This window comes from Kitasatospora sp. NPDC092948, assembly GCF_044754805.1.
GTDB lineage: Bacteria > Actinomycetota > Actinomycetes > Streptomycetales > Streptomycetaceae > Kitasatospora.
The window spans coordinates 49553-104743 of the sequence record NZ_JBIVPU010000008.1; the positions used below are offsets into that span (position 1 = coordinate 49553).

Below are 55191 nucleotides of genomic sequence, written 5' to 3' on the forward strand. Positions count from 1 at the left end.
GGCCGGGCCTCGCAGTGCCTGGGGCGGTGCCGGAACCTGGCCCCCGGCCCGCGTCCCCGGCCGGTCAGGCCTCGCCGTTCGATCTGCGGCCCGTTGCCGCCGGGCCGGGCCTCGCAGTGCCTGGGGCGGTGCCGGAACCTGGCCCCCGGCCCGCGTCCCCGGCCGGTCAGGCCTCGCCGTTCGATCTGCGGCCCGTTGTCCCCGGGCCGGGCTCCGCAGCGCCTGGGGCGGTCCCGCAGTCTGACCCCCGGCCCGACCCCCAGGCCCCTGCCGCATCGTCACTGGCGGCCACTCAGGTGTTGCCCGCCCTGGACCCGTCGGTGCCGCCGGCAGGCTCTCGGCCCACCGCGACGCCGCTGCCCGCCCCGCACCCGGCGGCGTCGCGGTCCGTCCCGCCGCGGCCGACCCACGCGCCGGATGCCGTCGTCCCCGCGCCGCACCCTGCGCCCGCGCCGCACCCTGCGCCCGCGCCGCACTCCGCCCCCGCGCCTCGCTCCGCTCCCGTGCCGCAGCCCGACTCTTCGCCTCACTCCGCCCCCGCGCCTCACCCTGCCCCCGCGTCACAGCCCGCCCCCACGCCGCACTCCGCTCCCGCGTCACAGCCCGCCTCCTCGCCCCATTCCGCCCCCGCGCCGCAGCCCGACGGTGGGCAGCTTCTTGCCGCGGGCGAGGCGCAGTTGCCTGTCGACATGCGTAAGCGTCTCTCGTTGCGCAAGCAGCAGGTCGCCGTGAGTCTGCAGAAGCACGGTGCGCAGGGGGTGGTGGCGCGGATTGTGTTGGTGCTGGATGCGTCGGGGTCGATGGCGGGGGTGTACCGCCGGGGTGTGGTCGCGGATGTGGTGGAGCGGATGGCGGCGGTGGCCGTGCAGTTGGACGACGACGGGGTGATGCAGGCGTGGACGTTCGCGAGCCGGCCGGCGCGGTTGCCGGATGTGGGGTTGCCGGGGTTGCCGGAGTGGTTGCGGCTGCATGTGCGGCCCGGTGAGGCGAATCTGGGGCTGTTCGGGCGGCGTCGGGTGCGGGCGCCGCGGCCGGACGGGCGGGTGGACATGAAGGCGGTCGGCATTCAGAACGAGGAGCAGCGGGTGATCGCCGAGGTGCGGGCGTTCGTCCGGGCGTACCCGTCGCCGGTGCCGACGCTGGTGCTGTTCTTCTCGGACGGCGGCGTCTACCGCAACTTCGAGATCGAGACGCAGTTGCGGGAGGCCGTCGAGGAGCCGATCTTCTGGCAGTTCGTCGGTCTGGGGCAGTCCGACTACGGCGTGCTGGAGCGGTTCGACGAGTTGCCGGGCCGCCGGGTCGACAATGTCGGGTTCTTCTCGGTGGACGACATCAGCACCCTTCCGGACGCGGAGCTGTACGACCGGCTGCTGTCCGAGTTCCCGCGGTGGATCACGGCCGCCCGCCGGGCGGGGATCCTGCGGAGTTGACGGGGCGTCAGGAGTGAGCGTCAGGCGGCGGCGCGCGTGGTGCGGTCGGTGACCGACACCACGCCGTCGACGGCGGCGCAGAGTTCGCGCAGGGTGCGGGCGGGGCAGTGCGGGGCGGTGGTGCCGCTGAGGGTGACTTCGCCCTGGGTGACGTCGACGGTGATCAGGGAGGGGCTGGCGCCTTCGAGGGTGGTGAGGACGTCCTCGACGATCTCGCGGCGGATCGCCTGGTCCTCGCGGAGGAAGACCCGCAGCAGGTCGCCGCGGCTGACGGTGCCGATCAGCCGGCCGTCGGCGGGGGAGACCACCGGGAGGCGCTTCACCCGTCGACGGGTCATCAGGCGGGCGGCGGCGACCACCGTGGAGTCGGGGGTGGTGCACACCGCGGGCGAGGTCATCAGGTCGGCGGCGGTGGTGCCGGTGCCGCGCAGGTGGACGGGCGCGGGCAGCAGGGACGCCGGGTCGTACTGGGCGAGCTGGGTGCGCAGCAGGTCCGCCTCGGAGACCACGCCGAGCGGCCGGTGGTCGGTGTCGACCACCGGCACGGCGGTGATGTCGTAGTCGTTGAGCAGCGCGACGATCTCGCGGAAGCCCGTGCCGGGGCTGACGGTGACCACGTGACGGGTCATCATCGCTCCGACGGTGCAGTGCCGCATCGTCCGTCGCCTCCTCGGTCGGCGCCGGTCCGGTGCCGGCGTTCCCACTCTGCGGGGCGGGCGGCGTCGGGCGCGAGGGCCGGAGGTCCCGTCCGGCGGGGCCGGTCGGCGGGCCGGGGCGGCAGCAGCCGGAGCCCGGACACCCATTCGGGGCGGATCCGGACGGACACCGCGGGCGGCCCGGTCGCCGTGGCCGGGTGCACGGCGTCGGCGTGGCCGAGCACGGTGACGGTCCAGCCGCTGCCGTCGGCGGGGTCGACCTGGTCGGCCTGGAAGGCGACGACGGTGCCGGTCACGGCGCGGAGCAGTTCTTCGTCGGGCTGGTCGACCAGCACGCTGCCGCCGTCCACCAGGCGGTAGCGGACCGGCAGGACGGCGGGGAGGGCGTGCCGGGTGTAGACGAGCCGGCCGACCGAGTGACGGGCCATCAGGCGCAGGCACTGGCCGGGGTCGAGGGAGACGCCATCGGCGGAGGAGGCGGGTTCGCGGGTCATACGCCGATCCTGCGCGGTCGGGGCCGCCCGGCGGGAGGGCCTTTGGTCGTTCCCGTACCGGTCGAGCGGCCCCCCGAACGGCGGGGGTGCGGGCACCGGGATACGAACCGATTACGTTCTTTAACTGTTCATAGAACTGTTTGTGTGTTCATCGTCAGGCTGTCAGTCGGCCAGCCCCCAGCTACCCGACTGGAGTCACGAGTGAGCCCCTCCTCCTCCGTACGCCGCCGCACCCTCACCGCCGGCGCCCTCACGGCGAGCGCCGCGCTGCTCGTCGCCGCCGTCCAGGTCGACACCGCCTCCGCCGCCCCCGGCCGCGACGCGGCGGTCGCCCGTGCGGAGGCGAACGTCTCCCACCACGCCGACCTGTTCGGCTTCGGACCCGGCCAGGGCCTGAACGTCAAGGACGTGATCATCGACGCGAACGGCGCGCAGCACGTCCGCTTCGACCGCACCTACCGCGGCCTCCCGGTGGTCGGCGGCGACCTGGTGGTCCATCAGGACGCCCACGGCAGGCTCATCGACTCCTCCCGCGCCAAGGGCCACGACCCGGCGGTGAAGTCCGTGGTGCCGACCGTCTCCGCGCAGCACGGCGCCGCCGCCGCGCTCGGCCGGACCCAGGGCATATCCGGCGCCGTCGCCACCCCCGAACTGGTCGTCTGGGCCGCCGACGGCACCGCCCGCCTCGCCTGGCAGACCACCGTCAGCGGCGAGGGCAAGCAGGGCCAGCCGACCGGACAGGTCGTCGTCACCGACGCCACTACCGGTGAGGCGATCGAGAGTTACGACTCCGAGCAGTCCGCCGCCGGCACCGGCCACTCCGAGTACACCGGCGACGTCCGGGTCGACACCACCCAGCAGGCCGACGGCAGCTACGCGCTGACCGACCCGGTCCGCGGCCACACCACCCGGGACGCCAAGAACCTCGGCGCGAGCAGCGTCAAGGCCACCTCCGGAAGCGTGTTCACCAACACCTCCAACGTGTGGGGCGACGGCCGGAAGTTCTCCACGGACCGGTCCACCGCCGCCGTCGACGCCCACGCCAACACCGCCTGGACGTACGACTACTACCTCAACACCTTCGGCCGCAAGGGCATCAAGAACGACGGCCGCGGCGCCACCGTGTTCGTCCACGTCGGCACCAAGTGGGACAACGCCCAGTGGGTCGACAGCTGCTTCTGCATGATGACCGGCGACGGCGACGGCACCACCGACCCCGAGCAGGTCGACCTCGACACCATGGGCCACGAGATGACCCACGGCGTCACCAGCGCCACCGCCAACCTGCGCTACAGCGGCGAGTCCGGCGGCCTCAACGAGGCCACCAGCGACATCTTCGGCACCATGGTCGAGTGGTACGCCAACAACCCGGTGGACACCCCCGACTACCTGTTCAGCGACCAGTCCACCCCGCCGTGGCTGCGCCGCTTCGACAAGCCGTCGCTGGACGGCGCGTCCGCCGACTGCTGGAGCAAGAAGGTCGGCCAGCTGGACGTGCACTACTCCTCCGGCGTCGCCAACCACTGGTTCTACCTGGCCAGTGAGGGCAGCGGCAGCAAGACCATCAACGGCTTCACCTACAACAGCCCGACCTGCAACAGCTCCACCGTCACCGGCATCGGCAACCAGAAGGTCGCCGCGATCTGGTACCGGGCGCTGACCGTCTACATGACCTCCACCACCAACTACGCCGGGGCCCGCACCGCCGCCCTGAACGCCGCCCGCGACCTGTACGGCGCCACCTCCACCGAGTACGCGACGGTCGCCGCCGCGTGGAGCGCGGTCAGCGTCAGCTGATCGGACAACCGCCAGGAGGCCGATATCCTGGCGCGATGAGCGACAACCTGCCCCCCTGCCCCAGCTGCGCCGGCCAGTACACCTACGAGATGGACGCCCTGATGGTCTGCCCCGAGTGCGGCCACGAGTGGGCGCCCGCCGAGGAGGCCGCGGCGCAGCAGGCGGGGGAGCGGGAGATCCGGGACGCCGTCGGCAACGTGCTGGCCGACGGCGACACCGTCACCGTGGTCAAGGCCCTGAAGGTGAAGGGCAGCGTCTCCGGCATCAAGGCCGGCACCAAGGTGCGCAACATCCGGCTGGTCGACGGCGTCGACGGCCACGACATCGACTGCCGGATCGAGGGCTTCGGCGCCATGCAGCTGAAGTCCAGCGTGGTCAAGAAGGCCTGACCCGCGCCGCCCCGCCGCCGCACCGCGAGCATCGCCGTGCCCCCGGACGCCCTGCGCGGGCCCGGGGGCACGGCCACGGGCGGGCCCGGCTTGCTAGGGTCGGCGCGACGCCCCGTGCCCTTCGGGCCTTGAACGAGACGGTGACGACCACGTGAACGCCGAGAACCCGCAGTCGCTTCCGGTGGCCAGCGTTCCGCTGTACCAGCTGAAGGCGGAGTTCTTCAAGACGCTGGGCCACCCGGTGCGGATCCGGGTCCTGGAGCTGCTCAGCACCCGTGACCACGCCGTCGCCGAGATGCTGCCCGAGGTCGGCGTGGAGCCGGCCAACCTGTCCCAGCAGCTGGCCGTGCTGCGCCGAGCCAAGCTGGTGCACGCCCGCCGCGAGGGCTCCACGGTGGTGTACTCGCTGGCCAGCGGCGAGGTCGCCGACCTGCTGCGGGTCGCCCGGTCCATTCTCGGCTCGCTGATCACCGACCAGGCCGGCCTGCTCGCCGACCTGCGGGCCGCCGACAACGGCTGACGCCGCGTCACCTTCCCCGCCCCGCCTGCGGGGGGCGCCTCCGCGCCCCGAACGGGCAGACCCGTGCAGGCCACATGCAGACATTGCGACTTGCGAAATTCTTCAAGTCGATACATCCTGATCGGGTGCCCGGCCGGTCCGTCCTGCCCGGGCGGCTGCGTGCCGACGCTGGAAGGGGGCCGGACGTGACCGAGGTGTTCGAGGACGAGCTCCGCGAGCAACTCGCCATCGCCGAAAGGGCGTTGCGTGAGGCAACGGATGCCGACGACGACCACGGCGCGCAGGCGCACGCCGGTCGGATCGCCGGGCTGCTACGGATCGCGGAGCAGCACGGCATCGCCGTCCCGCCCCGGTCCGCGGCCGACGAACCAGAGTCGGAACACCAGAAAGAGAGCTGAAACGGTGCCCGCGTCGCAGTGCCAGGCCCAGGCGGAGGTCCTTGATCCGCTCGCCCCGATCCGCTGCGGCGGGACGGCGTGAACGGCGCGGGAGTGCTCGGGCGGCGGGTGCGGGCGGTGCTTCCGGACCGTCAGGTGCTGGCCACCGTGCGGCGGGACCCGCGCCGCGACCTGCTCGCCGGGCTGACGGTGGCCGTCGTGGCGCTGCCGCTGGCGCTGGGCTTCGGGGTCTCCTCCGGGGCGGGCGCGGCGGCCGGGCTGGCCACCGCCGTGGTCGCGGGTGCGATCGCCGCGGTGTTCGGCGGCTCCGGCCTCCAGGTCACCGGCCCGACCGGTGCGATGACGGTGGTGCTGGTGCCGATCGTGGCCCGCTACGGCACCGCGGGCGTGCTGACCGTCGGCCTGCTCGCCGGCCTGCTGCTGGTCCTGCTGGCGTTGGCCGGCGCCGGGCGGTGGATGGCGTACGTGCCGGTTCCGGTGGTGGAGGGGTTCACGGTCGGCATCGCCGGCGTGATCGCCCTCCAGCAGGTGCCCGGCGCGCTCGGCGTCGACAAGCCCGACGGCGGGAACCCGGCGGTGGTCGCCGCCCGCGCCGTCCGGGAGTTCGCGGCCTCCCCGCACTGGGCGGCCGTGCTGCTCGCCGCGGGCGTCGCCGCGCTGATGCTGATCGGCGGGAAGCTGCGGCCCGGCCTGCCGTTCTCGCTGATCGCCGTGGTCGCCGCCACCGTGCTGGCCAAGGCCGTCGAGCTGCCGGTCGCCGTCATCGGACGGCTGCCGGCCGGGCTGCCCAGCCCGTCGCTGGGCTTCCTCGACCTGTCCGCCGTGCCCGCTCTGCTGCCGTCCGCGCTGGTGGTCGCCGCGCTCGGCGCGCTGGAGTCGCTGATGTCGGCGACCGCCGCCGACGCGATGACCGCGAACGACCCCCGCCGGTGCGGCGAACGGCACGACAGCGACCGGGAGTTGTTCGGCCAGGGCCTGGCCAACCTGGTGGCGCCGCTGTTCGGAGGCGTCGCCGCGACCGGCGCGATCGCCCGTACCGCCGTCAACGTGCGCAGCGGCGCGGTCTCCCGGCTGGCCGCGCTGGTGCACGCCGCCGTGCTGGCCGTGGTGGTGTTCGCCGCCGCGCCGCTGGTCGCCGACATTCCGCTGGCGGCGCTGGCCGGCGTGCTGATCGCCACCGCCGTGCGGATGGTGCAGGCCGGGACGCTGCGCGCACTGGCCCGCACCGGGCGCGGCGAGGCCGCCGTGCTGGTGGCGACCGCCGCCGCCACCCTCGCCTTCGACCTGGTGACCGCCGTCGCGGTCGGCCTGCTGCTGGCCGGCGCGCTCGCGCTGCGCGCCGTCGCCCGGGCCGCCCGGCTGGAGCGGCTGCCGGTGTCCGAGGAGGGCCACCCGGACGGCCGGATCGCCGCCTACCGCCTGCACGGCCCGCTGCTGTTCGCCGCCGCGCACCGGCTCCGCCTCGAACTGACCGGCGCCGAACGCGCCGAGGTGGTGATCCTGCGGATGTCGCAGGTCACCGCGGTCGACGCCAGCGGCGCGACCGTCCTCGGCGACGCCCTCGCCGACCTGCACCGCCGCGGCACCCGGGTCCTGCTGTCCGGGCTGCCCGCAGAACACCGGCGACCGCTCGACGCGCTCGGCGTGCTGGACGAACTGCACGCCCGGCAGGGCCTGTTCACCACCACCGCGGAGGCCCTCGCGCACGCCCGCGACACCCTGCCGGCCGTCCCCGCCCCCGCCGTCGGCACACGCTGAGCGGCCGGGGCCGGGCCGCCCGGTAGAGTGGCCACGGCGACACCCCCTCGGGGTGCGCGACGGCGGTGGGGCCCGCCGGACCCGAACCGCGGCGATCCGCCGCCAACGGTCCCTACTTGTACAGTGGCGCGCCCGGATCGCTCGGGTGCCGTGCGAGTAGGAGAAAGTGTGCCCGTGGAGAGTTCCCAGCCGACGGCGGCCGGTTCCGTCGAGGCCGAGGTCGAGGACCGGCCGGTGCGGCGTCGCGGCCCGGACCGCGAACTGATGTCCGTGATCGGTGTGGTGGCGGTCGGCGGGGTGCTCGGCGCGTGCGCCCGGTACGCGATCTCGCTCGGGTGGCCGACGCCGACGGACGGGTTCCCGTGGGCGACGCTGGTGATCAACGCGGTCGGCTGCGCGGTGATCGGGGCGTTCATGACGGTGCTCACCGAGGCCTGGCGGGCCCACCGGCTGGTGCGGCCGTTCTTCGGCACCGGCGTCCTCGGCGGGTTCACCACCTTCTCCACCTACGCGGTCGACATCCAGCGCCTGATGCTGGCCGGCCGCGCCCCGGCGGCGCTCGGCTACCTGGCCGCCACCCTGGTCGCCGCGATGGTCGCGGTCTGGGCCGGCGCGGCCGTCGCCCGCCGGGTGATCGGACGGAGGACGCGATGACCGCACGGACCGAACGGGCGCTGCGGCTGACGGTGCTGGCCGGCGAGGACCAGCGCTGGCACCACCGCCCGCTGTACGCCGAGATCGTGCACCGCGCGCACGCCGCCCGGCTGGCCGGGGCCAGCGTGTTCCGCGGCATCGAGGGCTTCGGCGCGTCCGCGCTGGTGCACACCTCCCGGCTGCTGTCGGTCGGCGACGACCTGCCGGTGGCGGTCGTGGTGGTGGACCGCGAGGAGCGGATCCGGGCGTTCCTGCCGCAGCTGGACGACCTGCTCGACCGCTGCCTGGTGACGCTCGACCCGTGCGAGGTGCTCCGGCCCGTCGCAGAGCCGTCCGGCGGCCTGCCCGCCGGCCTGGCGTCCGACGACCCGTCCGACGACCCGTCCGACGGCTCCGGGGAGGCCCGGTGAACTGGCTGCTGGTGATCGTCGGCGCGGCGGTCGGGGCGCCGCTGCGCTACCTGACCGACCGGGCGGTGCAGGCCCGGCACGACACGGTCTTCCCGTGGGGGACGTTCGCGGTCAACGTGTCCGGCTCCCTGGTGCTCGGCCTGCTGACCGGCGCGGTCGCCGCCGGCGCGGCCTCCTCGCAGCTCCAACTGCTGGTCGGCACCGGCTTCTGCGGGGCGCTGACCACGTACTCGACGTTCTCGTACGAGACGCTGCGGCTGGCCGAGAGCGGGGCCCGGTTCTACGCGGTGGTGAACGTGGCGGGAAGTGTGGTCGCCGGGCTGGGGTCGGCGTTCACCGGGTGGGCGATCGCCCAGGCGCTGTGGGTGTGAGGCGCCGGCCGGGGGGTGTGAGGCACCGGCCGGAGGGTGGCCCGTTCTCGACGGAGCGGTGCGGCGGAGCACCGCAATCCTGAACATGGACATGGCTGGTCGGGGGCTGTTGCCGCGTTCGGCCGGGCGCCCCCGCACGGCCGCGATCCGGACAGAATTCCCCATCCGGCCAAAATCATCTTCCCGTGGCCACGGACCGCGAGTTAGCGTGACGTTGAGTTAGTTGCCCGAGGCACTCAACTGCCCGGGTCGTGCGCAGTCGCAGGCCCACCCGCCGACGCCACCGCCGGCCCAGCTCCGGAAGGGAGCACCTGATGGCCACCGTCGCCGAAACCTCCCCCAGCAGTCACCCCGCCCCGCGCGAGGAGACCTGCCCGTTCGCCCCGCCGCCCGCCTACCAGCAGGCCCGCCGCGACGAACCGATCAGCCGCATCGCCCTCTACGACGGCGCCTCGGCCTGGCTGGTCACCCGCCACGAGGACGTCCGCGCCATCCTGGCCGACAAGCGGTTCAGCTCCGACCCCGTCAACCCCGGCTTCCCGTTCCTCACCGAGGCCGCCCGCCAGTTCCTCACCCTCAAGCCCACCTTCATCCGGCTCGACGACCCCGAACACAGCCGGCTGCGCCGCATGCTCACCGGCGACTTCACCGTCCGCAGGACCGCCGGGCTGCGCCCCGAGATCCAGCGGATCACCGACGAGCTGATCGACAGGATGATCGACGGACGCGGCCAGGCCGACCTGGTGAGCGAGTTCGCGCTGCCGTTGCCGTCCCTGGTGATCTGCCTGCTGCTCGGCGTTCCCTACGAGGACCACGACTTCTTCCAGGAGTGCAGCCGCACCCTGCTGCACCGCGGAGCCGCCACCGCGGACATCGTCGAGGCCAACGCCCGACTCACCGAATACCTGGACACGCTGACCGCGTCCAAGCGCGACAACCCCGACGACGGCATCCTCAGCCGCCTGGTCGCCCGCGGCGAACTCGACATCGAGGACATCGGCGCGATGGGCCGGCTGCTGCTGATCGCCGGGCACGAGACCACCGCCAACATGACCGCGCTGTCGGTGCTCGCCCTGCTGCGCAACCCCGAGCAGCTCGCCCACCTGCGCGCCCACCCCGAGGCGATGCCCGCCGCGGTCGAGGAACTGCTGCGCTACCTCTCCATCGTGCAGACCGGCCTGGTCCGGGTCGCCGTCGCGGACGCCGAGATCGGCGGCACCGAGATCCGGGCCGGCGAGGGCGTCATCCTCCAGATCAACACCGCCAACTGGGACGACGGCCGCTACCCCGACGCCGACAGCCTCGACCTCACCCGCGACACCCGCCACCACCTGGCCTTCGGCTTCGGCGTCCACCAGTGCCTCGGCCAGCCGCTCGCCCGGCTGGAGCTGGAGATCGCCCTGGAGACCCTGCTGCGCCGGCTGCCCGAACTGCGGCTGGCGATGCCGTTCGAGGACGTCCCGTTCCGGCACGACATGCTGATCTACGGTGTCCACGAGCTCCAGATCGCCTGGTGACCGCCGCCCCGCCGGCCCGCGCCGGTGACCCCGCGAAAGAAGGAACCGTGATCGTCTCCGTCGACCAGGACCGCTGCTGCGGCGCCGGGCAGTGCGTCCGCAACGCCCCCGAGGTGTTCGACCAGCGCGAGGAGGACGGCATCGTGCTGCTGCTCGACGCCCGCCCGCCCGCCGACCTGCGCTCCGCCGTCGAGGACGCCGTGGCGTCCTGCCCGGCCGGCGCCGTCCGGGTCACCGAGGACTGACCGGACAGCTGTCGAGAGCCGTCCCGCCGTGGCTCACGGCGGGACGGCTCCATTCGCGGCGACGGTGCGTCAGTGGCCGCGGGCGATCCACTCGTCCAGGTGCGGGGCCTCCGCGCCGACGGTCGTCGAATCGCCGTGGCCGGTGCGGACCACCGTGTCGGCGGGGAGCGTCAGCAGGCGGTCGCGGATCGAGTCGATGATGGTCGGGAAGTCCGAGAACGACCGGCCGGTCGCGCCCGGGCCGCCCGCGAACAGGGTGTCGCCGGTGAAGACCGTGCCGAGCTCCGGCGCGTACAGGCTGACCGCGCCCGGGCTGTGGCCCGGGGTGTGCAGCACCGTCAGGGTGGTGCCGGCCACGGTCAGTTCCTGGCCGTCGGCGAGCGCCGCGTCGGGCTTCCGGTCCGGGTGGGTCAGCTGCCACAGCACCTGGTCGTCCGGGTGCAGCAGGATCGGCGCGCCCGTGCGGGCGGCCAGCTCCGGCGCGGCGTCGACGTGGTCGTTGTGCGCGTGGGTGGAGACGATCGCCAGCAGCTTCCGCCCGGCCACCGCCGCGGCGATCGCGTCCGCGTCGTGCGCGGCGTCGATGACGATCACCTCGTGGTCGTCGCCGACCAGCCAGACGTTGTTGTCGACCTCCCAGGTGCCGCCGTCCAGGCAGAACTCGCCCGCGGTGACCAGGTGTTCGATCCGGGCCGCCATCAGAGGACCACCACCGAACGCAGCACCTCGCCGCGGTGCATCCGGGCGAACGCCTCCTCGACGCCGTCCAGCGGGATGGTCTCGCTGACGAACGCGTCCAGGTCGAGCCGGCCCTGCAGGTACAGGTCGATCAGCATCGGGAAGTCCCGCTCCGGCAGGCAGTCGCCGTACCAGGACGACTTGAGCGCGCCGCCGCGACCGAACACGTCCAGCAGCGGCAGTTCGAGCGTCATCTCCGGCGTCGGCACGCCGACCAGCACCACGGTGCCCGCCAGGTCGCGGGCGTAGAACGCCTGCTTGTACGTCTCCGGGCGGCCGACCGCGTCGATCACCACGTCCGCGCCGTTGCCGCCGGTCAGCTCACGGATCGCCTCGACGGCGTCGGTCTCCCGGGAGTTGACGGTGTGGGTGGCGCCCAGCTCGCGGGCCGTGACCAGCTTGCGGTCGTCCACGTCCACCGCGATGATCCGCGACGCGCCCGCCAGCCGGGAGCCGACCACCGCGGCGTTGCCGACGCCGCCGCAGCCGATCACCGCGACGCTGTCGCCGCGGCCCACCTGGCCGGTGTTGATCGCCGCACCCAGACCGGCCATCACGCCGCAGCCCAGCAGGCCCGCCGCGGCCGGCGAGGCCGACGGGTCCACCTTGGTGCACTGGCCCGCCGCGACCAGGGTCTTCTCGGCGAACGCGCCGATGCCCAGGGCCGGCGACAGCTCGGTGCCGTCCTCCAGCGTCATCTTCTGCTTCGCGTTGTGGGTGGCGAAGCAGTACTGCGGCCGGCCACGCCGACACGCCCGGCAACGACCGCACACCGCACGCCAGTTGAGGATCACGAAGTCACCGGGCACGACATTGTCGACACCCTCGCCGACGGCCTCCACCACGCCCGCCGCCTCGTGGCCCAGCAGGAACGGGAACTCGTCGTTGATCCCGCCCTCCCGGTAGTGCAGGTCGGTGTGGCACACGCCGCACGCCTGCACCTTCACCACCGCCTCGCCCGGCCCCGGATCGGGCACCACGATCGGCACCACCTCCACCGGTGCGCCCTTCGCCCGAGCGATCACACCCCGCACAACCTGAGCCATCCCGAAACTCTCTTCCCTCTACGACGATTCGCGGCGCGGACGCGCCCCTGCCGGTCAGCCCCGGCGCACACCGGGTCGACGTTCCAGCAGCACAGCGCCGCTGTCCCGGCCCTGACACACCAGCAGCGTACCGAGCGCGAGCCACCCCGCGGCCAGCAGCCAGCCGCCCAGCACGTCGAGCGACCAGTGCACCCCCAGATAGACCCGGCTCGCCCCCACCGCCGCCGCGAACACCACCGCGCACCCCGCCGCGACCCGGGCCGCCGCCGGACGGACCAGCGCCACCGCGAGCGCCAGCAGCCCCGCGCCGGCCGCCGCCGTGAACGCGTGCCCCGACGGGAACGAGAAACCGGACGCCTGCACCGCCCGGACGGCGAGCGGCGGCCGGGGCCGGCCGAACCCGTGCATCAGCACCTGCCGCAGCCCCTGGCCCAGCAACAGCCACACCGCCGGCGCGAACAGCACCACCGCGACCCGCTGCCGCGTCCGGCGGGCCGCAGGCGCCCCCGCCGCCGGCGGCCCCGGCACCCGCCGGACCGCCAGCGCCCCCGCCGCCAGCGCCATCAGGAACGGCAACGGCGCCGACCCGCAGGCCGTCACCACCGTCGCCATCGTCACCGCGCCGGGCGGCCGGTGCCCCACGCACCAGTCCAGCACCGCCTGCTCGAAACCGAACGGCCCCCACCCGTTGGCCGCCAGCGCCAGCGCCAGCACCCCGAACGCCGCCCAGCAGCCGACCAGCGCCCACCTGGGGCCCGGGCCCGTCCAGTCGGCTGTCATCGCGGAAACCTCCCGGGTCGGCAGCGGCGCACCCGCGCGCCGCAGCAGCCATCGTACGGGCCCGAACAACGCCGGCCGCCGCGAGTGGCCCGGACCTCGCTAGGATGCGGCCGGTTCGAACAGCAGGATTCGAACGGCAGGTGAAGGGGCGTCAACCATGGCCGAGCAGACGGTGGCCGAAGAACTCGGCGACAGGTACGTCGGAATGCTCGCCGAAGTCTCCCGCTCCGGGCGGCGGCTGAGCCGGGGCGAGGTCGACTCCCTACGGGCGCTCGGCGAACGCTGCGCCGAGACCGGACAGGGCCTGCGCGAGGTGGTCGCCCACTGCATGGGCGCCGGACGCCGCGCCTGGCCCGCCCTGCCTGGCATCGCCGGAGCCTGCACCGTCGGCGAACTGCGCCAGGTCGGCGAAGCGCTGCTGATCGCCGCCGAGACCGCGCTCGCCGCGCTCGGCGAAGGCCACGAACGGGCACAGCGACTGGCGGTCCGCCAGGAGGAGGCCGCCCGCCGCGAGTTCATCGACGACCTGCTGTACGGACGCAGCGACCTCGGCACCCTCGCGGAGCGCGCCGAACGCTTCGGCCTGCGGCTGGCCCGCACCCACGCCGTCGCCGTCGCCACCGCGGAACGGCCCTACGGACACGTCGACCCCGTGGTCCGGTGGGTCGAACGGGAACTGACCGGCCGCTTCGGCGAACGCGACGTCCTGCTCGCCACCAAGGACGGCCGCATGGTGTGCGTCGCCCCCGAGAGCGAACAGGCCGTCCTCGACGCCTTCGCCCGCCTGGCGCTGCGCCCCGGCTCCGGCTACCCGCCCGCCCGCCGGGTCGCCACCGGGCGGCAGCACTCGGGGGCCGGCGGCGTGGTGCGCAGCTACGAGGAGGCGCTCGACGCGCTCGACTTCGCGGAGCGCCTCGACCTGCCCGCGGAGCTGCTGAAGGCCGAGGAACTGCTGGTCTTCCCGGTCCTGATGCGGGACCGCGCCGCGATGGCGGACCTGGTCCGCACCGTCCTCGGCCCGCTGGCCGCCGCGCGCGGCGGCGCCGGCCCGCTGCTCGACACCATCGCCGTCCAGGCCGAGGCGGGCTACGTCAACGCGGAGGCCGCCCGCCGCCTGGGCGTCAGCGTCCGCACCCTCGGCTACCGCACCGAACGCATCAAGGCCCTGACCGGCTACGACCCGGCGGACGCGCTGCACCGCTACACCCTGGAAACAGCAGCCATGGGCGCCCGCCTGCTGGGCTGGCCGGCACAGCCGCTGTAGATCTTCCTCCGGATCTGCAGGTGGGTGCGACTGCGCCCTACCGGCCGCAGGAGCTCGGATACCGGCTCCGAACCGCGACGATCCAGAGACTGCTGGTCCGTCATGGCGACGGATGCCCTGCTCGGCAGCTCGTTCGAGTGGTGCCGCAGTGGAACCCGGCGGTGGTGGGGCCACGGGTGTCGGAGTCCTGTGCTTCACCGCTCGCGCCCAGAGGGCAGGCCCGTTCGAATCCCGTGGACGGTCTGCCTGCTCGGGGTGGATGATCCGGTCATGCCGACTGAAGAAGAGCTCGTTTCGATGGACGCGCGCATCGCGGCCGCGTCCATGGGGGCGTGGGTTCCCGTGCTGGAGACTCGCGGTGCGACCGGCGGGGCGAGCTGCATCCGGATCTCTCCGGCCACTGCCGTGGATGACGACGAGATGTATCTCAGTCGATTCGTCAACGGAGAACGGGTGCAGGTCGGTCCGGACCTGCAACTGGATGCCGATCTCGATTTCATCGCTTCCGCGCGACAGGACATGCCCCGCCTGGTCGCCGAGGTGAGGCGACTGCGAGGCCTGCTGCAGGGGGACGGTGACCGGCGGCATGCCGCTTTCGTGGCGCTCCGTGAGCTCGGGCGAAGCCTCGACCACCGTGATCGGGCGGATGCCGGTCGTGGCCTGGCGGCCTTCGCCGACCTGCGGGAGGCCCTCGGGCCGCTGCTGGAGCTCGTGCTCGACCCGGGCGACACGTTCGTCACCCGGGTGACCACGGAAGCGGTACTTCGGCGAATGGACAGGGCCGGGCTGACGGTAGTCGCCTCCGCGATGGCAGTGGCCGACGCGAATCACAGCGATTGGATCCACACCGCCGTCGTCGACGTGTTCAGCATTTTCTCCGAGGACCGGGACCGAGCGAGGCAACTGTGCGAGGAGATGCTGCGGGACGCCGACGACCGGGTCGCCCTGGGAGCCCGTCGGTTGCACGACATCCTGGCCGAGATCGACCCCGTTCTTCGCCCCGCGTAGCGCGGATCATCCCTGCGGGGCGGCGATCCGGGCTCCAGCCACTGCTCGGCCCGGCCGTCATCGGCGGCGGCAGGTGGGCCACGGTGCTCGTGGAAGGCCGGGACCGGCCGGTCGGCGGTCGGGCCCTGACCGTCCTGCTCGGCCTTTCCGCGGATCTGCTGCTCCGCCGTCGCGGAGGGCGCGGCCGTGTGTGTTCGAGGGGTGCAGAGCCCGGATGGCGCCAGTGAGCCTCCGTCGGGTGGAGCAGTTCGCGGATCGGGCGTCAAGAGGGCATGAAGATTGCCGGATTCTGGAAATGTGCGGAGCGGCCCCGAGCTGACACGATCTTCCTGTCGCCGGGAGACCGGCGCAGCCGGGCCGGTGGGGAGCGGGGGGTTCGTTTCCGCTGGTCCAGGGTGTCGACGCCCCGTTGCCGGGGGGTTGGGGCGTCGGCACCTGCGGGGGAGACGGGGGGAAGGGCGCCGCCTTTTTCGGGTGGAGCGATGCGGGGCGGACGGGGGTCACGGCCCCGGCGCTTCCATCGAGGAAGGCGGCGGATCCCTCCCGACGAGCACCCGGCCGGACGGCCGGGCGCAGGGCCTCCTCGCGGACGCGGGTCGAGCATCGTCGCGGTGCCTCGGAGCCGTGTCGCCGAGGGGGCTGCTGCGTCGTCGGCGGGTCCGGTCGAGCCTCGAGGCGTGCCGGCCCGTGCGGTGGCCGGGGGAGTGCCCGACGTCCTGCTCGGTGCGGTTGGCCAGGGCGTTCCGGCGATCCGGGTGCACCCGCCGGGAGCGGAGTCTTCCGCAGCGCCGAGCAGTCCCGGAACGGGGAGCGGGGACGGTGCGGCCGTCCAAGGTGTCGGCCGCGGCTACGCCACAACCGGTAGCCGGCGCTCCGTCGGGCGGCGGGACCGGCCGCCGTGCGAACGGCTGCGAGGGGTAGCCGGAGGTACGGGTTCATGTCAAGGTGCTGGGTTGCCGGCGGGTGGCCCGCCTAGCATGTGGGGCCATCGAACTCCCTTTCACCGTAAGGGAGTTCGCCGCGCAGTCGGTCGTCGCGCACCGGCCGTTGCGCCGGCACCTGCCCGCCCCGTCCCCGGTGTCCGGGGCGGGGTGCGTGCGCACCGGCCGCCGTACCCGTCCTCACCACCCTGGGGGTTGACCGCCCATGCACATCGGATCCGACGTACCGTCCGCCCGGCCCGTGCGGGCCGCGCTGCTGGTGCTGGCCCTGCTGGCCGCGCTGCTCGCCGCCGCCGTGCCGGCCGCGGGCCCCGCGCACGCCGCCGTTCCCGACCGTTGGGGCTTCGCGTTCCTCGACAACCCGACGCCGCCGACCGGATATGTTCCGGACCCGTCGCGGCAGTGGGGCAGTTGGCCCGCTCCGGCGAGCAATCCCGTCACCGTCGACCAGACCGGCCTCGGCAGCTATGCGGTGCACTTCCCGTTGATCGCCGGCCCCGGCGGCGTCGCCCATGTCACCGCGGTCAACCGCAGCGGCACCTGGTGCCAGCTCGCCGGCTGGGGCTCCGTCGGCAGCGGCATCGACGTGAACGTGGCCTGCTACCGGCCCACCGGCACGCCCGACAACTCGCCGTTCACCGTGCTGTACAGCAGCAGCAGCGGCGTTCCCGTCCCGCCCGGCGGCGACTACGCGTACCTGGACTCCACGCCGGGCGGCGCGCTGATCAGCCAGTACAACTCCGCCGGCGGCAGCAACGTCGTCGGCCACAGCTCCACCGGCGTCTGGAAGGCCTGGCTGCCCGGCGTCGGCTCCTCCGGCAACCTCGGCAACGTCGAGGTCACCGCCGTCGACCCGGCGCAGGGCGCCCGCTGCAAGGTCGTCGAGTGGGGGCCGTCCGGCAGCGGCCAGACCTTCGTGGTCGCCTGCTTCGACGCGTCGAACCTGCCGTACGACACCGAATGGACGCTCAGCTACTCCGTCAAGCGCGCCGTGCACGGCCCGGCGATCCCGCCGAAGTCGTTCGGCTACCTCTGGTACAACGGTTCGGTGCCGGCCGGCACCAACTTCAACTCGGTGGCCGGCAGCAACGGCCTGGCCGTCGGCGTCCCGTCCACCGTCACTCTCCCGGGTATCGCTGTGCCCTCCGACCACGCCCAGGTCACCGCGTTCGGCGGCGGCCCCGGCTGGTGCCAGCTGGCCGTGCCGTGGGCCCGCAGCTCAGGCACCGTCCAGCTGTACCCGATCTGCTTCAACCCCGGTGGGGCGCCCGTCGCCGCACCGTTCTTCACGGCCTACACCTCGGCGTTCTGACCGCCCGTCACCGGCCGCGCAGGTGACGGCCGGTCGCCGTCCGCGCCCCGCCCCCGGTCCTCGGGGGCGGGGTTCGGTGTGCCCGGGGCCGTTTCGTAACCGTACGGAATCGGGTGATTACTGATAGAGATGGCGGGTCAGCTTTTGCAAGGGAGCCACCATGACCGTGATGACCGACCGCAACCCGCCGCCCGCGGCGGAGCCGGACCCGCGCGGCGCCGCGCGCCGGCCCGGGAATGTCCTCGTCCGCTGGATCACCACCACCGACCACAAGACGATCGGCACCCTGTACCTGGGCACGTCGTTCGCGTTCTTCCTGATCGGCGGAGTGATGGCGCTGATCATGCGCGCCGAGCTGGCCCGGCCGGGCACGCAGTTCGTCTCCAACGAGCAGTTCAACCAACTGTTCACCATGCACGGCACGGTCATGCTGCTGGTGTTCGCCACCCCGCTGTTCTCGGGCTTCGCGAACTGGATCATGCCGCTCCAGATCGGCGCGCCGGACGTCGCGTTCCCACGGCTGAACATGTTCGCCTACTGGCTCTACCTGTTCGGCTCGCTGATCGCCGTGGCGGGCTTCCTCACGCCCAACGGCGCGGCGGACTTCGGCTGGTTCGCCTACTCGCCGCTGACGGACGCGGTGCACTCGCCGAACATCGGCGGCGACCTGTGGATCATGGGCCTGGTGTTCTCCGGCTTCGGCACGATCCTCGGCTCGGTCAACTTCATCACCACGATCATCTGCATGCGCGCGCCCGGCATGACCATGTTCCGGATGTCGATCTTCGTCTGGAACACCCTGCTGACCGCCGTGCTGGTCATCATGGTCTTCCCGCTGCTGGCCGCCGCCCTGCTCGCGCTGGAGGCCGACCGCAAGTTCGGCGCCCACGTCTTCGACCCGGCCAACGGCGGACCGATCCTCTGGCAGCACCTGTTCTGGTTCTTCGGCCACCCCGAGGTCTACATCATCGCGCTGCCGTTCTTCGGCATCATCTCCGAGATCATCCCGGTCTTCGCCCGCAAGCCGATGTTCGGCTACTCCGGCCTGATCGCCGCCACCATCGCCATCGCCGGCCTCTCGGTGACGGTGTGGGCGCACCACATGTTCGTCACCGGCCAAGTGCTGCTGCCGTTCTTCTCGTTCATGACCTTCCTGATCGCCATCCCGACGGGTGTGAAGTTCTTCAACTGGATCGGCACCATGTGGAAGGGCTCACTGAGCTTCGAGACACCGATGCTGTGGGCCGTCGGCTTCCTGGTCACCTTCCTGTTCGGCGGCCTGACGGGCGTGCTGCTCGCCTCCCCGCCGATCGACTTCCACGTCTCCGACTCGTACTTCGTCGTCGCCCACTTCCACTACGTGGTCTTCGGCACCGTCGTCTTCGCGATGTTCGCCGGCTTCCACTTCTGGTGGCCCAAGATGACCGGCCGGATGCTGGACGAACGGCTCGGCAAGATCTGCTTCTGGACGCTGTTCGTCGGCTTCCACACCACCTTCCTGGTGCAGCACTGGCTCGGCGCCGAAGGCATGCCGCGCCGGTACGCCGACTACCTGGCCTCGGACGGCTTCACCACGCTCAACATGATCTCCACCATCGGCTCGTTCCTGCTGGGCCTGTCGATGCTGCCGTTCCTCTACAACGTCTGGAAGACCGCCAAGTACGCGCCCAAGGTGAACGAGGACGACCCGTGGGGCTGGGGCCGTTCGCTGGAGTGGGTGACGTCCTGCCCGCCGCCGCGGCACAACTTCGTCACCCTGCCGCGGATCCGCTCCGAGTCCCCGGCGTTCAACCTGCACCACCCCGAGGTCCCCGACGACCTCCAGGACGTCGGACACCAGGCGAACCGGGCGATCACGGACGACGAGCGGCGATGAGCGAGCGGCCGCCCACCGGCCGGGCCCCCTCCGTCGGCGCCGCGGGCGAGGCCGACGCGGGCCTGCGGCAGCTGGAGGGCTACCTGTACTGGCAGGACCAGAACCGGCAGGCCCGGCGGGCCGCCCAGGAATTCGCCGACCTGCTGCCCTGGCTGACCGCCGCTCAGCGACTGGACCTGGAGAACCACCTCGCCCACACCCAGCTCCAGGCCACCCGCCGCGGGCTCGAACAGTTCCGCGAGCACCGCGAGCGACTCCGCGAGCAGTACGGGGCCCGCTACCACCGGCTGCGGGTCCGCTGCGTGCTGACCGCGCTGCTGTCCACCGCGGTCTGCGTGACGGTGCTCCTGGCGGTCGCCCGCCACTGACCACCGCCACCGACCGTCGCGATCGGCCGGCGACCGCCGCCGCGGGGCCCCGACGTCCGACCGGACGGCGGGGCCCCGCTGACGCCCCGTCGGACGGTCGGGCGGCTCCTCAGTCGTCGGACGCCGCGCGCTCGGCGGACGGGCGGCGCCGTGCGGACGGGGCGAGCGCGGGGGAGGTCCAGACGCCGTCCGGCTGGTACACGTTCGTGCCGGGCGGGACGATCTCGTCGATCCGGTCCAGCGCCGCGTCGTCCAGCACCAGCGAGGCGCCCTTCAGCAGGCCGGTCAGCTGCTCCACGGTGCGCGGGCCGATGATCACCGAGGTGACCGCCGGGTGCGCCAGCGGGAACGCCACCGCCAGCTCCGGCAGCGTGCAGCCCACCTCGTCGGCCAGCGCGACGAGCTGCTCCACCGCGTCGAGCTTGCGGGCGTTCACCGGAAGGGCCGGGTCGAACCGGTGCGGGTGCAGCGCCGCCCGCCCCGCCGACAGGTCGATCGTGCCGCCCTTGCGGTGCCGGCCCGTCAGGAACCCGGACGCCAGCGGACTCCAGGTCAGCACCCCCATGCCGAAGCGCTGCGCCACCGGCAGCACCGACGACTCGATGCCGCGCGCCAGGATCGAGTACGGCGGCTGCTCGGTGCGAAAGCGCGGCAGTGCCCGGCGCTCCGCCACCCAGTGCGACTCGACGATCTCCTCCGCGGGGAACGTCGAGCACCCGAACGCCCGGATCTTGCCCTGCCGGACCAGGTCGCCCAGCGCCGACAGCGTCTCCTCGACGTCCGTCCGGCTGTCCGGCCGGTGCACCTGGTACAGGTCGATCCAGTCGGTGCGCAGCCGGCGCAGACTGTTCTCCACGGCCTGCACGATCCACCGCCGCGAGTTCCCGCCCCGGTTCGGCCCCGGCCCCATCGGGAAGTGCACCTTGGTGGCCAGCACCACGTCCTCGCGCCGCCCCTCCAGGGCCTTGCCGACGATCTCCTCCGACTCGCCCGCCGAGTACATGTCCGCCGTGTCGACGAAGTTGATCCCGTGGTCCAGCGCCGCGTGCACCAGCCGGATGCCCTCCTGGTGGTCCGGGTTGCCGACCTTCCCCAGCATCATGGTGCCGAGGCAGTGCGCGCTCACCTCGATGCCGGTACCGCCCAGAATCCGGTAACGCATGGTCAATCCCCTTTGCTCCGCTGTTCGTTGCGCGACGCGCCGCCGGTCACTGTAGGAGTTGGAGTGGGCTCCAGAGCAAGTCCCCCCCCGGGTCGGGACCGCGCCGTCCGTGGGAGACTCGCCCGCATGGTCTCGGTAGTGCAGAATGTGGCGATCGACTGCGCCGACGCGTACGAACTGGCCCGGTTCTGGGGCGAGGTGACCGGGCGTCCGGTCGACCCCGGCGCGAAGCCGGGGGACGGCGAGACGCAGGTGGAGCTGGACGGCGGGCTGGTGCTGTACTTCAACCAGGTCCCGGAGCCGAAGACGGTCAAGAACCGCGTCCACCTGTGCCTGCGGCCCGACGGCGCTCCGCGGGACGGGGAGGTCGAACGCCTGCTGGCGCTCGGCGCCGCCCTCGTCGCCGACCGGCGCAACCCCGACGGCACCGGGTGGGCGGTCCTCGCCGACCCCGAGGGAAACGAATTCTGTGTGCTGCGCAGCACCGCCGAACGGGCCGTCACCGGCTCCTGAGCCGCGCGGACGCCGAAAGCCCCGCAAGGCGGACCGCCTTGCGGGGCTCCCGTCCGGTCAGCCGGACGTTCCGGCGGCGGCCACCAACGGGGCGGCGTCGGAGATCGGGCTGCCGACGCCCATCCGGACGGGCACGGAACCGGCCGCCCGCTGGACCTCCTGCGCGAAGGCCTGCGACGCCGCGCCCTCCTCGGAGGTGGTGACGAGGACGCCGGTGCCGTCCGAGGACGACCCGGAGGAGTAGACCGGGTAGGAGAAGGGCTGCTGCCGCTGGGCCGCGAAGATCTGCTCGGAGGCCCGGGCCTCGGCCTTCGCGGTGTACCGGCAGGCGACGATCTCGACGTTCACCCCGACGGTGTCCGGGTGGGCCCGGTGCGCCGCCTCGACCAGGCCCCGGGCGCGCGCCGGGTCGGTGGCGTACAGCGTCACGTGGTCGTGGTGGACGTACAGGCTGCCGTAGACGTCGCCGAACTCGCCGCGTCCCTGCTCGCCGAGGGCCTGTGCGGCGTCCTCCACCGGGCCGGGGACGGCCGGGGTGCTGCCGGGCGCCGGCCCGGACGGGGACGCGGTGGCCGGGACCGCCGCTGCGAGCGTCGGCGTGCCGCCGGTCGAGGCGGTGGAGCCGCAGGCGGTGAGCAGGGCGAACGCGCCCAGGGCGAGCGGCAGCGCGGCAGCGGCGGTACGGCGGTTCAACTGGTGTTCCCCTCAGAGGTGTTGATGGACCGGCGATGGGACGTGGGTCGCGTCCGGCCGGTTCCCCCGCGGAGCGTCCGTGGTGCGCAGCGGCCACCACAGGGCGCGGCCGAGGAGAACGGCGACCGCCGGGACCAGGGCCAGCGACAGGACGGTGGCGGAGAGCAGGATGCCGAGCGTGAGGGCGAAGGCCACCTGCTCGCTGCCCGGCGTCGCGGCCAGGGTGGCGAAGGATCCGGCCAGCACCAGGCCCGCGGTGGCGATGGTGGGCGTGGTGTGGCGCAGGGCGCGGGCCACGGCGGCGCGGGCCGGGCCGGGGCGGCGCATCTCCTCGCGGATCCGGTCGGTGATCAGGATGTTGTAGTCGGTGCCGAGCGCGACCACGAACAGGAACAGCACCAGCGGCAGGGTGAAGTTGACGCCCGGGCCGGAGCGCAGGTGCTGGAAGACCAGCGTCGACGCGCCCAGGGTGGCCGCGAAGCCCGCGCCGACGGCGAGCATCAGCACCAGCGGCGCCAGCAGGCTGCGCAGGAGCAGCAGCAGGATCAGCGCGATGAGCGCCGCCGCGACCGGGAAGACCACCGTCAGGTCGTGGTCCACGGCGGTCGCGACGTCCGCGAAGATCGCCGCGGTGCCGCCGACGTGGGCGCTCGTCCCGGCGGGCGTGTGCGCGGCGACGGTGGCGCGGACCGGGCCGGAGACCAGGTCGCGGGCCTGCTGGCTCTGCGGGTCGGCGGTCGGGTAGAGGTCGATCCGGGCGGCCCGGCCGTCCGGGCTGAGCGCCGTCCGGCCGACCTGGCCGATGCCGTCGACCCGGGACAACTCCCGGGCGAGAGCGTCGAACTGATCGGCCTTCACCGGCCCGCCGTCGTTCGCGGTGAGGAACACCGTGGTCGGGTCGGAGACGCCCGCCGGCAGCGCCCGGGAGATCTCCGCGGCGGTGGCGGCGGCGGGGGTGCGGGAGGAGGACCCGCTCTGGCCGTAGTCCATCCGGATGCCCGCGACGCCGGCCGTCAGCACGCCGAGCAGCACCACGGCCGAGACCAGCAGGACCATCGGCCGCCGGGCGACGAACTCGCCGTACCGGCCAGCGAAACCCTCCCGCGGCCGGCGGTGCAGCGACCGGGACGGCCAGAACATCCCCCGGCCGCAGGCCGCGAGCAGCGCCGGCATCAGGGTGAGGCTGGCCAGCAGCATGACCAGGACGGCGACCGCGACGGCCGGGCCGAGCGAGCGGAACTCGCCGAAGGTGGCCACGCCCAGGGTGGCGAACGCCGCGACGATGGTCAGCGCGGCGGAGGTGATCGCGGTGCCGACCCGGCCCGCGACCTCGGCGGCCGCCTCCCGGGCGGGCTGCTCGGGCCGGGCCCGCAGCTGCTCGCGGAACCGGAACAGCAGGAACAGCAGGTAGTCGATGCCGATGCCGAGCAGCACCACCGCGATCAGGCTCTGCGTGGACGGGGCCAGCTTCAGCCCGGTGAGCGCCGCCACCCCGGCCACCGCGCCGCCGGCCGCGCCGCTGACGATCGAGACGGCGAGCAGCGGCAGCACCGCCGCCAGCACACTGCGGAACACCAGCACGTTGAGCAGCACGATCAGGCCCATCAGCAGCGCACCGCCGACCGTCGCGGCGGTCTGGTTCGCGTCCGTGCTGTCGGCGGCGTCGGCCAGGCCGCCGGTGAACCCGGTGCGCAGGCCGGCCCCGGCGAACTCGGCGCGGGCGGAGTCCCGGAAGGCCTTGTAGACCTTCTGCGCGCTCTGGTCGCCCGGGTCGCCGGTCATGGAGACGGCGAGCAGTTCGAAGCTGCGGTCGGGGGCGAGCATCGCCGGGGCGACCTTCGGGGTCTGCGAGAAGTCGGGCAGCAGGAAGGCCGGCTCGTCCTTCATCCGCGGCTGTTCGACGCGCCGCTCGCCGAGCCGGGCCGCCCCGGCCTCGATCCGCTGCTGGTCGCCGTCGGTCAGCGTCTTGCCGTCGGTGCGGGCGACCAGCACCGTGATGACGGTGGCGTCCGGGTCCAGCCCGAAGTGGTCCTCGGCGATCCGCAGGGCGGCCGCCGAGTCGTAGCTGCGGGGCAGGAAGTCCCCGGACTGCGACTGGGTGACCCGGGAGAACAGCAGCGGACCGAGCATGGTCAGCCCGATCCCCACGACCGCCCACAGGGCGATCACCTTCCAGGCGTTCCTGGCAGCGAATCCGGTCAGTGCGCGGATCACGAAACCCTCCGGCTGATGGACGCGCACGTCGCCGGTGGACGTGAACGTCGGTGTGGATGCCGGGACTTCCCGGCCTGATGCCGGGATTTCCCGACCTGCCCACAGCTCATCAGACGGAACCGGGCCGGGGCGTCGGGGCAGCGGACGATCCGCGCCGGGGTCCCCGCTCCCGCCGCCCGCCCGGACCCGGGACCCTGCTCCCAGTGCCGACAGCCCCCGGGGACCACGTCCGGCCCCCGGGCGCGGTGCGAGAATGGCCGCATCACTGCTGATCAGCGACCCGGGGCCGACCGGGCAACGGGGAGACGGGACATGCGCGGACGCCGGGGAGACACGACATGAGCCGGGACGAGCGGCGCGGGTTCGACGGCCTGCCGTGGAGCCGGAACGACGCCCTGGTGGCCGTCGGCGCCGGCCTGCTGGACCTGGTCGGCCACCTGCTGTTCACGGCGGTCGTCGAAGGCGGCACCAGCGTGCTCGGCTTCCTGCTCGCCCTGTTCTCCGGGCTGCCGCTGCTGTTCCGGCGCACCCACCCGCTGCCGATGTTCGCCGCCGTCCTGGTGCTCCAGGTGGGCACCAACCTGACCGAGCCGGTCGCGATCCACTTCGGCGCGGTGCTGACGGTGGCGCTGTTCAGCCTCGCCCGGGTCTGCCCGATCCGGGTGACCGTCGCGACGATGGCCGTCACCTCGGTGGTGACGGTGCTGACCCAGAGCCACTTCCGGATGCCCGGCTGGGACGCGGTGGTCGCCGCACCGGCCTCCTCCCTGCTGGTCGCGGGCGCGGGCCTGGCGGTCTCCCGCTGGCAGCGCGAGGTCGCCGCCAACCGCCGACTGCTCGCCGACCGCGCGGTCGCCGAGGAACGCCGGCGCATCGCCCGGGAGTTGCACGACATCGTGGCCCACCACATCACCACCATGCAGCTGATGGCCGGCGGCGCCCGCGCCAACCTCGCCGACCCCGAGGTGGTCCGGGACGCCCTGATCACGCTGGAATCCTCCGGCCGGCTCGCACTGCGCGAGATGCGCCAACTGCTGGACGTGCTGCGGGCCGGCGACGAACCCGACGCCGCCCCGCCGTCCCCGCAGCCCGGCGCCGACGACCTCGGCCGACTGGTCGACGACTCCCGCCGGGCCGGCCTGCCCACCGAACTGACCGTCCACGGCGCCCCGCGCCCGCTGCCGCCCACCCTCGGCCTGACCGTCTTCCGGCTCGTCCAGGAAGCCCTCACCAACGCCCGCAAGTACGCCGGCCCCGCGGCCCGCGCGACCGTCCGCCTGACGTACCGTCAGGACGCCGTCGTGGTCGCGGTCCGCGACGACGGCACCGGCGGCGCGGGCGCGGGCGGCGCGGGGGAGAGTGGCGGCCACGGCCTGATCGGCATGCGCGAACGCGTCGCCCTGCACGGCGGCGTCCTGACCTGTGGCCCGCACCCCGACGGCGGCTTCGCCGTACTCGCCGAACTTCCCCTGACCGCAGACGAGACGGCCGAGGCCGAGCTCCAGCACGGAGAGGTGCCCGCATGAACGCCGCCGCCCCCGCGATCCGCGTCCTGGTCGCCGACGACCAGCCCCTGGTCCGCCGCGGACTGACGCTGATCCTCGCCCCCAACCCGTCCTTCGAGGTGGTCGGCGAGGCCGAGAACGGCGAACAGGCCGTCGACCTCGCCCACCGGCTGCGCCCCGACGTGGTCGTGATGGACCTGCGGATGCCCGTCCTGGACGGCGTCGCCGCCACCGAACAGCTCGCCCGCACCCTCCCCGACTGCCGGGTGCTCGCGCTCTCCACCTTCGACCTGGACGAGTACGTGGTCGCCGCGCTGCGGGCCGGCGCCCACGGATTCCTGCCCAAGGACGTCTCCCCGGAGGACCTCGCCGCCGCCATCCGCACCGTGCACGCCGGCGACGCCGTGGTCGCGCCCCGCCTGCTCACCCGCCTGATCGCCACCCACGTCCGGGCCCCGCAGCCCGCCCCGGCGGCCGCGGTCGCCGTCCCTGCCGCGGCCGACCTCACCCCGCGCGAACGCGAGGTCTGGCGGCTGATGGCGACCGGCCTCGACAACACCGCGATCGCCGACGCCATGGAGATCAGCCCGTCCACCGTGAAGAACCACATCACCGGCCTGTTCGCCAAACTCGACGTCCGCGACCGCGCGCAGGCCGTCATCGCCGCGTACGAATCCGGCCTGATCACGCCCAGCCGGCCCTGATCAGGCCCGATCGGCCCTGATCAGGCCCGGTCGAACGGGGCGCGGGGTCCGAAGGCGAGGCGGGCGAAGTGCTCGCCGATCCGGCGGTGGGCGGCCGCGTCCGGGTGGAGCCCGTCCGGCAGCGGGAGCTCGGCGTACTCGCGTTCGCCGTACAGCTCGCGGCCGTCCAGGTAGTGCAGGTACGGATCGGCCATCGCCCGCAGGCCGACGATCCGGGCCAGCTCGTCCCGGATCACGGTGAGCGTCAGCCGGCCGGCCGCGCACTCGGCCGGGTCGCCGGTGGCGCGGAACCGCAGCGACCCGCCGGAGAAGTCCGGCATCAGCGGGCCCGGGGTGTCCTCGTGCAGCGGGCACAGCACGGGCGAGACCACCAGCAGCGGGGTGTGCGGATGCCCCTCGCGCACGGTGTCCAGGAAGCCGTGCACCGCCGGGCCGAACGCGCGCAGCCGCATCGCGTCGCTGTTCACCAGATTGATGCCGATCTTCACGCTGATCAGGTCCGCCCGGGCGTCGCGGATCGTCCGGGCCGTGAACGGGTCGAGCAGCGCGCCGCCGCCGAAACCCAGATTGACCAGCTCCACGCCGCCGCGCGCCGCCGCGACGGCCGGCCACGTCCCGGTCGGGTGGGCCGCGTTGGAGCCGTGGCTGATCGAACTGCCGTGGTGCAGCCAGACCCGGCGCCCGCGCTCCGGCAGCGGCTCGACCGGGGCGTCGGTGCGCAGCGCGACCAGCTCGGTGACCTCGGTGTGCGGCAGCCAGATCTCCACGTCCTTGGCCCGCCCCGGCAGCCCCTCGAACCGGGCGGTGCCGGGCGGCCCCTCGGTCAGCTCGGCCGCCTGCGTCACCAGGTCCGTCACCGTGCGCAGGTTCCCGCCCGCCACCGTCGCCTGCGCCGTCAGCCGCCCGTCGACCAGCAGGTCGTACACGCCGTCGGCCGGCGCCGGGAACCCCCGGTAGGCCCGCCGGGTCGGCAGCGCCTCCAACTCGATCCGGGTGGCCGCCGTCCGGAACGCCACCCGCACCCCGGACGGCTGCGCCTCGGCGACGGCGAGCTGCCGGTCCGGCAGCTGCCGCCGGGCCTGCGCCGGCAGGCGGTGCGGCAGCAGGCCGTGCGCCGTCACCTCCACATCGAGGTGGCCGCGCAGCAGCTGTGCGGTGACGGGGGTGGTGATCCAGTCCGGTGCGGTGCTCGATGCCATGACGTCTCCCTCATTTCCCTACGTGCATCATGCATCTTCCTAAATGGGTTAGGCAAGTGGCGGTGAGCTATCGGATATCCGTCTGCGGCGGTGGGCGGGGACGGGGTGTGTCCGACCCGGCGGCACCCCGGCTGCGGGGCCCCGGGATACTGCCCGAATGACAGACGATCTGACGGTCCGACCGGCTGCTCCGGGGGATCAGGGCCGGAGGCTGCGGCGGGACGTGTCCGGGCCCGCACTGCTGGCCGGGCTGGTGTGCGTCGCGGTGTCGTTCTCCGGGCCGCTGGTGGTGGTGCTCGCGGCGGCCGCCGCCGGGCGGCTGGACGGCGCGCACACCGCGTCCTGGATCTGGGCGGTGGCGATCGGCAGCGGCGTCACCGGCTTCGCGCTGAGCTGGTGGACCCGCACCCCCGTGGTCACCGCCTGGTCCACGCCCGGCGCGGCGCTGCTGGTCACCAGCCTCGGCCACTACCCGTACCGGGAGGCCGTCGGCGCGTACCTGGTCAGCGCCGTCGCCGTCACCCTCTTCGGCATCACCGGCTGGTTCGGCCGGCTGATCGCCGCCGTCCCCGACGGCATCGTCCACGCCATGCTGGCCGGCATCCTGTTCTCCTTCGGCGCCGGCATCTTCGGCGCGGTGCACGGCGCGCCCGTCCTGGTCGTCGGCAGCTTCGCCGCCTTCCTGCTCGCCAAGCGCCTCGCGCCGCGCTACGCCGTGGTGATCGCCCTGGTCGCGGGCGCGGTGCTGGCCGCCGCGACCGTCGGGCTGCGGCTGCACCCCGGCAGCGGCGGCCCGACCGTGCCGGTGTTCACCGCCCCCGCGTTCTCCTGGGCCGCCCTGATCGGCCTGGCGCTGCCGCTGACCATCGTCGCCCTCGCCTCGCAGAACGCCCCCGGGCTCGGCGTGATGCGGGCCTTCGGCTACCGCCCCGACGACCGCCTGCTGATCGGCGCCACCGGCGGGGCCTCCGTCCTGCTCGCCCCGTTCGGCTCGCCCGGCGTCAACCTGGCCGCCATCACCGCCGCGATCTGCTCCGGCCCGGAGGCCCACCCCGACCCGCGCCGCCGCTACATCGCCGGGATGTCCTCCGGCGCGCTGTACGTCCTCGTCGGCAGCTTCAGCGGCGTCCTGGTCGGCCTCTTCACCGGCCTCCCCAAGGAGTTGATCGCCGTGATCGCCGGCGTCGCCCTGCTCGCCTCGCTCCAGAACAGCCTGGCCGCCGCCCTCGCCGACGCGGCCGGCCGCGACGCCGCCGTGGTGACCCTGCTCGCCACGGCCTCCGGCACCACGCTGTTCGGCATCGGCTCCGCCTTCTGGGGCCTGCTGTTCGGCCTCGCCACCCACGCGGTCCTCACCGCGCGCCGGACGTCGACGGGCCCCGGCCCGCACCGCACGGACGGAGCGTGATCGAATGGCACGGCCGTCGTCGACAGCGGTCCCCGGACCGGGGCCGAAAGCCCGGGAGGGGCCATGGGAATCGAGCTGGAACTGCACGCGGAGCGGCCCGGACGGAGGAAGAAGGGCGCCCCGGACACCCCGCTGCGGGCGTCGTACAAGCACGGCGAAGGGCTGGCGTCGGCGCTGAGCGGCCTCGACCTGCACCACTCCGGTGTGCTCGGGCGGGTCGACCCGTACCGGGACACCGCGATCAACGAGCAGGAGGCCGAGCTGGCCGGCCGGCAGATCGTGGCGCTGATCGAGCGCTGCCCCACCGGGCCCGAGAGGGCGGCGCTGCTCGACCTCGCCGCGATGCTCGAAGCGTGTGCGACGACGCCGGGCAGCTACCTGGTGTTCATCGGGGACTGACCGCGAAGGGCGGCGGTGTCAGTCGGACTTGGCGACCTTGAGGACCTTGCCCGTCGCGCCGGTGGTGAGGTAGCCGCCGCCACCGTGGTCGTCCGACAGGTAGTAGCGCAGGGTGATCTCGTCGGCGAACCAGCCGTAGTCGACGATCAGGTAGCGGGCCGTGGGTGCGGCGACGGCCAGTTCGGTCCGGGCCCTGGCGAGGCCGGACGGGAGCAGGCTCCAGTCGATCCGGGACAGGTCCACGGGCTTCTCGGCGGTGCCGAGGGTGCCGCCGGTCGTCCGGGTGACCTTGCCGTCGCGAACGGTGAGGCTGTCGTAGTGCCGGGGGTTGTCCTTGGTGACCACCTTGGCCGTGGCGAACTCCGGGCGGATCACCAGCTGGGTGACGGCCGCGTTGTCGGTGGCCGCACCGATCGCCGCGACCACGCCCTGCGCGCCGTCCGGGGTGAACAGATCGGCGGTGACCGCCTTCGGGACGGTGCCTCCCGAGGTGGGGACGGGCTGCGCGGTGGGGCCTCCCGAGGTGGGGACGGTCTGCGGGGCGGGCCCGGCGGCGGGTTGGCGGTCGGCGGGGCGCAGCGCGCCGTTGAGGGACCAGCCGAGCAGGCCGAGCACCGCGACGCCCGCCACCGCTGCGGCGAGCAGCGGCACCCGGCCGCGGCGGACCGTCAACTCCCGGGTGGGGGCGTTCAGTTCGGTGGGCGACCAGCCGGCGGGGAGGTCCTGCCGGGTCGGGGCGAACGCGCCGCCGCCGAGGGTGCCGTCGACGCCCTGCTCGGCGGCGGCGAACAGGCGGTCGAGCCGGTCGGGGCCGGGGCGGTCGGCCGGGTCGCGGGCCAGCAGCGCGGTGAGGGTGGCGCCGAGCGGGCCGGACCGCAGCGGCGGCGGGAGCGGTTCGTCCAGGACGGCCGCCAGGGTGGCGATGCTGGTGGCGCGGCGCAGCGGATGGTGGCCCTCGACGGCGACGTACAGCGTCATGCCGAGCGACCACAGGTCGGAGGCCGGGTCGCCCTCGCGGCCGCGGATCCGCTCGGGGGCGATGAACTCGGGCGAGCCGATCAGTGCGCCGGTCGCCGTCAGAGCGGTGGACTCGCTGAGCGCGGCGATGCCGAAATCGGTGAGCACCGGGGTGCCGTCGGCGCGCAGCAGGATGTTGCCGGGCTTGACGTCCCGGTGCTGGATGCCCGCGGCGTGTGCGGCCCGCAGGGCGGAGAGCACGCCGCGGCCGATCCGGGCCGCCTCCTGCGGGGAGAGCGCGCCGCGGGCCAGCCGGTCCTGCAACGAGCCGCCGGCGACCAGCTCCATCACCAGCCAGGGGTGCGGGAGTTCCGGCGTGTCCACGATGTGATGGATGGTCACCACGTGCGGATGCTGGAGCCTGGCCAGCGCCCGGGCCTCGCGCAGCACCCGTTCACGCAGCTCGAACGCCGCGGCCGGGTCGGCGGCGAGCATCGCCGGATCCGGCGGCCGGACCTCCTTCAGCGCGACCTCGCGCTCCAGCACGGTGTCCCGGGCCCGCCACACCAGCCCCATCCCGCCGCCACCGAGCCGCCCCAGCAACTCGAAACGCCCATCGACGAGTTGGGCGCCCGCGCCTCCTGTCATCATGGCGGTCATCGTAGGGGCAGGCGCGGACAGCCCCCGCACCGGACCTGCTACTTCCGGTGCCGGTGGAGGAGGTGGCGCCGGTGGGCGGGAGCCTCCTCCTCGGCCGGCCAGTCGTGCGTCACGGTCGGCGGACGGCCCTCCAGGCGGTGGGCCTCGCGGGGCACGCTGCGCACCGTGTGAATGGGCGCGGGCTCACCGCTCGGCCAGTCGTGCGGAACGGTCGGCGGACGGCCCTCGGCCCGGTACTCCTCGTGCTGCTCCGCGTACTCCTCGGTGCGGGCCGCCGCGCGCCGCTCCTCGCCCTCCCGGTCCGGCCCGGGCATCCCGCCCGCGCCGTGCTGCGCCATCTCGTCCATGGCCCCGGCTCCCTTCTCGCCGCCGGACTCCTTCAACCCGGCGCATGCCCGGTCGGGCGGCGTTCAATCATGCCGGCCCGGCCTGAGCTGCGGCGATGCCGAGAACGTCGTACAGGTGCTCCCCGGTGCCCGGCCCGGCCGTTGGTTGTAGCAGCGGCGAAGGGCGGTGGGCGGGCGGTTGTCCGCATTCGAAGGGGGGACGGACGGGATCAGGACACGTGCGCAGGGGGTGTACGCCGCGGCGCGGGCGACGGGTCTGTCCGGCCAGGACCGGGCCGTTCGGCGGCAAAGTTTACCGACTTGTGTCCATGACAACACGTCAAAGATGTGGACCACGAACGGCTGCTTCCGTAGGTTCGGTGCCTCCCGGTGACCGGGCGATCGCCGAACTCCCCCGAGGGCCCGGCGACTTGCCGCGATCACGCCGAGTCCTGCGATGCGGAGGAACCATGCGTGCCACCCGTAGGAACCTGAGGATGCTGGCGGGCGTCCCGCTGGCCGCGGCCGCCCTGGTCGCACTGGGTGCCGGCTCCGCCGGCGCCGCGATACCGATCAACACGCCGATGAGCGGCATGGCCACCTACTTCACCGACACCGGCTACGGCGCCTGCGGCACCCAGATCAACGCCGGCACCCAGCTGCTGGTGGCCGTCCCCGCCACCTGGTGGACCACCGCCAACCCGAACAACGACCCGCTCTGCAAGGGCATTTCGGTGAAGGTGACGTACCAGGGCAAGACCCTCACCCTGCCGGTCAAGGACCAGTGCCCGTCCTGCGCCTCCACCCACCTGGACCTCAGCCAGCCCGCGTTCGCCCAGCTGGCGCCGCTCAGCCAGGGCGTCATCAACGGCATCACCTGGCAGTTCGTGCAGACCACGCTCAGCGGGCAGACCGTCCCCGTGGGCGCTCCCGTCAGCGGCTCGGCCGGCTGACGGAACCGGCCCGGCCGGGCATCCGCACCATGCGGATACCCGGCCGGGAAACGGCAGTTGACCGATGATCAGTCGCCGGTCCGGGCGCGGCGGCGGTCGCCGGCCGCCAGGGCGAGGACCGCCACCACGATCACCACGGCCAGCACCAGACTCACCGGGCCGGTGCCCAGATCCAGGCCGCCGCGCGCCTTGCTGACACCGGCCCAGTCGGCGAAGCACGCGCCGAGCGGCCGGGTGAGGACGTACGCCCACCAGAACGCCAGGACCGGCGGCAGGCGCAGCAGCCGGTGGCCGAGCGCCGGGACGGCGATCAGCGCGGCGAACAGCAGACCGGACGGCAGGTAGCCCCAGCCGAGGGTGGCCGCCGTCAGGTCGCCGACGGCCGTGCCCAGCGCGAACGTCGCCAGCACCGCCGCCCAGTAGTAGACCTCCCGGCGCCCGCCGCGCACCGTCTCCACCGCGAGCGTCCCCTCGGTGCGGCGCCACAGCCAGAACACCGCCGCCAGCGCCACCGTGAACGCCCCCGCCGAGACCGCGTACGGGATGCCCAGCGCCACGTGCGCCACATCGGCGGCCATCGTGCCGAACACGCTGACCATCACCACCGCCGCCCAGTACACGGCGGGCCGGTAGCGGCCGGCCCGGGCCTGGGCGAACAGCGCCGCCGCGAGCAGCACCGTCGCACCCGCCACCGCCGGGATCGGCCCGAGGGTGCGCGCCAGGTAGTCGGAGGTGGTCTCGCCCATGCCGGTGGTGAGCACCTTCACCACCCAGAAGCCGGCCGTCACCTGCGGCACCTTGCTCCACAGCGGCGCGGGGCGCTGCCCGCCCCGCGATCCGGTCCCGGTCATCGTCGTCGTGGCGCCCACAGCGGCGGCACTCCTCTCGGTGGCGCGGCCGGGCCGCGCGGGGTCGCGTCGGTGGCCGGGCCGGGCGGCGACGGGGCCGGGCGGCAACAGGGCCGGTCAGCAGCATGGCCGGGCCGAGCTGAAGGGATGCTGAAGACCTGAAGACCCCTTCAGCCTCCCGTCCGGCGGACCTGCGAGGCTGAGGGCATGCGCGTACTGGTGGTGGAGGACGAACAGCGGCTCGCCCTGGCGGTCAAACACGGTCTGGAGGCCCAGGGGTTCGACGTCGACATCGTCCACGACGGCCTGACCGGCCTGGCCCGGGCGACCGAGCACTCCTACGACGTGATCATCCTCGACATCATGCTGCCGGGCCTGAACGGCTACCGGGTCTGCGCCCGGCTGCGGGCCGCCGGCAGCGACGCCGGCATCCTGATGCTCACCGCCAAGGACGGCGAGTGGGACGAGGCGGAAGCGCTCGACACCGGCGCCGACGACTACCTGTCCAAGCCGTTCTCGTTCGTGGTGCTGGTCGCCCGCCTGCGCGCCCTCGCCCGCCGGATCGGCAGCCGCGCCCCGCAGCGCACCGTCCTCGGCGACCTGGTCGTCGACTCCGCCGCCCGCACCTGCACCCGGGCCGGCACCCCCGTCGCCCTGACGCCCCGCGAGTTCGCCCTGCTCGACCACCTCGCCCGGCGGCCCGGCGAGGCCGTCTCCAAACGGGAGATCCTCGAACACGTCTGGGACAGCGGGCCGGACAGCGACCCCAACACCGTCGAGGTGCACATCAGCGCGCTGCGCCGGAAGATCGACGCCCCGTTCGGCCGGGCCGCGGTGCAGACCGTGCGCGGCGCGGGCTACCGGCTGGCGGCCGACGGTGGCTGACCCGGCCGCCCCACCGGAGCGGGCTGCCCCACCGGACCGGGCTGCGCACGGGCCGCGCCGGGCCGCGCAGCGGCTGCGCCGGGCGGCGGCCGCCGCCGTCGCCCGGCTGGCGCCGGGCACCGTCCGCACCCGCACCACGCTCGCGGCCTGCGTCGGCGTCGCCGTCGTGATGGCCGTCGCCTCCGCCGCCGTGCTGCTGGTGCTGCGGGTCAACCTGGAGCACACCGTCGAGGCCGAGGCCGGCGAACAGGCCCGGGCCGTCGCCCGGCTCGCCGAGGACGGCCGGCTGCCCGGGCAGGTGACGCTCGGCCAGGGCACCGACTTCGTCCAGGTCACCGACGCCGACGGACGGGTCCTCGCGGCCAGCCCCAACCTGGCCGGCCGCCCCGCGCTGCCCGCCACCGGCGACCGGGCCCGCAGCTTCGACCTGCGCGCCCACGGGCTGGAGCACCGCCAGCGCGTCACCGTCGTCACCGCGGCCACGCCCACCGGGCCCGTCACCGTCCGGGTCGGGGCGTCCCTGCACACCGCCGACACCGCCGAGGACCTCACCACCGTCGCCCTCGGCGTGCTCAGCGCCGTCCTGGTCGCCACCGTCGGCCTGCTCACCTGGCGGGCCACCGGCCGGGCCCTGCGGCCCGTCGAGGCGATCCGCGCCGAAGTCGCCGCGATCGGCGAGGGCGGCCTGGGACGCCGCGTCCCCGAACCCGGCAGCGACGACGAGATCGCCGGCCTGGCCCACACCATGAACGGCATGCTCGACCGCCTGGAGGCGGCCGGCACCCGCCAGCGCCGCTTCATCGCCGACGCCTCGCACGAACTGCGCAGCCCACTGGCCGTGCTGCGCACCCAACTGGAGGTCGCGCACACCCACCCCGACCCCGACGTCCGGGCCGCCATGGTGGCCGGCGCGCTTCAGGACACCGACCGGCTCCAGTCCCTCGCCACCGACCTGCTGCTGCTGGCCCGCCTCGACACCACCGCCGGACCCGGCCCCGTCCAGCCCGTCGACCTCGCCGAACTCCTCCGCGACACCGTCGCCGGCCGCGGCCCGCAGCCCCACCCCGTCGACCTCGACGCCCCCGACGGCGCCGGGACGGTGGACGGCAACCCGCTGTGGCTCGGCCGGCTGCTCACCAACCTGCTCGACAACGCGCAACGGCACGCCCGCACCGGCGTCACCGTCCGGCTGCGGACCGACCCCGCCACCGGCGAGGCCGTCGTCGACGTCACCGACGACGGCCCGGGCATCCCGCCGGCCGACCGCGACCGGGTCTTCGAACGCTTCACCCGCCTCGACGACGCCCGCAGCCGCGACGACGGCGGCGCCGGCCTCGGCCTGGCCATCGCCCGCGACATCGCCACCCTGCACGGCGGCACCCTGCGGATCGAGGCGACCGCCTCCGGCACCACCTTCCGCACCCGGCTGCCGGCCGACGGCCCGCCCCCGCCGGGCCGCTGACGCCGGCGGAGCACCTGCGCGAGGCCGCCGACGCCGGCGGACGGAGCACCCGCGCACCCCACTGGTCGTCGGCGTCCGCGTCCCGGTTCCCGAGCGGCCGGTGTGACGGTCGTCATACCCGTTCGGGTGGGCGAAAGGTGGGGGAGGGCCGCGTCCGGCGGGTGTGAAGGATGCAACGATGAGCACGTCATGGAGGCAGGGCGAGTGGTACGGGCCGGCCGGGCCGCGGTGTTCGCGGCCGGGTGCGTGCTGCTCGCTGCCGTCGCGCACGTGCTGATGTCCGGCCGTCCGGTGGCCGCTCCGGTGCTGGCCGCCGCGTTCGGCGGCACCGCCGGGCTGGCCTGGCTGACGGCGCGCCGCGAGCGCGGACCGCTGCTGGTCACCGCGCTGACCGTCGGCGTCCAGGCCGCGCTGCACACGCTGTTCTCGCTCGGCCAGGCCACGACGGCGGCCGCCGCCGCTCCCGTCCCGGAGGGGTTCGCCGCCCGGTGGGCGCGCCTGCTGCTGTGCAACGGCGGGCCGCTCACCGACGAACAGGCCGCCCGCCTGGTCGAAGCCGCCGGCCTCGACCCGGGCATGCTCCCCGGCGGCGGAACGGCGGCCGGGCCCGCCGACCCGCACGCGATGCCCGGCATGGCGCACCACGCTATGGCGATGACCGGGCAGCACGGCGGCGCGGGCATGCTCGCCGCCCACCTGCTGGCCGCGCTGCTGCTCGGCCTGTGGCTGGCGGCCGGCGAACGCGCCGTGCACGGGCTGGCCCGGACCGTCGCCGCCCGCCTGTTCGCCCCCGTCCTGCTGCTGCTCGGCGCCGCCCGGCCCGCCCGGGCGCCGCTGCGCCCGCGCCGCCCCCGCGCCGGGGCCCGTCGCCCCCGGTCGCGGCTGCTCGTCCACTCCCTCGCCACTCGGGGACCGCCGGCGCCGACCGCCGTCGCCTGACGGCCCGTCACACCCGGGGAGCCGCCCCACCCGCCACCGCACGCCCGCCGGGCGGACGGTGCGGATCGGCGCGCGCCCCCGGACCGGCCTCGCGGCCCGACCCGGCCGCATCCGCTTTCCGAGCAAGGACACCCGGCGATGACTCCCGCCCTTCTCCCGTCACGTACCGTCACCGGACGGACACGGCCCGACGATCCCGCCGTCACCGCCTGGGCGCTCGCCGCCCGGGGCGGCGACCCGGCCGCCGTGGAACGGTTCGTCCGCGCCACCCGCCCCGACGTCCGACGGTTCGTCACCCACCTCAGCGGCGAACCCCAGGCCGCCGACGACCTCACCCAGGACACCTACCTGCGGGCGCTGCGCAGCCTGCCCCGGTTCGAGGGCCGCTCCTCGGCCCGCACCTGGCTGCTGTCCATCGCCCGCCGCACCGTCGTCGACCGGTACCGGTTCGCCGCCCGCCGCCCCCGCCTGTTCGACACCGACGACTGGCAGAGCGCCGCCGAACAGGCCCAGTCCCACTGCCTGCCCGGCTTCGACGAGGGCATCGCCCTCGGCGACCTGCTCGACGCCCTGCCCGCCGAACGTCGCGACGCCTTCGTCCTCACCGCCGTCCTCGGCCTCCCCTACGAGGAGGTCGCCGAACTCACCGGCTGCCCCATCGGCACCGTCCGCTCCCGGGTCAACCGGGCCCGCGCCGTGCTGATCCGCAAACTCGCCGACGCCGAACACGCCGACCGCGCGATGCTCGACTGCGCGGCCTGACCGACACCGCGCCGAGGGGCCGCTGCGGCGTCCCCTCCGCGCGGCCCCACCGGCACCCGGCCCGCGCCTTCGCGGTCCGGCAGGCACGTCCGGCGGCCACCCGGACGCCCGACCTGCCCCGTCGTCATCGGCGCGTCGACGGTGCGGCGCGCCCGGTTCCCGGGTCCACCCGAAGGGGGCACCGGGCCGCGTGTCCCCGTGCTCCGGCCGGCCGAAGTGCGCTGTCGTGGATCCGCATTGCCGATCACATGGATGGGAGTACGCATGTCCAGCACCACCGTCACCACCGTCTTCGCCGTCGAGGGAATGAGCTGCGGCCACTGCGAGCGCACCGTCACCGCCGCCCTCGCCGCCCTGCCCGGCGTCGACGACGTCGTCGCGGACGCCCGCGAGGGACGGGTCACCGTCAGCGGAGAGGTCGACGAGAACGAGGTCCGCGCCGCGGTGGACCGCGCCGGGTTCACCTTCGCCGGACGGATCTGAACCGGGCCCGCCCGAACCGGAGCCGCCGGAAACCCGGGCCCGGGCGGGTGCGACCGCCGCACCGCGAGCGGCCACCCGCCCGGGCCGGCCCGCCCGGGCAGGCCACGCCCCGCCGCCCACCGCGCCCGGCCGGGGCGCCCGCGGTGCGCCGCGGACCGGAGTGATTGCCGCGCCACGGCTCCGGGACGGCTGTGCTCGCCGGCCCGGTGCCGATGTTCGACGAGATGCGGCGAACGCGAGTGCGACGTTGCGCATTGGGGCTATGTTCCGGATGTGACCGAGACGATCATTGACTTCACGCGGGAGGCGTTCGCCCAGCCGGACGAGTTCACCTCCTCGCCGCTCTACCGCGCGCTCAGCCGCACCGTCGCCGCCGAGGAAGAGCTCCTCGCCCTGGCAGCGCGGGGCCGGGCCGGGCAGTACCCGACCTTCCTGTTCTTCGGCGCGGTCCACCATCTGCTGCTGGCCGGCGTGGACCATCCGCTGGCCCGGTACTACCCCTCGGTGGCGGGCCCGGACGCGCTGGTCCCCGACGAGGCAGTCGGGGGCGCGCTGCTGGACTTCTGCCGACGCCACGAGGCCGAACTGACCGAGTTGATCAGCAGCCGACTCGTACAGACCAACCAGGTGCAGCGAGCCCTCGGCCTGCGCATCGGGCTGGCCGAGATCGCGCGTCACACCGACGCCCCGGTCCACCTGATCGAGGTCGGCACCAGCGCCGGGCTGAACCTGCGCTTCGACCGGTACGGCTATCGCCTGGGGGGCCGCAACTACGGCGACCCGGTCTCGCCGGTGCAGCTGGTCGCCTCGCTGCACGGCCCGGACACGCTGCCGGACCTGGACGCGCTGCCCGTGCTGGCGAGCGTGTGCGGGGTGGACCTGAACCCGGTGGACGTGCGTGCCGAGGCGGACCGCCGCTGGCTGGAAGCGCTGGTGTGGCCGGAGAACCTGGACCAGCGCAGGCTGTTGACCGCTGCGCTCGGCGTCATCGCCGCGGACCCGCCGCGGGTGCTGCGCGGCGACGCGGTCGACGTGCTGCCCGCGCTGGCGGCGGAACTGCCGCCGGGCGAGCCGCGGGTGGTGTTCCACTCCGCGACCCGGATGCATGTGCCGCTGGGGCGGCGGGCCGCCTTCGATGCGGCGATCGCCGCGGTCGGCACGGCCGGCCCGCTGTGGTGGCTCTGCGTCGAAGACGGGCCCGACCCCGATCCCCGGCCTGCGGCCTCGCGCCGCGACCGCATCGGCGCCGCACTGCGCCTACGCGGGCCGGACGGGGACGACCGCACCCTCGCGGTGGTCGAGGGCCACCTGCGCTGGGTCGAGACGTTCTAGTGGCTCCGCCCGACAGGTCGGCCTGGCAACCGATCGGCCGCTGGTAGTCCGTCAGGCTGCGGCGCGCGATCGTGGTGCTGATGTCGGCGCAGGGCCAAGCGGTGCGGGACATCACCTCGTTGCTGCACGTCGGCGAGGACTGTGTACGCGATGTCACCCACGCGTTCAACGGGCGGGGGCTCGACGCGCCGGACCCGAAATGGAGCCACCCATCCGCGCCTGGACCGAGTGCCCGGCCGGAGCCGCGTAGCAAGCCACGGCTGAGGGTGCTCAGATGTGCAGTTCGGGCGGGAAACCGGTCCAGCGCAGCTCGGCAGGCAGATGCCGCATGTCGTTGTGGAAGAGGACGGAGGACGGCCGGCCGGGCGCGTATCGGACAACCGTCAGGGCGGCGTTGCCGTGGTTGAGGCCGAGCCAGCGCCACTTCGGGGCGTCCATGGCATGCCGGACGAGCCAGCCGATCAGGAAGTTGTGGGTGACGACCAGTTCGTGCCGAGCCTCCTCGCCGTCCACCGGCCCGGTGAACCGCTCCAGTGCCTGGCGGGCCAGCACCGGGCCGCGCTCACGCTCCTCGGCCGTGAACCGGTCGACGAAGCGGAGCAGGAAGTCGGCGGAGTCCGCCGGTAGTTCGTCCCTCTCCGGCACGTCGGGGACGTAGTCCCCGGCGACTTCCGAGACCTGCAGGGGAATGCCGTTCAGCTGTTCCCCGATCAGGCTCGCGGTCTGCGCCGCCCGGGGCAGTGGGCCGTGGTGAACAGCCGAGAAGGGGACATCACGGAGTCGTTGGCCGAGCAGTACCGCCTGACGGCGGCCCTTCTCTGTCAGCCCGCTCTCGTCCGGCAATGCCTCGCCGTGCCGGACGAGATAGAGGTAGCGGGTGGCCGTTCCAGTCATTCCGAACTCCTTCGCGCCCACTGACGATCTTGTGTGTCGTCCTGAGGTGGACGCTGTCCCCTCCAATCACGGTTCCTGGCAGTCACGGTCAGCACGTCCGCCCGGATCTCTGGGACAGCTCGGTCGACAACCCGCCGGATGATTACTGAGCTCGGCCTTTCAAGGTGACGATTCGTCGGGGCCGTCGGGGGTCGAGGCTTGCCTCAGCGCGGTCTTCGCTCTCGCCGGGCTGGCTGCTCGCTCGGCTCGGCGCGTGTTTCCGACCGCAGGCGGCAGCCGGACCCGGGATAGGCCTGTCCGCGTCGGAGGAGCTCGGTAACCTGATGTGCATGGAATGCTTCGCCTCCGGGCGGATCCGCCGCTGAGGGCTCACTCGCCGCCGATGTTCGCCGCGAGCGAGCCCGTCGATGCCTGTTTCTCCGGTTGTCGACTCCTCAGCGAGAGGCGCATTCCATGATCATTCGCAGCTTCGAGCCGCGTGACCTTCCGCGGCTGACCGAGCTCACCATCGAGACCTTCGGGCCGTTCTACGAAGGCTCCTTCCGGCCCCTGGTCGGCGAGGTCGTCTTCACCCGGCAGCACGGCCGGTGGCGCGAGGACTACCGCACCCTCCTCGCCACACTGCACGCCCCGCAGCACAACAAGCACGTCGCCGTCGCGGACCTCGACGGAGTACTCGCGGGCTACGTGGGCTGGGAGATCGACCCTGCCCACGAACACGGGACCATCGGCATGCTGGCCGTCGACGCACACCACCGCCGCGACCACCTGGGTGCCGAGCTGTGCGAACATGCCTTCAGCCACATGCGGGACCACGGAGCCGTGTACGCCGAAATCGCAACCGGCGGCGACGAGTTCCACGCCCCGGCCAGAGCGCTGTACGAAGGCCTCGGGTGCATCAAGCTGCCCGTGGCCGTGTACTTCCGCGAGTTGTAGCCCGACACCTGATCGAAACGCCGGCCGTGCCACAAAGGCAGGGCCGGCCTTTCAAGGCAGGCGGCAGGTCCGGATCGAGGCCGGTTCCGGCGAGGAAGCCGTCCAGGACGGTGGGCCGGTACGGCAGGCGCTCGAGCCGGTTGCGTACCAGGGCTTCGAGTCGGTCCAGGGCGACGGAGGCGAGACTGACCAGGCCGCGTTCGACATGGGCCCACAACCCCTCGACCGGGTCGAGCCCGGACGAGCAGGCCGGGAGCAGGAAGACCGCCAGCCGGTCCCGAACCAGCACGGGACACCCGGACGCGGTGCGGGGAGAGCATCTTGGCCGGTTCTCGTCTCTCCGGGGCGGCGGGCGGTGGCCGTACGCTCCTTGGCGACGGGGGAGAGCAGTGTGGCTTTCCTCCGCATGCAAATCGGGGGTTCATTTCGCATGCGCGTCATCACCAAGCGTGCCCTGCAGGGCGTCCTCGCGGCGACGCTCGCCGTCGGCGGCCTCGCCGCCACCGGCGGCACCGCCCAGGCGTACGGCAACACCGACTACTGGAGCACCAACGCCACCTACTGGATCGGCGGCAACAACTACACCGGCCGCTGTGTGGACGACTCGTCCGACTCCAGCCTGCCGGACGGCAACCTGCTGCGGGGCTTTCCGTGTTACGCGAACAGCTACAACGGGGGCTGGCAGAAGTGGAAGGTGATCACCTCGGCCAACGGTTACGCCCAGCTCCAGAACGGCGCCACGGGGCTGTGCCTGGACGACTCCAACCGCTCGGACGGCAGTGACTACCTGAGGGGCTTCCCCTGCTACGCCAACAGCTTCAACGGCGGCTGGCAGGGCTGGCGGATCGTCAACCGCACGCGCGCGAACGGCTCCTACGAGCAGGTGCTCCAGAACGGCGCCACCGGCCGCTGCCTGGACGACTCCAACGCCGGGTCCAACGGCGGCGACCTGCTGCGGACCTACCCGTGCAACGGGCTCTCCCAGGACTCCGGCTACCAGGGCTGGGACCTCTACCGGTGAGCTGACCGGCCCCGCGATCCGCGGTGAACGGGCGGAAACGCCCGGGACGTGCGACGTCGCGGCAGGCGCACAAACTCGACGGCCCGGCACCGGAGGTGCCGGGCCGTCGGGCCGGGTGGCGCGGTGCGCCTGCCCGGACGGGCGCCGGGCCGTGGCGGCCGGCCTCCTCGCCACCCGCCGACGGGCCGCCGCGTCGGGGCTTCGGGCGGGCGGTGCGGCAGCCGGTCCGGCCGGGGCGCCGCGCGTCCGCGCACCCGTCCGGCAGCGGGCCGATCGCCATCGGCCTTCGGGCAGCGGCGGTCTGACGGCCGTTCATGGCGAACTCGAGGCCCGGCTGCCATCCTGGTGCGCGCCCGGCGGCCTCCCGCCCCGGGTGGCTGCCGGGCCTGCCGGTCGGAAGGAGATTCTCTCGGTGAGCACGCTCGACGGTCTGCCCGCGCACATATTCCTGGTCCACTTCGTGGTGGTGTTCGTCCCGCTGACCGCGCTCGCGCTGATCGTGTGCGCGCTCAGCCCGGCGGTGGCCCGGCGGGCCGGTCTGCTGCTGCCGGTGCTGGCGTTCGTCACGCTGGCGAGCGTGCCGGTGACCAGCCATGCCGGGGAGTGGCTGGAGGACCACGTCAAGGGCGGTGACCTGGTGCGCAAGCACGCCGAGCTCGGTGACGGCCTGCTGCCGTGGGCGGCCGGGCTGTTCCTGCTGGCGGTGCTGGTCTGGTGGTTCGCCCGCGAGAAGAGCGCCCGTCGGATGTCCACCGCGGTGCGGATCGGCGCCGCCGTGCTGTGTGCCGTGGTGGCGGCCGGCGCGGTCGTCGACGTGTACCGGATCGGCGACTCCGGGGCGAAGGCGGCCTGGCAGGACGCGCTGACCAGCAGTGCCGGGGGCGGCGACAGCCACTGAGGCTCAGGCGCCGGCGTCCGGCCGGGCGGGGAGCAGCGGGCGGTGGCAGGCGACGGTCCGGCCCGGCCCGACCGGGCGGGCGGCGGGGGTTTCGGCCGCGCAGCGGTCGTCGGCCAGTGGGCAGCGGGTGCGGAACCGGCAGCCGGACGGCGGGTCGAGCGGTGACGGCGGGTCGGCCGGCAGCAGGCCGGTCTCGCCGAGCGGGCGGCCCGGTTCGGGCACGGCGGCGAGCAGGGCGGCCGTGTAGGGGTGGGCGGGGGCGGCCAGGACGGCCTCCGTCGGGCCCTGTTCGCAGAGCCGGCCGAGCTGGAGCACCGCGATGTCGTCGCTCACGGCCCGCACCACGCCCAGGTCGTGGGTGATGAAAAGGCTTGCCAGGCCGCGTTCTTCGGTCAGCCGGCGCAGCAGGTTGAGCACGGTGGCCTGGGCGGAGACGTCGAGCGCGGAGACCGCCTCGTCGGCGATCAGCACCCGGGGTTCGGCGGCGAGGGCGCGGGCGACGGCCACCCGCTGGGCCTGGCCGCCGGACAGCTGGTCGGGGCGGCGGTCGCCGAACAGCTCCGGGGCCAGTCCGACCGCCGTCAACTGCTCGTCCACGACGGCGAGTCGGTCGCGTCCGCGGAGCAGGGCCGGGTGGGCGTCGAGCGGTTCGGCGACCAGGTCGCGGACGGTGCGGCGCGGGTTGAGCGAGGACAGCGGGTCCTGGAACACCAGCTGCAACCGGGGCCGCAGCGCCCGCAGTTGACGAGCCGTCAGAGCGGAGAGATCGGTGCCGTCGAGGGTGACGGTGCCGGCCGTCGGCGGGGGCAGCCGGAGCAGGGCCTTGGCGATGCTGCTCTTCCCGGAGCCGGACTCGCCGACCAGGGCGAGGGTGCGCCGCTCACGCAGGACCAGGTCGACGCCGCTGACGGCGTGCAGCGGGCCGGAGCGGGTGCGGTGGACGACCTCCAGGCCGGTTGCCCGCAGGACGGCGGGGGAGGGTGCGGTGTCGGTGGGCGTGGCGCTCACGGGGTGCGCTCCAGGGCGGTCGGCGAGGCCTCGGCGGCCCCGGCGGTGAGAGGGAAGTGGCAGGACGCCGTGTGGGCGGGACCGGCCTCGTGGACGGGCGGGGCGGCGGTGGTGCAGAGGGACTCGGCGCGTTCGCAGCGCGGGGCGAACGGGCAGCCCGCGAGGGGCTCGGACAGGTCGGGCGGCGAGCCGGGAATGGCCGGCAGCACCCGGCGCAGCGGGCCGGTGACGCGCGGCACCGAGCGCAGCAGTGCGGCCGTGTAGGGGTGGGCGGGGCGTTCGGTGACCTGTTCGGTGGGGCCGGTCTCGACCACCCGGCCGCCGTACATGACGGCGATCCGCCGCGCCCGGCCGTACAGCAGGCCGATGTCGTGGGTGATCAGCAGGGTGGCCAGGCCGCGGGTGGCGCGGTGACGGTCCAGCAGGTCGAGCACGGTGCGCTGGACGGTGACGTCCAGGGCGGTGGTGGGTTCGTCGGCGAGCAGCAGGACGGGATCGCCGGCCAGCGCGGCGGCGATGCCGACCCGCTGGCGCAGGCCGCCGGAGAGTTCGTGCGGGTAGGCGCGGGCCCGGCGGGCCGGGTCGGGGACGTCGACGGCGGCGAGCAACTCGGCTGCGGTGCGCAGGCGTTCGCGGCGCGGCAGGCGGCGGCGGTTGGTGAGGGACTCGGTGACCTGGTCGGCGATCCGCACCACCGGGTTGAGCGAGGTCATCGGGTCCTGGTGGACCATGGCGATGCCGGTGCCGAGCAGGTCGGCGCGGCGGGCGGGGGTGGCGGCGAGCAGGTCCTCGCCGTTCAGCAGCACCTGCCCGGTGGACTCGGCGCGGGTGGTGCGGGCGTGCACGCCGAGCACGGTGCGGGCGAGGACGGACTTGCCGGAGCCGGACTCGCCGACCACGCCGAGGCACTCCCCGGCGTCGATGTGCAGGCTGACGTCGTGCAGGATGTGCAGCCGCCGGCCGTCGGGCGCGTGGATGACCGTGTCGAGCGAGCGGACGTCCAGGACCGGGGTGGTCATCGGTTCACCGTTGCCTTCCGGGAGGGCGAACGCAGGTGCTCGCCGAGGTAGTTGAGGGCGAGGACGGTCAGGCACAGCACGGCCGCCGGGGCGAGTGAGATCCACGGCGCGCTGCCCAGCGTGGTGCGGCCCTCGGCGATGATCCCGCCCCAGGACGGCTGCGGCGGGCGCAGGCCGAAGCCGAGGAAGCTGAGCGAGCCCTCGGCGACGATGGCGACGGTGGTCGCGGTGAAGGCGAAGGTCAGCGCGGCGGGTGCCACGTGCGGCACCACCTCGCGGCGCAGGATCCGCAGCGGCGCGGTGCCGATCATCCGGGCGGCCTGCACGAAGCCGCGCTCGCCGAGCGCGAGGACCACCGCCCGCACCACCCGGGTGAACGCCGGGACGGTGAACAGGCCGATCAGCGAGCCGATCACGGTCAGGCCCGGGCCGCGCAGCGACACCGCGATCATCACCAGGATCAGCGTGGGCACGGACATCAGCAGGTCGGTGGCGAACCCGATGACCTTGTCCACCGGGCCCCGGAACCAGCCCGCGGCCAGGCCCAGCACCCCGCCGCCGAGCAGGCCGACCGCGACGGTCAGCCCGGCGACGGCGAACGAGGCGCGGGCCCCGGCGACGGTGCGTTGCAGCACGTCCCGGCCACCCGCGTCGGTGCCCAGCCAGTGGCCGGGCCCGGGTGCGGCGGACGGCGCGGAGAAGTCGCCGTGCAGCGGGTCGAAGCCGGGCAGCAGCGGCAGCAGCAGCGCCGCGAGCAGCACGACGGCCAACCAGCCGGCCGCGACCAGCACCCCGGTGGGCGGGCGGCGGCGGGCGGTGCGCGCCGGGCGGTCGCCGCCGCTCCCCGCGGGCGCGGCCTGGGCGTTGGCGGTCCCCGCCGTGGCGGCCCGGGCGGTGGCGGCCCGGGTGTCGGCGTCGGCGCTGCCGGCCGTGGCGGCCTGGGAGGTGGAGGTCTCAGCGGTGGCCATGGGCGATCCTCGGGTCGAGCGTGCGGTACAGCAGGTCGACGGTGAGCGTGGCGAGCACCACGCCGACGGCGCAGACCACCATCACCGCCTGGATGACGGGGAAGTCGCGGCCGTTGATGGCGCCCGCGGCGAGCGTGCCGACGCCCGGCACCGCGAACAGCGACTCCACCAGGACCGAGCCGCCCAGCGAGGTGCCGATGCCGATCCCGATCAGGGTGACCAGCGGCAGTGACGAGGGCCGCAGGGCGCGGCGCAGCAGCAGCCGCACGGTGCCCATGCCGCGGCTGCGGGCGGCGGCGATGTGGGTGTGGTCGAGGGTGTCGAGCAGCTGCCCGCGCAGGGTGCGGGTGAACACGGCGGCCTCCGGCAGGCCCAGGGTGAGCGCGGGCAGCACCAGGTGGCGAAGGTTCTCCACCGGGTCCTCGGTGAACGGCACCCAGCCGGTGGCGGGCAGGATCCGCAGCTGCACGGCGGTGAGCCAGATCAGCAGCAGGCCGAGCACGAAACCGGGCACCGCCAGCCAGACGAACGCCCCGGCGGTGGCGATCCGGTCGACCGCGCCGCCCGGCCGCCACGCCGACACCAGCGCCACGGGCACGGCGATCGCGAGCGCCACCAGCTGGGCGGCGACGAACACTTCGAGCGTGACGGGGATGCGGTCGGCGAGTTCGGCGGTGACGGCCGCGCCGTTGGCCAGCGAGTGCCCGAGATCGCCGTGCAGCGCCGCGACGATCCAGTCGAAGGTGGCGGCCGGCACGCTGCGGTCCAGGCCGAGCCCGGCCTCGAACGCGGCGAGCTGCTCGGGCGTCGCGGTGACGCCGAGCGCGGCGACGGCGGGCGAACCCGGCATCAGGTGGGGCAGCGCGAGCGCGGTCACGGCGACCAGCAGCAGCACGGCCGCCGCCCGTCCGGCCCGCGCGGCGAAGCCGAGCAGGGAGGCCGTCACCGCTTCACCCACAGTGCGGCCGGGGAGACGTTGACGACGCTGCGCTTCGACAGGTCGGGCAGGCCGCCGACCTTCGCGGAGGCCGCGAAGCCGGCCTGGTTCTCGGTCAGGAACAGCATCGGGGCGTCCTCGACGATCGTCCTGGACGCCTCGTTGTACGCGGCCGCGCGCTTCGCCGGGTCGAGGTCGGCGCGGCCCTCGGCGATCGCCCGGTCGACCGCCGGGTTCCGGTAGCCGGTGAAGTTGTACGGCGCGTCGGACGGGAACAGGCTGTTCAGCGCGGTGTCGGTGTCGCCGAACATGCTGGTGATGAAGTCCATCACCTGAAACTGACGCTGCATCAGGGCGGTCGCGTTGGCGGCGGGGTCCAGCGGCTTGATGGTCATCCTGATGCCGGCCTCGCCGAGCATCTGCTGGATCACGGTGGCCCGCTGCTGGCCCTCGGGGCGGCTGTCGGAGAGGTACTCGAAGGACAGGTCCGGGTGGCCGGACTCGGCGAGCAGCGCGCGGGCCTTGGCGACGTCCCGGGCCGGGTAGGTGCTCGCGGCGCGGTACGCGGACGCGGAGCCGATCGGGCCGTCGGAGACCCGGCCCTGCCCCAGGTAGGCGATCTTCTCCACGCTGTCGCGGTCGATCGCGTACTGCACGGCCTGCCGCACCCGCGGGTCGTCGAACGGCGCGACCTTCGTGTTGAACAGCATCGTCGAGGTGGAGCTGGGGCCGGTGGCGGTGTGCAGCCCGTCCCCGGCGGCCTGCTTGAGCTGCGCGGGCGTCTCGACCCAGGCCACGTCCGCGTCGCCGGAACGCAGCGACTGGTAGCGGCTGTCGGCGTCCGGCAGCACCCGGTAGACCACCTTGTCGGCGTGCGCCTTGGCACCCCAGTAGGCGGGGTTGCGGGTGACGGTCACCGAGACGCCGGGCTGGACGCTCTCCACGGTGTACGGGCCGGAGCCGATCGCCGGGGCGTCGCCGACCGGGGCCTCGGAGACGTAGCCGAGCGAGCGGGTGAAGAGCGAAGGGAAGGCCGCGTTCGGCGACTTGAGGGTGAAGGCGACCTCGGTGGGGCCGTTCACCGCCATGTCGGAGATGGTCGCGGCGTCCGCGGCGCAGCCGCACTTGGTCTCCGGCTTGGCGAGCCGGTTCACGTGGTCGACCACCGCCCGGCCGTCCAGCGGCTTGCCGTCGCTGAACGTCACGCCCTCGCGCAGCTCCAGCGTCCAGACGGTGGCGTCGGCGTTGGGCGTGAGCGACTTGGCCAGGTAGGGCTTCACCGTGCCGTTGTCGTCGTTGACCATCAGCGGGTCGTACAGCGCGTTGGCCAGGATCATCACGGGCATCTGGGTCAGCGTGCCGTCCGCCGGGTCGAGCCGGGCGAACGGCCGGTCCAGGCCGACCTTCAGCGTGCCGCCGTCCACCGCGGGCCCGTCGCCGCCCTGCGCCGCGCCGCCCGCCACGGCGTCGTCGGACGTCGAGCACGCGCTCGCGCCGAGCGCGATCACGGCGGCGAAGACCGCCGCCGAAAGAGCCTTCCTGTGCCGCTTCATGGGGTTCCTCGGGTTCCTCGAAAGGGGGCAGAGAACCGCCGGTCGTGGGGCCGGCGGGCGGCGTCGCAGCGCCGCCGCCAGCAACACTCCAGAAGTGGCAGTACTGCCAAAAGGCAGAAGTGCAAATTCCACATGGCCAGTTGACGACGGTTCGGAACGTGCCTTGAGGGGCCCCTGCCACCCGTGGTTCTGTACACCCGACGACAACCAGGACGCCCGGCGGCGAACACCGGGCGGCGACCAGGAGCAGGAGACGCATGCAGCCGCAGGGGGACGCAGCCGACACCACGGCCGAGACGGGTCTGCGCGACCGCAAGAAGGCGCGCACCCGGCAGGCGATCCGCGCGGCCGGGCTCGACCTGTACGAGGAACAGGGCTTCGAGAGGACCACCGTCGACCAGATCTGCCGCCGCGCGGACGTCGCCCACCGGACGTTCTTCCGGTACTACGCCAGCAAGGAGGCACTGCTGTTCGGCGTGGACTTCGGCGAGGCCATCCTCGACGAGTTCGCCGCCGCACCCGCCGAACTCGACCTCTGGGACGCCTTCGTGCACGCGGTCGCGCGCACCGACGGCACGCTGGAGGAGCCCAGCGGGACCACCGCGCGCCGACGCGCCCTGCGCCGGCGCTTCATGGGCATCCGCACCGTGCACGAGCACGCCGTGCAGCTGATCGACCGGCTCGTCCAGCGCACCGTGGAGATCGCCGCCGCGCGGCTCGGCGTCGACCCCGACCAGGACCTGCGGCCGCACGCGCTCGGCGCGGTGCTCGGCGCGACGACCCGCCGTCACGTCGTGCACGGGGTGGAGGAGGAAGGGCCGATGGACGCGTGGTGGGACGCCTTCCGCCAGGTGATGCCGCCGGGCCGCGCCGAGGGGAAGTGACCTCAGCGTTCGCGGTAGTGCAGCACGAACCGGGCGCTGCGGCCGTCGATCCGCCGCCGCACGTACAGCGCCGGAGCGCCGTCCGGCGTGCAGCTGACACCCTCGCGGACCAGCAGCGGCGCGCCGACCGGGACGCCGAGCAGCTCGGCGTCCGCCAGGTCCGCGCCGATCGCGCCGAACGCCCGCCAGTCGTACTCCAGTTGCACGCCGCCGGCCCGGGCCAGGTCCGGCACCAGATTGCCGGCCCGGCCCGGCCGCACCAGCTCGGCCGGCAGCGGCCCGAACGGCACCCAGTAGCTGTTCGCCGCGGCCGCCCGGCCGCCCAGCCTGATCACGGTGTCCACCCGGGACAGCTCCGCGAGCGGCCGGCCCAGCTGCTGCGCCGCCTCCCGGTCCTCCGCCGAACCCGTCACCGGCGCTGCGCCCACCACGAACTCCCCGGTCGCACCCGGCGGTTCGCCGCCGATCCCGTCCCCGGGCAGCGCCAGGCTGGTGCTGCCCAGGTCGAAGCGCCGGCTGTGCGGATCCACGTCGATCGACACCCGCAGGGCCGGCCCGCGCACGAACGTGCCCACCCCGCGCCGGATCTCCACCGCCGCCGCCCGCTCCAGCTCCGCCACCGCCTGGCGGACCGTCAGCCGGTTCACCCCGAACTCGGCGCTCAACTCCGGCTCGCTGGGCAGCCGGGCGCCCGCCGGGTACGTCCCGGAGTCGATCCGCTCCTGGAGCCGGCGCGCGAGCGTGCGGTACAGCGGCGTGCCGCTTCGGTCTGCTGCCACGCCGCCGATCCTACGGAGCGCACGCCCGGCGGCGGCCGTTGGCCGGACGTTCACCCGGCCGTCGCTTGCCTCCGGGCCGCCGCAGCAGGTAGACATCTAGACGTCTGGATGTCGTGTCTCCAGAGCGTGCGGCCTTCCCGCACCCCCGACATCCCCGCCCGGAACCGCCCCGCGACCGGCCACCCCCCTCGCAGCGAGCACCTCGCCCCTGCGCATCCGAAAGGACTCCGCATGTCCTCCCTGGTCAACTTCCGCGACCCCGCGGACCGGACCGACCCCGAGACCGCCCTGCTGCGCCCCGGCGTCCTGTACCGCTCCGCCCAGCCGTTCCCCGCCGCCGACGCCGCCACCGTCGAGCAGCTGCGCACCGCCGGCATCCGCACCGTCGTCGACCTGCGCGGCGACGCCGAGCGCACGCCCGAGGACTGGGCCGCCGTCACCGCCGCCGGCATCGACGTCGTCCAGGCGTCGATCGACCCCACCTCGCCCGAACTCGAGGCGCGGATGGCCGACATGACCACCGCCGCCGACCTCGGCGCGTTCTACCTGCTGATGGCCGAGGGCGCGCCCGCCGGCGTCGTCGCCGCCGTCCTGGCCGCCACCCGCCCGGGCGGCGTCCTGCTGCACTGCGCCGCCGGCAAGGACCGCACCGGCTTCGTCACCGCCCTGCTGCTCGACCTGCTCGGCGTGCCCGCCGACCGCATCGTCGAGGACTACGCCCGCACCGGCGACGCGCTGGAGCAGATCTGGGCCGGCCTCGCCGCCCGCCACCGCGCGGCCCTCAACGACGTCGAACGCGGCGTCCGCACCGTGCCCGCCCCGCTGCTGGAGGCCCCCGCCGGGGCGATGGCCGCCTTCCTCGACACCGTGCACACCCGGCACGGCGGCGCCCGCGGCTACCTGCTGGAGCTCGGCGTCGCCCCCGAGACCCTCGACGCGTTCCTCGCCAAGGCCGCGCCCGCCACCGCCGGGGCGGTGCTCTGATGCCGACCACGACCGCGTACCTGCGCCACACCGACGGCACGCCGTTCCGCGACCTCAACCACAACGGCACCATGGAGCCCTACGAGGACCCGCGGCTGCCCGTCGAGGAGCGCGTCGACGACCTGCTCGGCCGGATGACCCTCGCCGAGAAGGCCGCCCTGATGTGCCACGGCCGGATGGTGACCGGCTCCGACCCGCGGCTGCCGATCCCGCTGCCCACCGGGGCCGAACTGATCGGCTCCCGCGGCGTCACCCACTTCGCGATGATGGCCGTGCCCGACCCCCGCGCGATGGCCGAGTGGAACAACCATGTCCAGGACCTCGCCGCCGCCGAACGGCTCGGCATACCCGTCACGCTCTCCTCCGACCCCCGGCACGGCTTCGCCTCCAACCCCGCCACCGCGCACGCCGGCGGCGGCTTCAGCGCCGGACCCGAGCCGATCGGCCTGGCCGCCACCGACGACGAGGCCCTGGTCGAGGAGTACGCGCGGCTGATCGGCCGCGAGCTGCGCGCCGTCGGCATCCGGGTCGCCATCCACCCGATGGCCGACCTCGCCACCGAGCCGCGCTGGGCCCGGATCAGCGGCACCTTCGGCGAGGACCCGCAGCGCGCCGCCCGGATGATCACCGCCTACATCCGCGGCCTTCAGGGCGACACCCTCGGCAAGGACAGCGTCGCCTGCATGACCAAGCACTTCCCGGGCGGCGGCCCGCAGCACCGCGGCGAGGACTCGCACTTCGCCGCCGGCCGCCGACTGGTCTACCCCGGCGGCGCGTTCGACCAGCACCTGATCCCGTTCGAGGCCGCGTTCGCCGCCGGCACCGCGCAGATCATGCCCGCCTACGCGATCCCCTCCGGCAGCGGACTCGCCGAGGTCGGCGCCAACTTCAACCGGGACGTCATCACCGGCCTGCTGCGCGACAGGTACGGCTTCGACGGCGTGATCTGCACCGACTTCAACGCGATCACCGGCATGGCAGTCCCCGGCCTCGCCACCCTGCCGCCGCGCCACTGGGGCGTGGAGGAACTGACCGTCGCCGAACAGGTGGTGCTGACCCTCGACGCCGGCGCCGACCAGCTCGGCGGCGAGACCGACCCCGAGCTGATCCTCACCGCGGTCCGCTCCGGCGCGGTCGGCGAGGAGCGCATCGACGCCTCCGCGCGCCGCATCCTGCGCGACAAGTTCCGCCTCGGCCTGTTCGACGACCCGTACGTCGACCCGGACGCCGCCGCCGCGCTGGTCGGCACCGACGAGGGCCGCGAACTCGGCCGCACCGTCCAGCGGCGCGCCCTGGTGCAGGTCGCCGGCCGGCCGGTGGCCGGGCGGCGGCTGTACGTCGAGGGCATCGACACGGCCGTCGCCGCCCGCTACGGCACCGTCGTGCACCGCCCCGAGGATGCCGACGCCGCCGTCGTCCGCCTGCACGCCCCGTACGAGCAGCGCGAAGGCATGCTGGAGCGCCACTTCCACAGCGGCTCGCTGGATTTCCCGGCCGACGAGGCGCAGCGGCTGCGCGCCCTGGCCGACACCGTGCCCACCGCGTTCGCCGTGTACCTGGACCGGCCCGCCGTGCTCACCCCGCTGGCCGGGCGGGCGGCGCTGCTGATCGGCGACTTCGGGGCCGAGGACGACGTGCTGCTCGACGCGGCGCTCGGCCGGGCGGCGATGCCGGGCATCCTGCCGTTCGACCTGCCGTCGTCCATGGCCGCCGTCGAGGCCGCCCGCGAGGACGTGCCGTTCGACACCGCCGACCCGCTGTTCCGCTGCGGACACCCGCACGCGACCCGGCCGTAAGCGGGTGACGGCCCGTCAGGACGGTGGGCCCGGCGGGACCAGGCCGCACTGGTAGGCGAGCGCGACCAGCTGGGCGCGGTCGCGGACGTCCAGCTTGGCCATCGCCCGGTGCACGTGGGTGCGGACGGTGAGCGGGCTGACGAAGATCCGCTCGGCGATCTCCTCGTTGCTCAGGCCGGTCGCGGCCAGCGCCATCACCTCGCGCTCGCGGGCGGTGAGCACGTCCAGCCGGTCGGCCGCGGGCGCGGCGGCCGGGCCCGGCTGGGCGCGGAAGCGGTCGATCATCGCGCGGGTGGCGGCGGGCGACAGCAGGGCGTCGCCGGCCGCCACCGTGCGGATCGCGGCGAGGAGTTCCGCGGGCGCCGCGCCCTTGCCGAGGAAGCCGTCGGCGCCCGCGCGCAGCGCCTGGGTGATGTACTCGTCTATTTCGAAGGTGGTGAGGATCAGCACCCGGGTGCCGGACAGCGCCGGGTCGCCGCAGATCTCGGCGGTCGCGGCGAGCCCGTCGCCGTCGGGCATCCGGATGTCCATCAGGACCAGGTCGGGCCGGGTGGCGCGGGCGCGTTCGACGGCCTCGCGGCCGTTGGAGGCCTCGCCGACCACCTCCATGTCGTCCTCGGCGTCGATCAGCATGCGGAAGGCGCCGCGCAGCAGGGCCTGGTCGTCGGCGAGCAGGACGCGGATCGTCATCGGTGGAGGTCCTTGTCGTCGAGGTCGGTGCGGGCGGTGCTGTCGCGGCTGCCGGTGCGCAGCGGCAGTTCGGCGGCGACCAGGAACCCGCCGTCCGGCCGGCGGTCCGCGCTGAGCCGGCCGCCCACCGCGCCCGCCCGTTCGCGCATGCCGATCAGGCCGAAGCCGCCCGGCCCGCCCTGGCGGGGCGGCGCGGGCCGGCCGGTCGCCCGGCCGTTGGCGACAGTCAGCGCGAGCCGGCTGCCGGTGTAGCCGAGAGTGACTTCGGCGTCGGCGCCGCGGGCGTGCTTGGCGACGTTGGTCAGCGACTCCTGGACGATCCGGAAGGCCGTCAGGTCGACGCCGGGGGAGAGCGGGCGGGGCTCGCCGACGACGGTGAGCCGGACCGGCACGCCGGCCTGCTGGAAGGCGCCGATCAGGTCGGGCAGCCGGTCCAGGCCGGGCGCGGGTTCGAGCGGGGCGGGCTCCTCGGCGCGGCGCAGCAGGCCGACGGTGGCGCGCAGTTCCTGGAGGGCGGAGCCGGTCGCCTCGGTGAGGTGGCTGAGCACTTCGCGGGCCCGGTCGGGGTGCCGGTCCATCAGGTGGACGGCGATGCCGGCCTGGGCGTTGGCGAGGGCGATGTGGTGGGCGACGACGTCGTGCAGGTCGCGGGCGATCCGGATGCGTTCGTCGGCGACCCGGCGGCGGGCCTCCTCCTCGCGGGTGCGCTCGGCGCGCTCGGCGCGGCGTTCGATCGCGGCCAGGTGGGCGCGCCGGTTGCGGACCGAGTCGCCGAGCGCGCCGGGCAGCAGCGCCCAGGCGAGCACGCCCAGCCGTTCGCCGATCGGGCCGTCCGGCCCGAACGCCAGCGTCGTCACGGCGAGCAGCACGGCGCTGACGACCGAGGCACGCAGCGCGGTGGTGCGGTCGGTGCGCAGGGCCAGCAGGAACAGCGCGACCAGCAGCGGCGCGCCCAGCGCGACGGTCAGCCGGGCGCTGGTCACGCCGAGCCCCATGGTGCACGCCAGGGTGGCGGCGACCACCGCGCGCGGGAAGCGGCGGTGCAGGAAGACGGCGGCGACGGAGGCCCCGGCGAGCACCAGGGAGACGGTGCCGGGCAGGACGAAATGGCCGTTGTTCTGGTCCGCGCTGACGCCCTGGGTGACGACCAGCAGCAGCGCGACGCCGCCCGCGGCGTCCAGCAGCCGGGGGTGGTCGCGGCGCAGGCGCTGCCAGATGTCGGTACTCGTCACAGTGCTCTCCGGGCCGGGCCCTGGGGTTCGACGGGGGAAGACGGGGGGGAAGACGGGGAAACGCGCCGGGTCGGCGCGTGACGGCGGGGCCCGCCCCGGTGGGACGGCCCCGCCCTGCAACGGTAACGCTGCGGGCCCGAACGGTGTCCGGGCCCGCAGCGCTGTCGCCGGTCAGGCGGTGACGGACTCCCGCTCCTCGGCAGGCTCGTCGGCGAC

At 74.2% G+C, this 55191-nt stretch carries 56 protein-coding genes and 1 pseudogene (1 of these 57 running past the window's edge); 35 read left to right on the forward strand and 22 right to left on the reverse strand.

What is annotated here, in order from left to right; translation table 11 throughout:
• Positions 1–14 precede the first annotated feature (14 nt).
• Positions 15–1430: a VWA domain-containing protein gene (locus ACIQF6_RS23140; RefSeq protein WP_400898346.1), complete on the forward strand. Its 1416-nt coding sequence runs from the start codon at positions 15–17 to the stop codon at positions 1428–1430.
• 20 nt (positions 1431–1450) lie between these two features.
• Here the strand turns inward: ACIQF6_RS23140 and ACIQF6_RS23145 are convergent, their stop codons facing one another.
• Positions 1451–2062, reverse strand: coding sequence for a CBS domain-containing protein (locus tag ACIQF6_RS23145; protein WP_400897928.1), 612 nt, complete (start codon positions 2060–2062; stop codon positions 1451–1453).
• Positions 2059–2580, reverse strand: a complete 522-nt coding sequence (locus ACIQF6_RS23150; RefSeq protein WP_400897930.1) for a pyridoxamine 5'-phosphate oxidase family protein — start codon at positions 2578–2580, stop codon at positions 2059–2061. Before ACIQF6_RS23150 ends, ACIQF6_RS23145 begins: the two co-directional genes overlap by 4 nt.
• 201 nt (positions 2581–2781) lie before the next feature.
• Between ACIQF6_RS23150 and ACIQF6_RS23155 the strand changes: the two genes are divergently transcribed.
• The 10 genes from ACIQF6_RS23155 (at position 2782) to ACIQF6_RS23200 (ending at position 10639) form a co-directional block, all read left to right on the forward strand.
• The gene (locus ACIQF6_RS23155) at positions 2782–4377 is read left to right on the forward strand and encodes a M4 family metallopeptidase (RefSeq protein WP_400897932.1); all 1596 of its coding nucleotides are present in this window, start codon (positions 2782–2784) and stop codon (positions 4375–4377) included.
• A 35-nt stretch (positions 4378–4412) separates the two neighbouring features.
• Positions 4413–4766, forward strand: a complete 354-nt coding sequence (locus ACIQF6_RS23160; protein WP_400897934.1) for a zinc ribbon domain-containing protein YjdM — start codon at positions 4413–4415, stop codon at positions 4764–4766.
• Positions 4767–4917: 151 nt separating this feature from the next.
• Positions 4918–5286, forward strand: coding sequence for an ArsR/SmtB family transcription factor (locus ACIQF6_RS23165; RefSeq protein WP_400897936.1), 369 nt, complete (start codon positions 4918–4920; stop codon positions 5284–5286).
• Between the two features lie 185 nt (positions 5287–5471).
• Positions 5472–5684, forward strand: coding sequence for a hypothetical protein (locus ACIQF6_RS23170; RefSeq protein ID WP_400897938.1), 213 nt, complete (start codon positions 5472–5474; stop codon positions 5682–5684).
• 108 nt (positions 5685–5792) lie between these two features.
• Complete coding sequence (locus ACIQF6_RS23175) at positions 5793–7442, forward strand: SulP family inorganic anion transporter (RefSeq protein ID WP_400898348.1); 1650 nt, start codon at positions 5793–5795, stop codon at positions 7440–7442.
• A gap of 264 nt (positions 7443–7706) precedes the next feature.
• A complete protein-coding gene (crcB, locus tag ACIQF6_RS23180) occupies positions 7707–8096 on the forward strand; it encodes a fluoride efflux transporter CrcB (RefSeq protein WP_400898350.1) in 390 nt (129 codons plus the stop codon).
• Positions 8093–8506 carry a DUF190 domain-containing protein gene (locus tag ACIQF6_RS23185; protein WP_400897940.1) on the forward strand — a complete coding sequence of 138 codons (414 nt, stop codon included), beginning with the start codon at positions 8093–8095 and terminating at the stop codon, positions 8504–8506. The genes crcB (ACIQF6_RS23180) and ACIQF6_RS23185 overlap by 4 nt, the downstream gene beginning before the upstream one ends.
• Positions 8503–8877 (forward strand): fluoride efflux transporter CrcB, encoded by a 375-nt coding sequence (crcB, locus tag ACIQF6_RS23190; RefSeq protein ID WP_400897942.1) that lies wholly within the window; start codon positions 8503–8505, stop codon positions 8875–8877. Before ACIQF6_RS23185 ends, crcB (ACIQF6_RS23190) begins: the two co-directional genes overlap by 4 nt.
• A 314-nt stretch (positions 8878–9191) precedes the next feature.
• Complete coding sequence (locus ACIQF6_RS23195) at positions 9192–10394, forward strand: cytochrome P450 (RefSeq protein ID WP_400897944.1); 1203 nt, start codon at positions 9192–9194, stop codon at positions 10392–10394.
• A gap of 47 nt (positions 10395–10441) precedes the next feature.
• Entirely contained in the window at positions 10442–10639 is a 198-nt protein-coding gene (locus ACIQF6_RS23200; protein WP_400897946.1) for a ferredoxin, read from the forward strand.
• A gap of 69 nt (positions 10640–10708) precedes the next feature.
• Here ACIQF6_RS23200 and ACIQF6_RS23205 read toward each other — a convergent pair whose 3' ends face one another.
• The 3 genes from ACIQF6_RS23205 to ACIQF6_RS23215 are packed head-to-tail and all read right to left on the reverse strand — an operon-like array spanning position 10709 to position 13203.
• Positions 10709–11338 (reverse strand): MBL fold metallo-hydrolase, encoded by a 630-nt coding sequence (locus ACIQF6_RS23205; protein WP_400897948.1) that lies wholly within the window; start codon positions 11336–11338, stop codon positions 10709–10711.
• A complete protein-coding gene (locus tag ACIQF6_RS23210; protein ID WP_400897950.1) occupies positions 11338–12423 on the reverse strand; it encodes an S-(hydroxymethyl)mycothiol dehydrogenase in 1086 nt (361 codons plus the stop codon). Before ACIQF6_RS23210 ends, ACIQF6_RS23205 begins: the two co-directional genes overlap by 1 nt.
• A gap of 54 nt (positions 12424–12477) precedes the next feature.
• A complete protein-coding gene (locus ACIQF6_RS23215; protein WP_400897952.1) occupies positions 12478–13203 on the reverse strand; it encodes a phosphatase PAP2 family protein in 726 nt (241 codons plus the stop codon).
• Between the two features lie 157 nt (positions 13204–13360).
• On the opposite strand from ACIQF6_RS23215, the gene ACIQF6_RS23220 reads away from it, so the two are divergent.
• The 5 genes from ACIQF6_RS23220 (at position 13361) to ACIQF6_RS23240 (ending at position 19972) form a co-directional block, all read left to right on the forward strand.
• Positions 13361–14467, forward strand: coding sequence for a PucR family transcriptional regulator (locus tag ACIQF6_RS23220; RefSeq protein ID WP_400897954.1), 1107 nt, complete (start codon positions 13361–13363; stop codon positions 14465–14467).
• Between the two features lie 270 nt (positions 14468–14737).
• Positions 14738–15475: a hypothetical protein gene (locus tag ACIQF6_RS23225; protein WP_400897956.1), complete on the forward strand. Its 738-nt coding sequence runs from the start codon at positions 14738–14740 to the stop codon at positions 15473–15475.
• A 1146-nt stretch (positions 15476–16621) separates the two neighbouring features.
• Positions 16622–17728 carry a hypothetical protein gene (locus ACIQF6_RS23230; RefSeq protein ID WP_400897958.1) on the forward strand — a complete coding sequence of 369 codons (1107 nt, stop codon included), beginning with the start codon at positions 16622–16624 and terminating at the stop codon, positions 17726–17728.
• A 169-nt stretch (positions 17729–17897) separates the two neighbouring features.
• A complete protein-coding gene (gene ctaD / locus ACIQF6_RS23235) occupies positions 17898–19604 on the forward strand; it encodes a cytochrome c oxidase subunit I (RefSeq protein ID WP_400898352.1) in 1707 nt (568 codons plus the stop codon).
• A complete protein-coding gene (locus ACIQF6_RS23240; RefSeq protein WP_400897960.1) occupies positions 19601–19972 on the forward strand; it encodes a hypothetical protein in 372 nt (123 codons plus the stop codon). Before ctaD ends, ACIQF6_RS23240 begins: the two co-directional genes overlap by 4 nt.
• Positions 19973–20081: 109 nt before the next feature.
• On the opposite strand, the gene ACIQF6_RS23245 is transcribed toward ACIQF6_RS23240, so the two are convergent.
• Complete coding sequence (locus tag ACIQF6_RS23245) at positions 20082–21134, reverse strand: aldo/keto reductase (protein ID WP_400897962.1); 1053 nt, start codon at positions 21132–21134, stop codon at positions 20082–20084.
• A gap of 126 nt (positions 21135–21260) precedes the next feature.
• Between ACIQF6_RS23245 and ACIQF6_RS23250 the strand changes: the two genes are divergently transcribed.
• On the forward strand, positions 21261–21647 hold the full coding sequence (locus ACIQF6_RS23250; RefSeq protein ID WP_400897964.1) for a VOC family protein: 387 nt from the start codon (positions 21261–21263) through the stop codon (positions 21645–21647).
• A 57-nt stretch (positions 21648–21704) separates the two neighbouring features.
• On the opposite strand, the gene ACIQF6_RS23255 is transcribed toward ACIQF6_RS23250, so the two are convergent.
• Positions 21705–22340: a hypothetical protein gene (locus ACIQF6_RS23255; RefSeq protein ID WP_400897966.1), complete on the reverse strand. Its 636-nt coding sequence runs from the start codon at positions 22338–22340 to the stop codon at positions 21705–21707.
• A gap of 12 nt (positions 22341–22352) precedes the next feature.
• Positions 22353–24554, reverse strand: coding sequence for an MMPL family transporter (locus ACIQF6_RS23260; protein WP_400897968.1), 2202 nt, complete (start codon positions 24552–24554; stop codon positions 22353–22355).
• A gap of 338 nt (positions 24555–24892) precedes the next feature.
• On the opposite strand from ACIQF6_RS23260, the gene ACIQF6_RS23265 reads away from it, so the two are divergent.
• Positions 24893–26080 carry a sensor histidine kinase gene (locus ACIQF6_RS23265; RefSeq protein WP_400897970.1) on the forward strand — a complete coding sequence of 396 codons (1188 nt, stop codon included), beginning with the start codon at positions 24893–24895 and terminating at the stop codon, positions 26078–26080.
• Positions 26077–26763 (forward strand): response regulator, encoded by a 687-nt coding sequence (locus ACIQF6_RS23270; protein WP_400897972.1) that lies wholly within the window; start codon positions 26077–26079, stop codon positions 26761–26763. Before ACIQF6_RS23265 ends, ACIQF6_RS23270 begins: the two co-directional genes overlap by 4 nt.
• A gap of 20 nt (positions 26764–26783) precedes the next feature.
• Here ACIQF6_RS23270 and ACIQF6_RS23275 read toward each other — a convergent pair whose 3' ends face one another.
• Positions 26784–27962, reverse strand: a complete 1179-nt coding sequence (locus ACIQF6_RS23275) for a GDSL-type esterase/lipase family protein (protein WP_400897974.1) — start codon at positions 27960–27962, stop codon at positions 26784–26786.
• Between the two features lie 157 nt (positions 27963–28119).
• Between ACIQF6_RS23275 and ACIQF6_RS23280 the strand changes: the two genes are divergently transcribed.
• Both ACIQF6_RS23280 and ACIQF6_RS23285 read left to right on the forward strand, forming a co-directional pair.
• Entirely contained in the window at positions 28120–29370 is a 1251-nt protein-coding gene (locus ACIQF6_RS23280) for a benzoate/H(+) symporter BenE family transporter (protein WP_400897976.1), read from the forward strand.
• 63 nt (positions 29371–29433) lie between these two features.
• Positions 29434–29769, forward strand: a complete 336-nt coding sequence (locus ACIQF6_RS23285) for a hypothetical protein (protein WP_400897978.1) — start codon at positions 29434–29436, stop codon at positions 29767–29769.
• Between the two features lie 18 nt (positions 29770–29787).
• On the opposite strand, the gene ACIQF6_RS23290 is transcribed toward ACIQF6_RS23285, so the two are convergent.
• Together ACIQF6_RS23290 and ACIQF6_RS23295 are read right to left on the reverse strand one after the other, a co-directional pair.
• On the reverse strand, positions 29788–31377 hold the full coding sequence (locus tag ACIQF6_RS23290) for a serine/threonine-protein kinase (RefSeq protein WP_400897980.1): 1590 nt from the start codon (positions 31375–31377) through the stop codon (positions 29788–29790).
• Positions 31378–31424: 47 nt separating this feature from the next.
• Positions 31425–31733, reverse strand: a complete 309-nt coding sequence (locus tag ACIQF6_RS23295) for a hypothetical protein (protein ID WP_400897982.1) — start codon at positions 31731–31733, stop codon at positions 31425–31427.
• A gap of 449 nt (positions 31734–32182) precedes the next feature.
• Here ACIQF6_RS23295 and ACIQF6_RS23300 point away from each other — a divergent pair, with 449 nt between their 5' ends.
• Entirely contained in the window at positions 32183–32665 is a 483-nt protein-coding gene (locus ACIQF6_RS23300) for a cysteine/serine endopeptidase inhibitor (RefSeq protein ID WP_400897984.1), read from the forward strand.
• 68 nt (positions 32666–32733) lie between these two features.
• Here the strand turns inward: ACIQF6_RS23300 and ACIQF6_RS23305 are convergent, their stop codons facing one another.
• Entirely contained in the window at positions 32734–33516 is a 783-nt protein-coding gene (locus ACIQF6_RS23305; RefSeq protein WP_400898354.1) for a hypothetical protein, read from the reverse strand.
• A 204-nt stretch (positions 33517–33720) separates the two neighbouring features.
• Between ACIQF6_RS23305 and ACIQF6_RS23310 the strand changes: the two genes are divergently transcribed.
• From ACIQF6_RS23310 to ACIQF6_RS23340, 7 genes and pseudogenes are all read left to right on the forward strand, one after another.
• Positions 33721–34398 carry a response regulator transcription factor gene (locus tag ACIQF6_RS23310; RefSeq protein ID WP_400897986.1) on the forward strand — a complete coding sequence of 226 codons (678 nt, stop codon included), beginning with the start codon at positions 33721–33723 and terminating at the stop codon, positions 34396–34398.
• Positions 34391–35860 (forward strand): ATP-binding protein, encoded by a 1470-nt coding sequence (locus ACIQF6_RS23315; RefSeq protein ID WP_400897988.1) that lies wholly within the window; start codon positions 34391–34393, stop codon positions 35858–35860. Before ACIQF6_RS23310 ends, ACIQF6_RS23315 begins: the two co-directional genes overlap by 8 nt.
• Before the next feature lie 189 nt (positions 35861–36049).
• Positions 36050–36799, forward strand: coding sequence for a PE-PGRS family protein (locus ACIQF6_RS23320; RefSeq protein WP_400897990.1), 750 nt, complete (start codon positions 36050–36052; stop codon positions 36797–36799).
• Between the two features lie 138 nt (positions 36800–36937).
• Complete coding sequence (locus ACIQF6_RS23325) at positions 36938–37561, forward strand: sigma-70 family RNA polymerase sigma factor (protein ID WP_400897992.1); 624 nt, start codon at positions 36938–36940, stop codon at positions 37559–37561.
• Between the two features lie 264 nt (positions 37562–37825).
• Positions 37826–38044 carry a heavy-metal-associated domain-containing protein gene (locus ACIQF6_RS23330; protein WP_400897994.1) on the forward strand — a complete coding sequence of 73 codons (219 nt, stop codon included), beginning with the start codon at positions 37826–37828 and terminating at the stop codon, positions 38042–38044.
• A 273-nt stretch (positions 38045–38317) separates the two neighbouring features.
• A complete protein-coding gene (locus ACIQF6_RS23335) occupies positions 38318–39376 on the forward strand; it encodes a DUF2332 domain-containing protein (RefSeq protein WP_400897996.1) in 1059 nt (352 codons plus the stop codon).
• 56 nt (positions 39377–39432) lie between these two features.
• Positions 39433–39552: pseudogene (locus tag ACIQF6_RS23340) on the forward strand (helix-turn-helix domain-containing protein); the annotation flags it as partial.
• Between the two features lie 94 nt (positions 39553–39646).
• Here the strand turns inward: ACIQF6_RS23340 and ACIQF6_RS23345 are convergent.
• A complete protein-coding gene (locus ACIQF6_RS23345) occupies positions 39647–40270 on the reverse strand; it encodes a histidine phosphatase family protein (RefSeq protein WP_400897998.1) in 624 nt (207 codons plus the stop codon).
• Between the two features lie 453 nt (positions 40271–40723).
• On the opposite strand from ACIQF6_RS23345, the gene ACIQF6_RS23350 reads away from it, so the two are divergent.
• The 3 genes from ACIQF6_RS23350 to ACIQF6_RS23360 all read left to right on the forward strand — a co-directional run bounded on the left by ACIQF6_RS23350 (position 40724) and on the right by ACIQF6_RS23360 (position 43125).
• Positions 40724–41206, forward strand: coding sequence for a GNAT family N-acetyltransferase (locus ACIQF6_RS23350; protein WP_400898000.1), 483 nt, complete (start codon positions 40724–40726; stop codon positions 41204–41206).
• 430 nt (positions 41207–41636) lie between these two features.
• On the forward strand, positions 41637–42227 hold the full coding sequence (locus ACIQF6_RS23355) for an RICIN domain-containing protein (protein ID WP_400898002.1): 591 nt from the start codon (positions 41637–41639) through the stop codon (positions 42225–42227).
• A 412-nt stretch (positions 42228–42639) separates the two neighbouring features.
• Positions 42640–43125: a DUF2231 domain-containing protein gene (locus ACIQF6_RS23360; RefSeq protein ID WP_400898004.1), complete on the forward strand. Its 486-nt coding sequence runs from the start codon at positions 42640–42642 to the stop codon at positions 43123–43125.
• A 3-nt stretch (positions 43126–43128) separates the two neighbouring features.
• Here ACIQF6_RS23360 and ACIQF6_RS23365 read toward each other — a convergent pair whose 3' ends face one another.
• From ACIQF6_RS23365 to ACIQF6_RS23385, 5 genes are read right to left on the reverse strand one after another with little or no spacing between them, the layout of a single operon-like run.
• Positions 43129–44133, reverse strand: a complete 1005-nt coding sequence (locus tag ACIQF6_RS23365) for an ABC transporter ATP-binding protein (protein WP_400898006.1) — start codon at positions 44131–44133, stop codon at positions 43129–43131.
• Complete coding sequence (locus ACIQF6_RS23370; RefSeq protein ID WP_400898008.1) at positions 44130–45152, reverse strand: ABC transporter ATP-binding protein; 1023 nt, start codon at positions 45150–45152, stop codon at positions 44130–44132. Before ACIQF6_RS23370 ends, ACIQF6_RS23365 begins: the two co-directional genes overlap by 4 nt.
• On the reverse strand, positions 45149–46120 hold the full coding sequence (locus tag ACIQF6_RS23375; RefSeq protein WP_400898010.1) for an ABC transporter permease: 972 nt from the start codon (positions 46118–46120) through the stop codon (positions 45149–45151). Before ACIQF6_RS23375 ends, ACIQF6_RS23370 begins: the two co-directional genes overlap by 4 nt.
• A complete protein-coding gene (locus ACIQF6_RS23380; RefSeq protein WP_400898012.1) occupies positions 46107–47066 on the reverse strand; it encodes an ABC transporter permease in 960 nt (319 codons plus the stop codon). Before ACIQF6_RS23380 ends, ACIQF6_RS23375 begins: the two co-directional genes overlap by 14 nt.
• Positions 47063–48610 (reverse strand): ABC transporter substrate-binding protein, encoded by a 1548-nt coding sequence (locus ACIQF6_RS23385; RefSeq protein ID WP_400898014.1) that lies wholly within the window; start codon positions 48608–48610, stop codon positions 47063–47065. The genes ACIQF6_RS23380 and ACIQF6_RS23385 overlap by 4 nt, the downstream gene beginning before the upstream one ends.
• 257 nt (positions 48611–48867) lie before the next feature.
• On the opposite strand from ACIQF6_RS23385, the gene ACIQF6_RS23390 reads away from it, so the two are divergent.
• On the forward strand, positions 48868–49494 hold the full coding sequence (locus ACIQF6_RS23390) for a TetR/AcrR family transcriptional regulator (protein WP_400898016.1): 627 nt from the start codon (positions 48868–48870) through the stop codon (positions 49492–49494).
• 2 nt (positions 49495–49496) lie between these two features.
• On the opposite strand, the gene ACIQF6_RS23395 is transcribed toward ACIQF6_RS23390, so the two are convergent.
• Entirely contained in the window at positions 49497–50273 is a 777-nt protein-coding gene (locus ACIQF6_RS23395) for a GntR family transcriptional regulator (RefSeq protein ID WP_400898018.1), read from the reverse strand.
• 231 nt (positions 50274–50504) lie between these two features.
• Between ACIQF6_RS23395 and ACIQF6_RS23400 the strand changes: the two genes are divergently transcribed.
• Complete coding sequence (locus tag ACIQF6_RS23400) at positions 50505–51257, forward strand: tyrosine-protein phosphatase (RefSeq protein WP_400898020.1); 753 nt, start codon at positions 50505–50507, stop codon at positions 51255–51257.
• Positions 51257–53053: a glycoside hydrolase family 3 protein gene (locus ACIQF6_RS23405; RefSeq protein WP_400898022.1), complete on the forward strand. Its 1797-nt coding sequence runs from the start codon at positions 51257–51259 to the stop codon at positions 53051–53053. The genes ACIQF6_RS23400 and ACIQF6_RS23405 overlap by 1 nt, the downstream gene beginning before the upstream one ends.
• Before the next feature lie 15 nt (positions 53054–53068).
• On the opposite strand, the gene ACIQF6_RS23410 is transcribed toward ACIQF6_RS23405, so the two are convergent.
• The 3 genes from ACIQF6_RS23410 to ACIQF6_RS23420 form a co-directional block, all read right to left on the reverse strand.
• Positions 53069–53743, reverse strand: coding sequence for a response regulator (locus tag ACIQF6_RS23410; RefSeq protein WP_400898024.1), 675 nt, complete (start codon positions 53741–53743; stop codon positions 53069–53071).
• On the reverse strand, positions 53740–54975 hold the full coding sequence (locus ACIQF6_RS23415) for a sensor histidine kinase (protein ID WP_400898026.1): 1236 nt from the start codon (positions 54973–54975) through the stop codon (positions 53740–53742). Before ACIQF6_RS23415 ends, ACIQF6_RS23410 begins: the two co-directional genes overlap by 4 nt.
• 171 nt (positions 54976–55146) lie before the next feature.
• On the reverse strand, positions 55147–55191 hold the 3' portion of the coding sequence (locus ACIQF6_RS23420; RefSeq protein ID WP_400898028.1) for an MMPL family transporter. The gene runs 2157 nt beyond the window's last position; the window shows 45 of its 2202 coding nt (coding positions 2158–2202); the start codon falls outside the window, past its right edge — the gene reads right to left on this strand; it ends in the stop codon at positions 55147–55149.

Excerpts from the sequence above, each read along its gene's own strand:
- ACIQF6_RS23145 (WP_400897928.1), bottom strand. The coding sequence starts at position 2,062 with ATGATGACCCGTCACGTGGTCACCGTCAGCCCCGGCACGGGCTTCCGC.
- ACIQF6_RS23150 (WP_400897930.1), bottom strand. The coding sequence starts at position 2,580 with ATGACCCGCGAACCCGCCTCCTCCGCCGATGGCGTCTCCCTCGACCCC.
- ACIQF6_RS23160 (WP_400897934.1), top strand. The coding sequence starts at position 4,413 with ATGAGCGACAACCTGCCCCCCTGCCCCAGCTGCGCCGGCCAGTACACC.
- crcB (WP_400898350.1), top strand. The coding sequence starts at position 7,707 with ATGTCCGTGATCGGTGTGGTGGCGGTCGGCGGGGTGCTCGGCGCGTGC.
- ACIQF6_RS23185 (WP_400897940.1), top strand. The coding sequence starts at position 8,093 with ATGACCGCACGGACCGAACGGGCGCTGCGGCTGACGGTGCTGGCCGGC.
- ACIQF6_RS23195 (WP_400897944.1), top strand. The coding sequence starts at position 9,192 with ATGGCCACCGTCGCCGAAACCTCCCCCAGCAGTCACCCCGCCCCGCGC.
- ACIQF6_RS23205 (WP_400897948.1), bottom strand. The coding sequence starts at position 11,338 with ATGGCGGCCCGGATCGAACACCTGGTCACCGCGGGCGAGTTCTGCCTG.
- ACIQF6_RS23210 (WP_400897950.1), bottom strand. The coding sequence starts at position 12,423 with ATGGCTCAGGTTGTGCGGGGTGTGATCGCTCGGGCGAAGGGCGCACCG.
- ACIQF6_RS23215 (WP_400897952.1), bottom strand. The coding sequence starts at position 13,203 with ATGACAGCCGACTGGACGGGCCCGGGCCCCAGGTGGGCGCTGGTCGGC.
- ACIQF6_RS23220 (WP_400897954.1), top strand. The coding sequence starts at position 13,361 with ATGGCCGAGCAGACGGTGGCCGAAGAACTCGGCGACAGGTACGTCGGA.
- ACIQF6_RS23225 (WP_400897956.1), top strand. The coding sequence starts at position 14,738 with ATGCCGACTGAAGAAGAGCTCGTTTCGATGGACGCGCGCATCGCGGCC.
- ACIQF6_RS23230 (WP_400897958.1), top strand. The coding sequence starts at position 16,622 with ATGCACATCGGATCCGACGTACCGTCCGCCCGGCCCGTGCGGGCCGCG.
- ctaD (WP_400898352.1), top strand. The coding sequence starts at position 17,898 with ATGACCGACCGCAACCCGCCGCCCGCGGCGGAGCCGGACCCGCGCGGC.
- ACIQF6_RS23240 (WP_400897960.1), top strand. The coding sequence starts at position 19,601 with ATGAGCGAGCGGCCGCCCACCGGCCGGGCCCCCTCCGTCGGCGCCGCG.
- ACIQF6_RS23245 (WP_400897962.1), bottom strand. The coding sequence starts at position 21,134 with ATGCGTTACCGGATTCTGGGCGGTACCGGCATCGAGGTGAGCGCGCAC.
- ACIQF6_RS23250 (WP_400897964.1), top strand. The coding sequence starts at position 21,261 with ATGGTCTCGGTAGTGCAGAATGTGGCGATCGACTGCGCCGACGCGTAC.
- ACIQF6_RS23265 (WP_400897970.1), top strand. The coding sequence starts at position 24,893 with ATGAGCCGGGACGAGCGGCGCGGGTTCGACGGCCTGCCGTGGAGCCGG.
- ACIQF6_RS23270 (WP_400897972.1), top strand. The coding sequence starts at position 26,077 with ATGAACGCCGCCGCCCCCGCGATCCGCGTCCTGGTCGCCGACGACCAG.
- ACIQF6_RS23275 (WP_400897974.1), bottom strand. The coding sequence starts at position 27,962 with ATGGCATCGAGCACCGCACCGGACTGGATCACCACCCCCGTCACCGCA.
- ACIQF6_RS23280 (WP_400897976.1), top strand. The coding sequence starts at position 28,120 with ATGACAGACGATCTGACGGTCCGACCGGCTGCTCCGGGGGATCAGGGC.
- ACIQF6_RS23285 (WP_400897978.1), top strand. The coding sequence starts at position 29,434 with ATGGGAATCGAGCTGGAACTGCACGCGGAGCGGCCCGGACGGAGGAAG.
- ACIQF6_RS23290 (WP_400897980.1), bottom strand. The coding sequence starts at position 31,377 with ATGATGACAGGAGGCGCGGGCGCCCAACTCGTCGATGGGCGTTTCGAG.
- ACIQF6_RS23295 (WP_400897982.1), bottom strand. The coding sequence starts at position 31,733 with ATGGACGAGATGGCGCAGCACGGCGCGGGCGGGATGCCCGGGCCGGAC.
- ACIQF6_RS23300 (WP_400897984.1), top strand. The coding sequence starts at position 32,183 with ATGCGTGCCACCCGTAGGAACCTGAGGATGCTGGCGGGCGTCCCGCTG.
- ACIQF6_RS23305 (WP_400898354.1), bottom strand. The coding sequence starts at position 33,516 with ATGACCGGGACCGGATCGCGGGGCGGGCAGCGCCCCGCGCCGCTGTGG.
- ACIQF6_RS23310 (WP_400897986.1), top strand. The coding sequence starts at position 33,721 with ATGCGCGTACTGGTGGTGGAGGACGAACAGCGGCTCGCCCTGGCGGTC.
- ACIQF6_RS23320 (WP_400897990.1), top strand. The coding sequence starts at position 36,050 with ATGGAGGCAGGGCGAGTGGTACGGGCCGGCCGGGCCGCGGTGTTCGCG.
- ACIQF6_RS23325 (WP_400897992.1), top strand. The coding sequence starts at position 36,938 with ATGACTCCCGCCCTTCTCCCGTCACGTACCGTCACCGGACGGACACGG.
- ACIQF6_RS23330 (WP_400897994.1), top strand. The coding sequence starts at position 37,826 with ATGTCCAGCACCACCGTCACCACCGTCTTCGCCGTCGAGGGAATGAGC.
- ACIQF6_RS23345 (WP_400897998.1), bottom strand. The coding sequence starts at position 40,270 with ATGACTGGAACGGCCACCCGCTACCTCTATCTCGTCCGGCACGGCGAG.
- ACIQF6_RS23350 (WP_400898000.1), top strand. The coding sequence starts at position 40,724 with ATGATCATTCGCAGCTTCGAGCCGCGTGACCTTCCGCGGCTGACCGAG.
- ACIQF6_RS23355 (WP_400898002.1), top strand. The coding sequence starts at position 41,637 with ATGCGCGTCATCACCAAGCGTGCCCTGCAGGGCGTCCTCGCGGCGACG.
- ACIQF6_RS23370 (WP_400898008.1), bottom strand. The coding sequence starts at position 45,152 with ATGACCACCCCGGTCCTGGACGTCCGCTCGCTCGACACGGTCATCCAC.
- ACIQF6_RS23375 (WP_400898010.1), bottom strand. The coding sequence starts at position 46,120 with ATGGCCACCGCTGAGACCTCCACCTCCCAGGCCGCCACGGCCGGCAGC.
- ACIQF6_RS23385 (WP_400898014.1), bottom strand. The coding sequence starts at position 48,610 with ATGAAGCGGCACAGGAAGGCTCTTTCGGCGGCGGTCTTCGCCGCCGTG.
- ACIQF6_RS23390 (WP_400898016.1), top strand. The coding sequence starts at position 48,868 with ATGCAGCCGCAGGGGGACGCAGCCGACACCACGGCCGAGACGGGTCTG.
- ACIQF6_RS23400 (WP_400898020.1), top strand. The coding sequence starts at position 50,505 with ATGTCCTCCCTGGTCAACTTCCGCGACCCCGCGGACCGGACCGACCCC.
- ACIQF6_RS23405 (WP_400898022.1), top strand. The coding sequence starts at position 51,257 with ATGCCGACCACGACCGCGTACCTGCGCCACACCGACGGCACGCCGTTC.
- ACIQF6_RS23410 (WP_400898024.1), bottom strand. The coding sequence starts at position 53,743 with ATGACGATCCGCGTCCTGCTCGCCGACGACCAGGCCCTGCTGCGCGGC.